Below are 56,038 nucleotides of genomic sequence, written 5' to 3' on the forward strand. Positions count from 1 at the left end.
CGATCCCATCCCGAACTCGGAAGTGAAACGCAGCTGCGCCGATGGTAGTGTGGCTCAAGCCATGCGAGAGTAGGTCATCGCCAGGGTTTACACCCAAAACCCCGCTGCTCACGCAGCGGGGTTTTTCTTTGTGCGCAGAACAGCGGGTAGTGCCGGCCGCTGGCCGGCAACCCCATGGCCCAGCATCGTCCCGGGAGGTTCACGCGATGCGTGGAGGCCCTCCGCGAGGAAGCATGGCGCCAACCAAGGTTGGCCGCTACCAATCGATTGCCGGCCAGCGGCCGGCACTACCGGCAGATCCACACCAACCGTGGATGAGCCGCCGACGGTACGCAAAAGAAAAGCGGCGCCCCGTGGGGCGCCGCTCAGGCTTGAACCATGTTCAGTCGAGCAAGGCCCGACTTTTACTTGGCCGGGGCCTTGTCCTTCATCATCGCGTCGCGGGCGGCCTTGAACGGATTGCCTGCATACCAGTTCGGCCAACGATCGCCTGCGGCCAGTTCCTTGCCCACGCCATACATCAGCTGCAGGTCCTCGACGGTGCCGTCCAGCTTCCAGGTGGCCGCGTCAAACTCGTCCTTCGGGCCGTGGTAACGGTTGGCGCCGTAGTCCGCCGCGGCCTTGCGGCCGGCCTCCACGCCGCCCTCGCGCAGGTCTTCGCCGCCATCGGCGTACAGGGCCGGCACGCCGGCCTTGGCGAAGTTGAAGTGGTCCGAGCGGAAGTAGAAGCCGCTCTGCACCGAGGTCTCACCATGCAGCGTGCGGTCCTGGGCAGCAGCCAGCGGCTTGAGGATGTCCTCCAGTTCCGAGCTGCCGAAGCCGGTGACGGTCACGTCCTTGGCACGGCCGGCCACCGACATCGCGTCGATGTTGATCACACCGGCGATCTTGTCCAGCGGGAAGGTCGGGTGGGAGACGTAGTACTTCGAACCCAGCAGGCCGGACTCTTCCAGGGTCACCGCCAGGAACACCACCGAGCGCTCCGGCTTCGGATCCTGGTGGGCCATGGCTTCGGCCACCTCAAGGATGCCGGCCACGCCGGTCGCGTTGTCGACCGCACCGTTGTAGATGTTGTCGCCGGTTTCACCCTCGTGCTTGCCCAGGTGGTCCCAGTGCGCCATGTACAGCACGGCCTCGTCGGCACGCTTGCCGCCCGGCAGCACGCCCACCACGTTGCGCGACTGCTTCTGCGCGATCTGGCTCTTCAGGTCGACCGCAGCGGTGGCCTTCAGCGGCACCGGCTTGAAGCCGCGCTTGCTGGCGTCCTTGTAGGCCTGGGCCAGGTCCAGGCCGGCACCAGCAAACAGCGCCTTGGCGGCGTCGGCGCTCAGCCAGCCCTGCACCGGAATGCGGGCTTCCGGGTCATCCTTGGCCGGCAAGTCGTACTGCGGGCCGGCCCAGGAGTTCTTCACCACGTCCCAGCCATAGGAAGCGCCGGCGGTGTCGTGCACGATCAGTGCCGCGGCGGCGCCCTTGCGCGCGGCCTCCTCGAACTTGTAGGTCCAGCGGCCGTAGTAGGTCATGCGCTTGCCGTCGAACAGCTTCGCGTCGTCAACATGGAAGCCCGGATCGTTGACGAACATCACGACCGTCTTGCCCTTCCAGTCCTGGCCGGCGTAGTCGTTCCACTTCTGTTCCGGTGCGTCGACGCCGTAGCCGACGAACACCAGGTCGCTGGCATCGATCTTGACCTCCGCCTGGCCGGTCCGGGTACCCACCACCATGTCGGTGCCGAACTTCAGTTCGGTGGTCTTGCCGCCCTGGGTGATCTTCAGCACGGTCGATTCGTCGGCCGTGGTCTCGGTCATCGGCACGTCCTGGAACCAGCTGTCACCGTTGCCGGGCTGCAGACCGATGCGCTGCATCTGGTCGCGGATGTAGTTGACCGTCAGTTCTTCGCCCTTGCTGCCCGGGGCGCGGCCCTCGAACTCATCCGAGGCCAGGGTCTTGACCATCTCGGCGAAGTCGCCGGCATTGATTTCCGGCGAGAACTGGTGGGCGGCGGGCTTCGCCGCAGCGGTATCGGTGGCCGGCGCGGTGGCCGGCGTGTCTTCGCCTTTGCAGGCGCTGAGCGCGGCCGCAGCGGCCAGGCACAGGAGGAGTTTGCGGGGCATCGTCGATTCCTGGAAAACAAAGGGCGGCCGCACCCAGGCGCGGCCGGTACACGCGAGTATCACCGAAGCGGCGGTTCCGGCGGGTTCAGTCGGCCGGGGCGGTTTCGCTGTCGAACGGGATCGGCTCGGCACCGGTGACTGGCCCGATGCGCGCGGTGCGATGCACGTACAGCACAACTTCGCGCTCGAACTGCAACGGGCCACGGACCACCGCGTTGGGGCCGATGATCACGCGGGGCTTGCGGCTGGCGGTCAGCGAGATGCTGAAGTTCGGCTTGCGCACATGCACGCCGCCGTTGACCTGCGAACCGATACCGACGGTGATGTCACCATTGACGGTCTCCACATCCTTGCCGACGCGGCTCTCGACCAGGCCGATGCCGCCGTTGACGGTCTCGACGCCGCCTTCGATCTGGCTGCCGCGATCGCTGAAGATGCTGCCGTTGACGGTGCTGACACCGCCGCTGGCAATCACTTCGCGCCCCAGGCGCACACCGCCGTTGACCGTCTCGATCTTACCGGTGCGCGCGCGGTCGGCAACCTTCACCCCACCGTTGACGGTGTCGATGCTGCCGGTCTCGACGCCTTCGCCGATGCGGATGCCGCCGTTGACGGTGTCCAGCTTGCCGTAGCGTTGACCCGGTTCGGCGCTGATGCTGCCGTTGACCTTGCTGATGTTCTCCTGGGCACAGACCGGCCCGGTGGCCAGCAGTACGCCCAACAGCAGCGGAATGGAAAGAGTTTTCATGGAGACCTCGAGAGATGTGCGGCTGGCAGGCCGCGTGCGGAGATGTCACCATTCCCCGGTAGCCCCCGCAACTGCCTGAAGTCACTGGAAAGCCCTTGCGCGACAACGTCTTCCCATCACGCCGACATCACATCGCCGCTGCCCGCGGCGGTCGCTGCCTGCTGCTGGGGCTGGCCATGACGCTGGCCCTGCCGCTGCCGGGTGCTGCGCAGACCACCCGCGAGACCGAGCGCAAGCTGCAGAAACTGCGCACCGAACTGAAGGGCGTGGCGCAGGAGCGACGGCAGATCGAGGGCCAGCGCGGGCAGGCGTCGCAGCAGCTGCGCGAGGCCGACGAGAAGGTGGCACGCACCGGGCGCGCGCTTGCGCAGACCGAAGCGGCGCTGCGCGAGCAGGCCCAGGCCCTGGCCCAGGCCGAGCAGCGCCGCAGCACCCTGCAGAGTAACCTCGCCCAGCAGCACCGCGAACTGGCCGGGCTGCTGCGCGCGGCCTATCAGCTGGGCAACCACGCACCGCTGAAACTGCTGCTGTCGCAGGACACCGTGGCCGATGCGAATCGTGCCCTGGCCTACCATCGTTACCTGCAACGCGAGCGGGCACAGCGCATCACCGCGTTGACCGCTGATCTGAAGGAGCTGGAAGCGCTGCAGGCGCAGATCGCCGAGCGCAAGCAGAAGCTGCAGGGCGCGCACCAGGACCAGAAGCAGCAGGCTGCGGCGCTGGAAGCCGACCGTCGCGATCGCGCCAGGACCGTGGCCTCGCTGGACGAGCGCTTCAAGGACCAGCGCGAGAAGGAACAGGCGCTGGGCCAGGACGCCAAGGCGCTGGAAACACTGCTGGCCAACCTGCGTGCTGCTGCGGCCCGTGCGGAGGCCGAGCGCCGGGCCGCTGCGCGCCGCGCGGCCGCGGAGAAGGCCGCCGCCGAGCGTGCCGCGCGCCAGGCTGCGGCACAGGGCCGGCCACCGCCGCCGCCGACCAAGGTGCCGCCTGCGGTGGCATCGGCACCGGCGCCGAAGGTCGGTGGCCTGGGCTGGCCGTTGTCCGGCAACCTGCTGGCGCGCTACGGCGGCAAGCTGCCCGACGGCCGCACCAGCAGCGGCGTGCTGATCGGCGCGCCAGCAGGTAGCACGGTCACGGCCGTGGCCGATGGCACCGTCGTGTTCTCCGACTGGATGACCGGCTACGGCATGATCCTGATCGTCGACCACGGCAACGGCTACATGAGCCTGTACGCGCACAATGACACCCTGCTGAAGGATGCCGGCGCGCGGGTCAGCCGTGGCGATGCGGTGGCCAAGGTCGGCAATTCCGGCGGCCAGGGCGTGACCGCGCTGTACTTCGAGCTGCGCCGTGGCGGGCAGCCGGTCAATCCGGACAGCTGGCTGCAGCGGCGCTGAACCCGGGCTCGCCGCATGCACGGCGGATTCAACGGGAATTTAGCCGTGCTTCGCGCATAATCGGCCCATGTGCCTTGAGCACGATGCCAACGTCGACAGGAGTGCTCCATGCGCGCAGCCCGTACCGCCACCCTCTTGCTGGCCCTGTTGCCAGCGCTGTCCTGGGCGCAGCAGACCGCGCCCGCTCCGAGCCAGGAAACCGGCGGGCAGGCAGCGAACAGCGAGGAGGCGGTGACCTCGAAGGTGCCGCTGGAGGAAATCCGCCGCTTCGTGGCCGTCTACAACGCGGTGCGTGCGGCCTATGTCGATCCGGTCGATGACAAGAAGCTGATGCAGTCGGCCGTGCGTGGCCTGCTGCTCGACCTCGATCCGCACAGCACCTACTTCAACAAGGAAGATGCGCAGGCCTTCGACGAGCAGGCCAATGGCGCCTACGAAGGCATCGGTGTCGAGCTGCAGCAGCAGCCGGACAACGCCAGCATGAAGGTGATCTCGCCGATCGACGACACGCCGGCGGCCAAGGCCGGCATCCTTGCCGGTGACCTGATCATCGCCATCGACGGCAAGCCGATCAGTGCGATCGATGCCAGCGAGCCGTTGCGCGGCCCGGCCGGCAGCAAGGTGGTGCTGACCATCGTGCGCGAAGGCAGGCCCAAGCCGTTCGATGTCAGCCTCACCCGCCAGACCATCCGTGTGACCAGCGTGCGCAGCCGCCTACTCGAGCCGGGCTATGGCTATATCCGCCTGAGCACGTTCCAGGCCGATACCGGTTCGGACTTCCAGAAGCACGTGCAGCAGCTGCAGAAGCAGTCGGGTGGCCAGCTCAAGGGCCTGGTGCTGGATCTGCGCAGCAACCCGGGTGGCCTGCTGACGGCCGCCGTGCAGGTGGCCGACGATCTGCTCGACAAGGGCAACATCGTCAGCACCCGTGGCCGGATCAGCATCAGCGACGCCCGTTTCGACGCGACCCCGGGGGACCTGCTGAAAGGCGCGCCGGTCGTGGTGCTGGCCGATGCCGGCTCGGCCAGTGCATCGGAAGTGCTGGCCGGTGCGCTGCGCGACAACAAGCGCGCGCGCGTGGTCGGCAGCCGCACCTTCGGCAAGGGCTCGGTGCAGACGGTGCTGCCGCTGGACAATGGCGATTCGGTGAAGCTGACCACCGCGCGCTATTACACGCCCAGCGGCAAATCGATCCAGGCCACCGGCATCGTGCCGGACGTCGAGCTGAAACCCGCCGCCACGCCGGCCGAGGATGCACTGCCGGCCAGCCTGAGCGACTACAGCGAAGCCACCCTGCCGGGCCATCTGCGCGGCGATGACGAAGGCACCGAGGGCTACCACGCCGGTGCGGTGCTGCCGGGCGACGGCCCGATCAACGACGCACTGGCCGAGCTGAAGAACCCCGGTTCGGTGGCCGCACGGTTGAAGGCCGAAGCCGCGAAGGCGGATGCGGCCAAGGCGGCGAAGGCCGCTGCGGCGAAGCCGGAAGCGAAGGTCGAACCTAAGCCGGAACCAAAGCCCGCTCCGGTCCCAGCCAAGCCCTGATTCTGTAGAGTCGAGCCATGCTCGACTGATCTACGAACGGGCGGGTGAGCGTGGAGCCGGCCAGCGGCCGGCACTACCAGGGGTCAGAACCCGTGCCGCTTGCGCAGGCGGCGCGCGATCGCAGCCCGCACGTAGACCCCGTACACGACGCCGAACACGAATCCGCCGATGTGCGCCCACCACGCCACCATGCCGAAGCTGGGACCGATGTGGGCGAACACCACCTGCAGCGCGGCCCATACTCCGATCAACAGGTAGGCCGGGGCCCGCACGAACTCCAGGAACAGCCCGAGCGGAATCACCACGCCCAGCCGCGCACCCGGGAACAGGGCCAGATACGCGCCGATCAGCGCCGACACCGCGCCGCTGGCGCCGATGATGATCTGGTCCGGGCTGCCCATGGTGTAGATCGCCACCAGGTTCGACACCGCGCCGCCGACCAGAAACAGCAGCAGCAGCCGCCACGGCCCCAGCACCCGCTCGGCCGGCAGGCCGAAGATCAGCAGGAACACCAGGTTGCCCAGCAGGTGCGACCAGTCGGCGTGCAGGAACAGGGCGGTGAACAGGCGCAGCACGCTGCCGTCCTGCAGGGTCGCCCACCAGTCCAGCGGGTGGGTCAGGCCGGTGGACAGGGCGCCCCAGTCCAGCCAGAGGCTGTTGCGGGCGTCGTCCGGGCGCGAGATCGACCACAGGAACGCCAGCCACAGTGACGCGAACAGCACGGGCGTGGCCCAGCGCAGGGCCGCCTTCTTGCGGGACGGGAGCGAGACGAACATGCCAATAGCCTAGCGTGCGCCGCTTTCGGCGGGGACGGTCCTGTTCAGCTTTTGAGACGGGAAAACCGGCTGCGCTGTTATTGTTTCATTAACGGCTCTGGGTAATACTCGCATACGGCGTCGTATGTCGGGAGGGGAATCCGGCGCGCTCCGAAGGGCTTCAGGGCCGGTCGGGCGCAGGCGCACTCAGAGCACCATCACCGCTTACCGGAGAGAGAGAACTACGATGCAAACCGCTTCCACCATTGCCCGACTGACCCTGCTGGCCGTCGGCGTTGCCGGTGCGCTGGCCGCCGCCGATGCCAATGCTGCCGCCTTCCAGCTGAAGGAAAACAGCGCCAAGGGCCTGGGCCGCGCGTTCGCCGGCTCCACCTCGACCGAAGGTGACGCCTCGGTCATCGCCACCAACCCGGCGTCCATGCGCCTGCTCGATGGCACCCTGGTCCAGGGCGACGTCAGCGCCATCAGCTTCGGCGCCAAGTTCCGCGGCCAGGGCAAGTACGCCAACGGCGCGCCGATTTCCGGCGGCAACGGCGGCGACGCCGGCATGATCGCCCCGGTTCCGGCCGCGTACTTCCACGTGCCGTTCGGCGAGAACGACAACATGCACTTCGGTGCTTCGCTGACCGTGCCGTTCGGTTTCAAGACCGAATACGACCGCGACTGGGTCGGCCGCTACAACGGCGTCAAGACCGAGCTGCAGGCCATCGACCTGGGCGTGGCGTTCTCCTATGACGTCAACCCGTACCTGTCGTTCGGTGCTTCGGTGTTCGCCGAGCGCCTGAACGTCGACCTGACCAGCGCTGTCGACACCGGCACCGCGATCAACGCCACTGCCCAGCGCACCGCTGCGGCGCGCGTGCTGGCTGCCGGCGGCACCGCGGCCCAGGCTGCGGCGGCGTCGCAGGCGGCTGCACGCCAGGCTGCCCAGCTCGGCTTCTCGCCGGGCACCGCCGATGGCTACCTGCGCATCAAGGGCGATGAAGTGTCGGTCGGCTACACCCTGGGCATGACCGTCACCCCGGTGGAAGGCACCAACATCGCCTTCAGCTACCGCTCGAAGGTCGAGCACAAGATCACCGACGGCAAGGCGGACTTCACCATTCCGCAGAATGCGGCGGCCTTCCTGGCCACGGCTGCCCCGGGTACCTTCATCGACAGCAACGGTCGCGCGACCATCACCCTGCCGGCCAGCGCCACCGTGGGCTTCACCCACCGCGTGAACGACCAGTGGCAGATCATGGCTGAAGTCACGCGCACCGCGTGGAGCAAGTTCGACCAGGTCGTCGTCGATTACGACTCCAACCAGCCGGACAGCGTGCTGCCGTTCCACTACCGTGACACCACCTTCGCGTCGATCGGTACCGATTTCCGCGTGAACGACAAGCTGACCCTGCGCGGCGGCCTGGCCTATGACCAGACCCCGACCACCGATGCCCACCGCGACGTGCGGGTGCCGGACACCACCCGCAAGTGGCTGTCGCTGGGCATGACCTACGCCGCTTCGGACAAGATGGAATACAGCGTGGGCTACACCCACCTGTTCACCAAGGATCCGAACATCACCTCGACCTCGGCCACCGGCAACACCGTGACCGGCAAGTACAAGGTCAGCGGCGACGTGCTGGCGGCTTCGCTGCAGTACAAGTTCTGATTCGGGCGTTGGCCTGACGCAGTACACGGAGGGCCCCGCGCAAGCGGGGCTTTCCTTTTGCGAGGAGCGCCGCAGCATCCACGGCGGGCGTGGATCTACGCGACAATGGCGCGATGAACCTGTCCGATCCGAACTTCCAGCTGGAGCTGGTGGCCAACATCGCCGTTGCCGGCTCGATCTTGCTGGCCGGCCGCAACAACGTGCATACCTGGTGGCTGGGCATCGTTGGCTGCGCACTGTTCGCCGCCGTGTTCGAACGCTCGCACCTGTACGCGGACATGGTGCTGCAGTTCTTCTTCATCGCCATCAGCGTGCTGGGCTGGTGGCAATGGCTGCGCGGTGACCACGGTGCGCCGTTGCCGATCACTTCATTGCGGCCGCGCGCGTGGGCCTGGCGGGCGCCGCTGGCGGTAGTGGCCACCTTCGGCTACGGCTGGATGCTGACCCGACTGACCAACGCCTATGCGCCCTACATCGATTCGGCGGTGCTGGTGCTGAGCGTGATCGCGCAGATCCTGATGATGCGGCGCAAGCTGGAATCGTGGTGGGTGTGGCTGCTGGTGAACACCGTGGCGGTGCCGCTGTACTACAGCCGTGGCCTGCACCTGACCTCGATCCTCTACATCGGTTTCTGGATAAACGCGCTGGTCGCCCTGCGCCATTGGCGCCGTCTGATGCGGACCGAGGCCAAGGCAGCCGATGCCGCCGCCTGAGCGCGTTGCCCGCGGCCTGGTGGTGGGCAAGTTCTGCCCGCTGCACCTTGGCCACGAGCGCCTGATCGAATTCGCTTCCACGCGTTGCCAGCAGCTGCTGGTGATCGGCTGGTCGCAGCCGGGCTTCCCCGGCTACAGCGCTGTGCGCCGCGAGCGTTGGCTGCGCGCCCGGTTTCCGCAGGCCACCGTGGCGGTGCTTGACGATGTTCGGCTGGCGGCATTGTGCGTGCAGCGGGGCGCAGCGGTTCGCACGTTGCCGCAGGACAGCGACGATGAGCAAGTGCAGCGCGAGTTCACCGCCTGGCTGTGCCTGAGCCTGTTCGGTGGACCGGTGCAGGCGGTGTACACCGGTGAGGACTACGGCGACGGCTTCGCGCAGGCGCTGGCGATGCACTTCGATGCGCCGGTACGTCATGAACGGCTGGAGCGCACGCGGGATGTCGGCCAAGCCAGCGGCACCCAGCTGCGTGCCGATCCACATGCGCATCGGCGCAGTCTTTCTGCCGGGCTGTATGCGGACTACGTGCAGCGCGTGGCCTTCATTGGTGGCGAGTCCAGTGGCAAGACCACGCTGGCGCGGGTGATGGCCGAGCGCCTGCAGACCGCGTGGGTGCCGGAGTATGGCCGCACGCTCTGGGAGCAGCAGGGCGGCGACCTGGTGCCGGACGATCTGCTTCGCATCGCCATGACCCAGCCACAGCACGAAGAAGAAGCTGTGCGGCGTGCGCATCGCTGGCTGTTCTGCGATACCACGCCGCTGGTGACGCTGGGCTACAGCGGCTGGATGTTTGGCACGGCGCCGCAGCCGCTGCGGCAAGCGGCACGACGACGCTACGACCTGCTGTTCCTGTGCTCGCCTGATATTCCGTTTGACCAGGATGGCACCCGGGTAGGGGCGGCATTCCGTGCGCAGCAGCATGCCTGGTACGTGCGCGAGCTGCAGGCGCGGGCAGTCGACTATGTGCTGCTGGAGGGCGACCTGGAAACGCGCATCGCACGCGTGCAGCGCGAGCTGGCGACGCGGGCGGACAATCGGTTCAGTGTGGCCCAGCCTCTGTAGAGCCGAGCCCACGCCCGGCCGCGCCAGGAAAGCCGAGCAGGAAGCAGAGCACAAGAAACCCCGCGTTCGCGGGGTTTTTCGTTCACTGCATCAACCGGGCGATCAGTCGCCCAGGGTCAGCAGCGAGGCGTTGCCGCCGGCGGCGGTGGTGTTCACCGTCACCGTCTTTTCGGTGGCAAAGCGCAGCAGGTAGTGCGGGCCGCCGGCCTTCGGGCCGGTGCCGGACAGGCCCTGGCCGCCAAACGGCTGCACGCCGACCACCGCACCGATCTGGTTGCGGTTGACGTAGACGTTGCCGACATGCACGCCATTGCTGATGCGGTCCACGGTCTCGTCGATGCGCGAGTGCACGCCCAGGGTCAGGCCGTAGCCGGTGGCGTTGATCTGGTCGATCACCGCATCGAGCTGGTCGCCCTTCCAGCGGATCACGTGCAGGACCGGACCGAACACTTCCTTCTGCAGCTGGCCCAGGTCCTTCAGTTCGTAAGCGCGCGGCGCGAAGAAGGTGCCGTGGGCGGTGTCGGCCGACAGCTCGGCAGCGGCGATCAGGCGTGCTTCGCGGTCCATGCGCTCGGCGTGGTCCTGCAGGATCTTCAGCGCATCGGCGTCGATCACCGGGCCGACGTCGGTGGACAGCAGGCCCGGGTTGCCGACCTTCAGTTCCTTCATCGCGCCGGCCAGCATGGTCATCACCTTGTCGGCGATGTCGTCCTGCACGAACAGCACGCGCGCGGCCGAGCAACGCTGGCCGGCGGAGGTGAAGGCCGAACCGATCGCGTCCTTGACCAGCTGTTCCGGCAGCGCCGAGGAGTCGGCGATGAAGGCGTTCTGGCCACCGGTCTCGGCGATCAGCACGCCGATGGCGGCGTCACGCGCGGCCATCGCGCGGTTGATCGCACGGGCGGTATCGGTGGAGCCGGTGAAGGCCACGCCGGCCACGCGCGGGTCGGCGGTCAGCGCGGCACCGACGGTGGCGCCGTCGCCCGGCAGGAACTGCACCACCTCGGCCGGCACGCCGGCGTCGTGCAGCAGCTTCACCGCGTAGTAGCCGATCAGGTTGGTCTGCTCGGCCGGCTTGGCGATCACACTGTTGCCGGCGGCCAGGGCGGCAGCGACCTGGCCCAGGAAGATCGCCAGCGGGAAGTTCCACGGGCTGATGCAGACGAATACGCCGCGGCCATGCAGCTGCAGTTCGTTGGATTCGCCGGTCGGGCTGGGCAGCTTCTCGGCGTGGCTGAACTGCTCGCGTGCCTGCTTGGCGTAATAGCGCAGGAAATCCACGGCTTCCCGCACTTCGGCGATGCTGTCGGGCAGGCTCTTGCCGGCTTCCTTCACGCACAGCGCCATGAACTCCGGCATGCGCGCTTCCAGCTGATCGGCGGCGTGCTCGAGGATGGCGGCGCGGCTGGCGGCCGGGGTGCGGTTCCAGGCCGGCTGCGCAGCCACGGCGTTGGCCAGGGCCTTCTGCACGGTGGCGGCATCGGCGGCCAGCCACTGGCCGACCACCTCGCGGGTGTCGGCCGGATTGGTCACCGGCAGCGCGGCGCCGGCCGGGATGGCGCCCGGCACCAGCGGGGCAGCCTGCCACGGCTTCACCGCGGCGTTGATCTGCTCGGCCAGGGCGCGCAGTTCGTTGTCGTTGGCGAGGTTGACGCCCATGGAATTCTTCCTGTCGTGGTTCTGGCTGCGCAGCAGGTCAACCGGCAGCGGGATCTTGGGATGCGGAATCGAAGCGAACGAGGCGACCATCTCGACCGGATCGCGGATCAGGTCGGCGATCGGCACGCGCTCGTCGGTGATGCGGTTGACGAAGCTGGAGTTGGCGCCGTTTTCCAGCAGGCGGCGCACCAGGTACGGCAGCAGGTCTTCGTGCGAACCGACCGGGGCGTACACGCGGCAGGGCAGGCCCAGGCGGTCGGCCGGCACCACTTCGGCGTACAGGTCGTCGCCCATGCCGTGCAGCTTCTGGTGCTCGTACACGCCGCCGTTGGCGATGCTGCGCACCGCGGCGATGGTGTGCGCGTTGTGCGTGGCGAACATCGGGTAGATCGCGTCGGCATGGGTGAACAGCCGCTTGGCGCAGGCCAGGTAGGACACGTCGGTGTTCTGCTTGCGGGTGAACACCGGGTAGCCCGGATAACCTTCGATCTGCGCGCGCTTGATCTCGGCATCCCAGTAGGCGCCCTTGACCAGGCGCACCTGCAGGCGGCGACCGGCGCGGCGCGCCATGTCGGCCAGGTGATCGATCGTGTACGGCGTGCGCTTCTGGTAGGCCTGCACGACCACGCCGAAGCCATCCCAGCCGGACAGCGAGGCGTCGGAGAACACCTGCTCGATGATGTCCAGCGACAGTTCCAGGCGGTCGGACTCTTCGGCGTCGACGGTGCATCCGATACCGTAGCTCTTGGCCAGCTGTGCCAGTTCCAGCACGCCCGGCACCAGGTCCTTCAGCACGCGCTCGCGCTTGGCGTGCTCGTAGCGCGGGTACAGCGCCGAGAGCTTGATCGAGATGCCCGGCGCGTTGTTGACGTCGCCGTCCGGGCGGCCGCCGCGCGACTTGTGATCGCCGCCGATGGCGTGGATCGCGCGACGGTAGTCTTCCAGGTAGCGCAGCGCGTCCTTCATGGTCAGCGCGCCTTCGCCCAGCATGTCGAAGGAATAGCGGTAGCTGGCGTTGTCGCCCTTGTGCGAGCGCGCCAGGGCTTCGCTGATGGTGCGGCCCATGACGAACTGGTGGCCCATGATCTTCATCGCCTGGCGCACGGCCAGGCGCACCACCGGCTCGCCGACGCGACCGACCAGGCGCTTGAACGCGCTGGGCGCATCGGCGCGGGTGGCGTCGTTCATCTGCACCAGCTTGCCGGTCAGCATCAGGCCCCAGGTGGAGGCGTTGACCAGCACCGAGTCGCTGCCGCCGAGGTGTTTTTCCCAGTCGGCATCAGCCAGCTTGTCGCGGATCAGCTTGTCGGCGGTGTCCTGGTCCGGAATGCGCAGCAGCGCCTCGGCCACGCACATCAGCAGCACGCCTTCCTCGCTGCCCAGGTCGTACTGGCGCATGAAGGCTTCGATGGCGCCCTGGTCCTTGGCGCGCACGCGCACGCGGCCGACCAGGTCGGCGGCCAGCGCCTGCACCCGGGCCTGTTCCTCGGCGGGCAGGCGGGCCTGCGCCAGCAGGTCGCGGACGTGGCTGGCCTCGTCCTTCAACCAGGCGTCGGTGATGGCCTGGCGGAACGGGTTGGGGGACGCCGGCAGTTCCGGCGACAGCAGCGCGCCCGGACGCGGAGCGTCGCTGGCGGCAGGGGAGGAGGAAGGTGCGTTCATGCCGGTCCGGCCAATGGAAAACTTGGCGATTTTAATCATTTTTGCGGGTTCCGGAAGTGCCCCGAAGCGCCCTTCGTGAAGGGCTCATAGCCCGTAGCGGTGGTGGATTCAGCGTGCTCAGCACGCCCGTCAAATTTTGTGCTGAATTCGTCATTCGCGCCGCCGACCTCATGCTGTGTTGCAGCATCGGAAAAAGTGTGAATGCACCCTTGCTACCGGCGAGAGGGCGGGGCTACCATCGAGACGTTTCCCGCGGCAGGAACGCGGTTGCGACATGATCGAGGTGCTTCCAGCTCCGGATGGGTCAGGTACGCAGCTGCGGCTGCGTCCCCCACGGGCGCTCGATGCCCGGCAGTTCGTCCTGTTGTTCACCGTGTTGTCGGGTGCGATGTGGCTGGTGTCCGCCCTCGGGTGGTGGGCCGGCAATGCATTCGCCCCCCTGTTCGCGCTGCTGTACAGCCTGGTGCTGGCGGCCGCGCTGCGTGCCTTGTGGCGCAGCGGTGAACGGCAGGAGGAGATCCGGGTAGTGCCGGCGTACGTGGAGGTCATCCCCGTACCCGGTGGATCGCCGGTGTTCCGGGCCCACCCGCACTGGGTGCGCCTGCTCACCGACGATGAGAGGGTCCGGCTGGCATCCAGCGGCCGGCAGGTGGAGGTGGGGAGTTTCCTCGCGCCGGCCGAACGCCAGACGCTCGCAGAGACACTTGAAAGCTTGCTCGCCGCCAGCGATGGCGGCCACCGACGACGCTAAGGGTCTAGGCAATGAAGCAAAGCAGCAGGTGGGGCACGAAGTGCGTTGCAGCGGTCGCCGCCATGGTGGCCGGGGGATGGGTTCCGGCGTTGGCCTGGGCCCAGGCGGCCGATCCCAAGCCGTGGCAGCTGAACATGGGCAAGGGGGTGACCCAGACCTCGCGCCTGGCCTGGGAATCCAACAACCTCTCGTTGATCATCTGCACGGTGATCGGCGTCATCGTGTTCGGGGCGATGGCCTACGCCATCTTCAAGTTCCGCAAATCCAAGGGCGCGGTCGCCGCCACCTTCAGCCACAACACCAAGGCCGAAGTGATCTGGACGGTGATCCCGGTGATCATCCTGATCGTGATGGCATGGCCGGCCACGGCCAACCTGATCAAGATGTACGACACCCGCGATGCCGAGATGACGGTGAAGGTCACCGGCTACCAGTGGATGTGGAAGTACGAATACCTCGGCGAGAACGTCACCTTCACCAGCCGCCTGGACCGCGAGTCCGACCGCGTACGGCAGAGCGGTATCGTGCCGACCCGCGAAAGCCATCCGCATTACCTGCTGGATGTCGACAACCGGCTGGTGCTGCCGGTCGATACCAAGGTCCGCTTCGTCATCACTTCCGACGACGTGATCCACGCCTGGTGGGTGCCGGCGCTGGGCTGGAAGCAGGACGCCATCCCCGGCTTCATCAACGAAGCCTGGACCCGCATCGAGCAGCCCGGCGTCTACCGCGGCCAGTGCGCCGAGCTGTGTGGCAAGGACCACGGCTTCATGCCGATCGTGGTCGAGGTGGTGTCCAAGGAGGACTTCAAGCAGTGGCTGGCGCAGCGCAAGCCGGCGCCGGCTGCCGAGCCGGCCACGCCTGCGGCACCTGCCGAACCGGCTGCACCGGCGGGCGAGGCACCGGCTGCGCCTGCTGCTGCAGAAGCGGGCAGCGCACCTGCCACCGCAGCCAGCGGCGCGTGATGTAAAGCCCGCGGCCGCCCGCGGCCGTGGTGACAACCGATTCTGAGAGGTGTTTTGCAATGGCGCACTCGGCAGTTGGGCACGACGATCACCATCACCAGCAGAGTTTCTTCGAGCGTTGGTTCTTCTCGACCAACCACAAGGACATCGGCACGCTGTACCTGGGTTTCAGCTTCATCATGTTCATCATCGGCGCGGCGATGAGCGTGGTGATCCGCGCCGAGCTGGCACAGCCGGGCCTGCAGTTCGTCAAGCCCGAGTTCTTCAACCAGATGACCACCGTGCATGCACTGGTGATGATCTTCGGCGGCGTGATGCCGGCTTTCGTCGGCCTCGCCAACTGGATGATCCCGCTGCAGATCGGCGCGCCGGACATGGCGCTGCCGCGCATGAACAACTGGTCGTTCTGGTTGCTGCCGGTGGCCTTCAGCCTGCTGCTGCTGACCCTGTTCCTGCCCGGTGGTGCACCGGCCGGTGGCTGGACGCTGTATCCGCCGCTGTCGCTGCAGGGTGGCTACAACGTTGCCTTCAGTGTGTTCGCCATCCACGTGGCCGGCATCAGCTCGATCATGGGCGCGATCAACATCATCGCCACCGTGCTCAACATGCGTGCGCCGGGCATCGACCTGCTGAAGATGCCGATCTTCTGCTGGGCCTGGCTGATCACCGCCTTCCTGCTGATCGCGGTGATGCCGGTGCTGGCCGGTGCGGTGACCATGCTGCTGACCGACAAGTTCTTCGGCACCAGCTTCTTCAACGCCGCCGGTGGCGGTGACCCGGTGATGTACCAGCACATCTTCTGGTTCTTCGGGCATCCCGAGGTCTACATCATGATCCTGCCCGCCTTCGGCGTGGTCAGCGAGATCATCCCGACCTTCAGCCGCAAGCCGCTGTTCGGCTACCAGGCGATGGTGTACGCCACCGCCGCGATCGCGTTCCTGTCGTTCATCGTCTGGGCCCACCACATGTTCACCGTGGGCATGCCGCTGGGCGGCGAGATCTATTTCATGTTCGCCACCATGCTGATCTCGATCCCGACCGGGGTGAAGGTGTTCAACTGGGTCAGCACGATGTGGCGCGGCTCGCTGACGTTCGAGGCGCCGATGCTGTGGTCGGTGGCCTTCGTCATCCTGTTCACCATTGGTGGCTTCTCCGGCCTGATGCTGGCGATCGTCGCCGCCGACTTCCAGTACCACGACACCTACTTCGTGGTCGCCCACTTCCACTACGTGCTGGTGACCGGCGCGGTGTTCGCGCTGATCGCCGCGGTGTACTACTGGTGGCCGAAGTGGACCGGGCGCATGTACAGCGAGAAGTGGGCCAAGGTGCACTTCTGGTGGTCGATCGTGTTCGTCAACCTGCTGTTCTTCCCGCAGCATTTCCTCGGCCTGGCCGGCATGCCGCGCCGCATTCCCGATTACAGCGTGGCCTTTGCCGACTGGAACCTGATCAGTTCGATCGGCGCGTTCGGCATGTTCGTCACCCCGTTCATGATGGCCGCGATCCTGCTGTCCTCGCTGCGCAACGGCGAGAAGGCTGAGGCCCGTTCCTGGGAAGGCGCGCGCGGGCTGGAGTGGACGCTGCCGTCGCCGGCACCGGCGCACACCTTCACCACGCCGCCGACCCTCCGCCCGGGGGACCTGGCACATGACGACATCACGCATTGAGGTGGGGCATGCATAACCAGAGCCCGCTCCCGATCGGTAGAGTCGAGCCATGTTCGGCGGATGAGAAGCAGCCGACCGGCGGTCGGCTCTACAACAATGAAGAGCAGCCGACCAGCGGTCGGCTCTACCAGGGCGGAAGCATCGAGCAGCAGCGCCAGCGTGCGAAGCGCACGGCGATGTGGGTCGGCGCCATCGCCGTACTGGTCTATGTCGGCTTCATCCTCAGCGGGGTGATCGGGCGATGAGCGAGGCGCCGGCCAGCACGCCCTCACCCAGTGCCGGGCTGCCGCGCCTGATCGGCGTGGCGGTGGCGGTGTTCCTGCTGACGTTCTCGCTGGTGCCGCTGTACCGCATTGCCTGTGAAAAGGTGTTCGGCGTGCGCCTGGAGCGCGGTCCCGGAGGGGAAGCCAGTGCAGGCGCGGCGGCGGGCAAGCGCACCGTGCGCGTGGAGTTCGACGGCGGCGTCAATTCGCGCCTGCCGTGGTCGTTCCATCCCGAGCAGCTGACCATGGACGTGGTGCCCGGCGAACTCAACGAGGCGCTGTACTTCGCCCGCAATGACAGCGCAGCTGCCGTGGTCGGCAGCGCGGTGCCATCGGTGGCGCCTGCGCGTGCCTCGGGCTTCTTCAGCAAGACCGAATGTTTCTGTTTCACCGCGCAGACGCTGCAGGCCGGCGAGAAGCGCGACATGCCGGTGCGTTTCATCGTCGATCCGGACCTGCCGCCGGAGATCAAGACGATCACCTTGTCCTACACCTTCTACCGCAACGACGCGTTGTCCGATCGGCTGGCCCCGGCCGCCACCTCGGACGGCGCGCACGCCGCACCCTGACCCGGATACCGACATGGCCCAGACACCGACCGACGCCAACGTGTACTTCGTCCCGGCCCAGAGCAAATGGCCTTTCGTGGGGTCCATCGCGATGATGGTGACCATGGTGGGCGTGGCCAGCTGGCTCAACGATGCCGGCTGGGGGCGCTGGACGTTCTACGTCGGCATCGCGATGCTGGTGCTGACCCTGTTCTGGTGGTTCAGCGACGTGGTGCGCGAGTCACAGGCGGGCAGCTACAACCACCAGGTCGATGGTTCGTTCCGGATGGGGATGATCTGGTTCATCTTCTCCGAAGTGATGTTCTTCGGTGCCTTCTTCGGCGCGCTGTTCTACACCCGCAACCTGGGCCTGTCGTGGCTCAGTGGCGAAGGCCGCGGGGTGATGACCAACGAGCTGCTCTGGCAGGGTTATTCCGCCGGATGGCCGACCAATGGCCCGGCGGCGATCGGTGGTGCGTTCCAGACCATCCCGGCCTGGGGGCTGCCGCTGATCAACACGCTGATCCTGCTGACCTCCGGCGTGACCCTGACCATCGCCCACCACGCACTGAAGGCGGGCAACCGCCGCCAGCTGCTGGTCTGGCTGGGCCTGACCGTGGTGCTCGGCCTGGGCTTCCTGACCCTGCAGGCAGAGGAGTACCTCCACGCCTACAAGGAACTGAACCTGACGCTGGGCTCGGGCATCTACGGTTCGACGTTCTTCATGCTGACCGGTTTCCACGGCGCGCACGTGCTGCTGGGCACGATCATGCTGGTGGTGATGTGGCTGCGTTCGGCCAAGGGGCACTTCACCCGCGACAACCATTTCGGTTTCGAAGCCGCTGCGTGGTACTGGCACTTCGTCGACGTGGTGTGGCTGATGCTCTTCATGTTCGTCTACGTGCTTTGATCCCGGCGGCTGCGGCGTCAGCCGCCGATGCCGTGCGGTTTGATCCAGCCCATGTAGATGCTCACGATCACCAGCAGGATCAACGCGACCGACACCGCGATGCGACGTGTCAGCGCGTTGACCGTGCGCTTGGTCTGGCCGCGGTCAACCAGCAGGTAATACAGGCCGGCGCCCAGATTCCAGACGATGACGATCAGAAACGCGATTACCAGCAGGGTCTTCAGCGAATCACTCATGCGCGGCTCGAGGGCAGGGTGGATGCGCCTATCTGACCGCGTTTGCGCGGACTTGTCATGATGCGCCAGCACACGCGCGTGATCGGGTGGCTGCTGGCCGTGCTGGCGATGGCCGGATTCACCGCATTGGGGCTGTGGCAGCTGCAGCGCATGCATGCCAAACAGGCGCTGCTGGATGCGCAGGGGCCAGCGGTGGCTCAAGCGCTGTCGCTGGCCCAGGCGCTGGCCGCACCGGGCGCGTTGCATGGCGTGGCCGACCATGGCCGCTTCCTGCCCGGCGTGGTGCTGCTGGACAACCAGACCCGGCACGGCCGCGCCGGGGTAAAGATCTACCGCCCGTTCCGCAGTGACGAAGGTCGCGTGCTGCTGGTCGACCTCGGCTGGCGCGCGCTGCCGCCGGACCGCACGCTGCCGGAGGTGCCGTCGCCGCCTTCGCCGGTGGCCGTGCGCGGGCTGTTGGCGCCGCCGCCGTCGGCCGGGCTGGCGCTGGGGCCGGCGTTCTCTGCCACCGGTGAGGCCGGGCGCTGGCTGGCCAGCCGGTTGCCGGCAGAGGGCCTGGCGGCGGCGCTGGACCTGCCGGCCTTGCCCGAGCGCGTGCTGCGCCTGGATCCGGCGCTGGCCTTCGGCGACGAACGCGACCTGGACCTGCTGCCCAACACGCTGCCGCCGCAGCGCCACCTGGGTTACGCCGTGCAGTGGTTCGGCCTGGCGCTGACCGTGCTGGTGGTGGCGCTGGTGCTGGAGTGGCGCAGGCGACGTGCCGTGGCCCGGTAGTGCCGGCCGCTGGCCGGCATCCCCCGCAATCCTGGATGCCGGCCAGCGGCCGGCGCTACCGGGGTACCGCACCCGCATCCCTCGCCCAACCATGAGAAAATGCCCCGCATGAACACTGCTACGTCCCCGCAGGCGCGCGGTTCCGGCCGCCGGACCCTGGTGCTGCTGTTTGCCGTGTTCTTCGGGGCGATGGCACTGGCGGCGGTGCTGCGCTTCTCCGGCTGGCAGCCGACCGGGCACCGCAACGCCGGCCAGCTGCTGCAGCCGCCGGTGGACCTGCGCCAGCAGGCACCGACCCTGGCCAATGGCCAGCCGTACCCGTGGAACCCCGAAGCCCGTACCTGGCGCCTGCTGGTGGCCCCGCCCGGTGCCTGCGACGCGCAGTGCGTCACTTTGTCGCAGGGACTGGGCAAGGTGTGGCAGCTGTTCGGCCATAACGCCGATAATGTCGAGATCCTGTGGCTGGGAACGCCACCGGCGTCGATCGCCTCGCTGCCCGCGCTGCGGCCGCTGGCTCCGTCGCCAGCCCTGCGCGCGGCGCTGCCCGGCGTCGATGATCCGGCTGGACTGCCGGTCTACGTGATCGATCCGAACGGCTTCGTGATCATGCGCCATGCCCCCGGCACCGACCTGGGTGGCCTGCGCAAGGACATGGCCACGTTGCTGAAACTGAAGTGAGTCCCGTTTGATGAGCCTTTCCGCGCGTCCGGCGCTGCACCGCAATTTCCACCGCCTGGCGTGGTTCGCCATGATCATGACGGCGAGCACGATCATGTTCGGCGCCTTCGTGCGCCTGTCCGATGCCGGCCTGAGCTGCCCGGACTGGCCGACCTGTTACGGGCAGGCCACCTGGCCGCAGCACGTGGAAGAGACCATCGGCCACCCGGCGGCGGAGATCCGCCCGCTGGAGACCCACAAGGCCTGGCGGGAGCAGGTGCACCGCTTCCTGGCCGGCGCGCTGGGCATCGAGATCCTGACCCTGGCCCTGCTGGCCACGCGCAAGCGCCGCTTTGGAACCACGGCGGTGGTGACTGCCTGCGTGCTGGTGGCCGCCGGCATCCCGCTGTACATGATGGGCTGGCATGGAACGGCCAGCGCGCTGGCCCTGATCGGCGAGGCGATCCTGCTGATCGCCGCGCTGCGCTGGAGCAACATCGACCTGGCGCGCGCCGCACTGCTGACCCTGGCGGTGGTGATCTTCCAGGCCCTGCTGGGCATGTGGACGGTGACCCTGCTGCTCAAGCCGATCGTGGTGATGGGCCATCTGCTGGGCGGCATGCTGATGTTCGCGCTGCTGGCCTGGATGGCGTGGCGTGCCACGCACATGCCGATCACCCTGGCCGAGGCGCCGAAGCTGAAGTGGCTGCTGCGCATCGGCCTGGCCGTGCTGGTCACCCAGATCGCCCTGGGCGGCTGGGTCAGCGCCAACTACGCGGCGCTGGCCTGCGGCGGTGGCAGCGCCTCGCTGGACAACTTCCCGCGCTGCGCCAACCAGTGGTGGCCGCAGCACAACTTCGTCGAAGGCTTCACGCTGTGGCGTGGCATCGGCGTGGATTACGAAGGCGGCGTGCTCGATGGCGCCTCGCGTATCGCCATCCAGATGGCCCACCGCCTGTTCGCCGTGGTGGTGGCCGTCTACCTGCTGTGGCTGGGCGTGCGCCTGTTCCGTTTGCCGAGCATGCGTGGCTGGGCCAGTGCGCTGATCGCGCTGCTGGTGCTGCAGGTCACGCTCGGCATCCTCAATGTGAAGCTGGCACTGCCGCTGGAAGTGGCCGTGGCCCATAACGGCGTGGCCGTTGCCCTGTTGTTCGTGCTGGTCAGCCTGCTGGCCCGCCTGCGTGCCCCGGACTGATTCCATGTTTTCCAATTACCGCCAGTACTGGGACCTGACCAAGCCCAAGGTCGTCGCCCTGATCGTGTTCACCGCGCTGGTCGGCATGGTCCTGGCCATTCCGGGCGTGCCCAGCTGGGAGCAGGTGCGCGCCGGCCTGCTCGGCTTCCTCGGCATCTGGCTGGCGGCCTCGGCTGCGGCCGCGATCAACCAGCTGCTGGACGCGCACATCGATGCGCAGATGGCGCGCACCTCGTGGCGGCCGCTGGTGGTGGGCAAGGTCAAGCCATGGCAGGTGCTGGTGTTCGCCGGCGTGCTCATCGTGCTGTCGATGACCCTCCTGGTGCTGTGGGTGAACCTGATCACCGCGGTGCTGACCTTCGCCTCGCTGATCGGCTACGCGGTGATCTACACCGTGTACCTCAAGCGTGCGACGTCGCAGAACATCGTCATCGGTGGCCTGGCCGGGGCGATGCCGCCGATGCTGGGCTGGGCCGCGGTGACCGGCATGCAGGGCTCGTCGGACTGGGCGTACTCGTCGCTGCTGGTGCTGATCATCTTCATCTGGACGCCGCCGCATTTCTGGGCGCTGGCGATCTTCCGCCGTGAGGATTACGCCAAGGCCGAGATCCCGATGCTGCCGGTGACCCACGGCGTGGTGCACACCCGCAGGCAGATCATGGTGTATTCGGTGGTGCTGGCGCTGGTCTGCCTGCTGCCGTACCTGGTGGGCATGAGCGGTGCGTTCTACCTGGGCGGCGCAATCGTGCTCAATGCCGTGTTCCTCTGGTACGCCTGGCGCATGCTGGACCCGCCGGACGAGCTGTTCTCGATGAAGATGTTCTATTACTCCATCGTCTACCTGATGGCGCTGTTCGCCTTCCTGCTGGTGGACCACTGGATCCTGCCCTGGCTGTGAGGGGCTGATGCATCCACGCAGGGCGTGGAGCCAGCGGCGCCGTTCAACCATCAGCCGAGCATAGGCCTGGCTTTACAGTAGATCCACGCCATGCGTGGATCATTCCCCGGATGGTCAGGGCTTGCGCCGCGCATAACGCTGCGCGATCACGCCGCAGACGATCAGCTGGATCTGGTGGTAGATCATCACCGGCAGCACGATGGCGCCGAGACTGCCGCCGGCGAACAGGACCTTGGCAATCGGCACGCCGGTGGCCAGGCTCTTCTTCGAGCCGCAGAACACGATGGCGATCTCGTCCTCGCGGTTGAAACGCAGGCGGCGGGCGATGAAGGTGATCAGCGGCATGGCGATGCCGAGCAGCACGGCGGCGACCACCGCCACCGCCAGCAGCGACAGCAGCGGCGTCTTGCTCCACAGGCCTTCGGTGACGGCTTCGCCGAACGCCGAGTACACCACCAGCAGGATCGTGCCCTGGTCGGTGTAGCGCAGCAGCGCGCGCTGCTTTTCCACCCAGCCGGCGATCCACGGCCGCAGCAGGTGGCCCGCCACGAACGGCACCAGCAGCTGCAGCATGATGCCGCCGATCGCATGCAGCGGGTCATGCACGCCGCCGGACGTACCGGCCAGCGCGGTCAGCAGCAGCGGGGTCAGGAACACGCCGAGGATGCTCGACAGCGAAGCGCTGCACACCGCCGCTGGCACGTTGCCGCGCGCCATCGAGGTGAACGCGATGGACGACTGCACGGTGGAGGGCAGGGTGCACAGGAACAGCACGCCCAGGTACAGCTCCGGGGTCAGCAACCAGCCTGACAGCGGCTTGAACATCAGCCCCAGCAGCGGGAACAGGAGGAAGGTGCAGGCCAGGATGGTCAGGTGCAGCCGCCAGTGCAGCATGCCGCCGATGATCGACTCGCGCGGCAGACGCGCGCCGTGCAGGAAAAACAGCGCGGCGATGGCGACGGTGGTGACATCGTCGAGCACGATGGCGGCGGCGCCCTTCATCGGTAGCAGCGAGGCCAGGCCGACGGTGCACAGCAGGGCGAGGGTGAAATTGTCCGGTCGCAGGCGCGACCACCAGCGGGTCATGGTGGGCAGTGTCCTTGGTGCGGAGGGTTCAGGGCGAAGTGACCGGTGTGGCCAGGCGCTGGCGGGTGGCGGTTTCCAGCGACTTCAGGCCGGCGCGCTGGCCAAGCTGCAGGGCCTGTTCGGGGCTGGCGTGTTCGTAGCGTGCGTTGACCAGGCCGAGCACGGCGCCAGCACGGTTGCCGGACGCGCAGTGCAGCAGCACCGGCCCCTGGCTCTGCTGCAGGGCCTGGTGCACGGCGCGCACGTTGGCGGCATCGAGCCCGTCGGCGCCGGCCACCGGGATGCGCACATAACGCAGGCCGAGTGACTCGGCGGCACGGGTTTCGTCGAAACCGCGATCCTCGCCAGGCTGGCGCAGGTCGATCACGGTGCGCACCCCCTGCGCGGCCAGGGCCCGCAGCTGTGCAGCGCTGGGCTGGCCGCCGGCATACAGGCCAGGCCGGACCTCGTTGAGGGATGCCTCTTCGGCCAGGGCCGCCAGTGGCAGGCAGAGCGACAACAACAGCAGGCAGGTCAGGCGCAGCAGCATGGTCTTCTCCGTGGGAACGGTCTGCCGCTACAGGCGCAGTCCGGCGCGCGCCTTCAGCAGCTCGCGCAGCTCGTACTTGTCAGTATCGTCCAGACCCTGCTGGCGCTGCTTTGCCAACAACTCCTCCAGACGTTGCACCAGCAGCTGTTTCTCCAGCTGGGCCACCGCGTCGTGCAGCTCCTGGGTCCAGCTGGCTTCGGTGCCGGGCAGTGTCTGTGCCGCCAGCGTATGCAGCGAAGCCTGTTCCTCACGCCCGTCGAAGTGTTCCAGCAGGGCGCCGGTGCTGATGTCCGGGCGCTGTTCGACCAGCCCCAGCAGCTCCAGCAGCAGCTCCACGCCCGGCAGGCGCAGGCCCTGGAAGTGATGCTGGCCACCCAGGGTCAGCGCCAGCGACGGTTGCTGCAGCAGCACGGCGATCGCGCCGCGCACCAGGCTGCGCTTGGCCACCGGCTGGATCGTCCGCTGTGGCTGGCGTTGCGGCATCGGCGCGCGCGCAGACTGCGCGTTGCCGCCGAGCCCGGTCAGCTGCGCCAGCTGCTGCTTCATCAGGTCGCCGAAGGCACCATCGGGAATCTGTGCCAGCATCGGCTTTGCCCGCTCGGCCAGGCGCGCCTTGCCATCGAGCGTGCCCAGATTGATCTCGCGGGTGAGCTCGTCGAAGAAGAACTGCGACAGCGGTGTGGCCTGCTTCAGGCGTTCGTTGAAGGCCTCGGCGCCTTCCTTGCGCACGATGGTGTCCGGGTCCTCGCCATCGGGCAGGAACAGGAAGAAGGCCTGGCGGCCGTCCTTCATGCGCGGCAGCACCGACTCCAGCGCCTTCCAGCCGGCGCGGCGGCCGGCGGCGTCGCCGTCGAAGCAGAAAAACACGTCCGGCGCGTTGCGGAACAGCAGCTCGGCATGGTCCGGCGTGGTGGCGGTACCCAGCGTGGCCACCGCCTGGGTGACGCCGAACTGGAACAGCGAGACCACGTCCATGTAGCCCTCGACCACGATCAGCCGCTCGATCTTCTGGTTGGCCTGGCGCACCTGCCACAGGCCGTACAGCTCCCGGCCCTTGTGGAACAGCGCGGTCTCGGGCGAGTTGAGGTACTTGGGGCCATCGTCCTTCTCGAACACGCGGCCGCCGAAGGCGATCACCCGGCCACGACGATCGAAGATCGGGAACATCACCCGGTCGCGGAACTTGTCGTAGACATGGCCGCGATCGTTCTTGGAGAACAGGCCGGCACGATCGAGCAGCTTCATGCGCCGCTCGTCCTTGCCCAGCGCATCGCGCAGGCCGCTGTACCCGTCCGGGGCGTAGCCGATCTGGAAGCGCGCGCGGTTCTCTTCGTCCACGCCACGCCCATCGAGGTAACTGCGTGCCTTGTCGCTGCTTTCCAGGTTCTTCTGGAAGAACCGGGCGGCGGCATCCAGTGCCGAATACAGCTCGCGGCTGTCGTCCTGCTGCTGGGGGCTGCGCGGGTTCTCGTTGCGCGGCACCTCCATGCCGGCACGCTTGGCCAGCTCATCCACCGCATCGAGGAACTCGAGGCGGTCGTAGTTCATCAGGAAGCTGATCGCGGTGCCGTGCGCGCCGCAGCCGAAGCAGTGATAGAACTGCTTGGTGGGCGAGACCGTGAACGAGGCCGAGCGCTCGTCATGGAACGGGCAGCGCGCGGCGTATTCCTTGCCCTGGCGCTTCAACGGCACGCGGCTGCCCACCACCTCGACGATGTCGGTGCGGGCCAGCAGGTCGTCGATGAAAGCGTCGGGGATACGGGCCATGGGCAACAGGGCAGGGCGCGGTGCAGGACCACGCGACGGAACCGGGGGCGGTCGCCCTAGTTTACCCCCTGTCGGGCACCTGGCTGGCGGTTGCCGGATCAATGCCGGCTGCGGCCAGGTGGTAGCGCGCGCGCAGGCGCTCGTCGATCACCGCCGTCATCAGGGCGCCCACGAAGAACACGACGGTGGCGTAGTAGATCCAGACCAGCGAGATCACCAGCGCACCCATCGAGCCATAGGCGCTGCCCGGTGCCACGGTGGCGATGTAGACGCCGATGCCGTAGCGGCCCAGTGCGAACAACGCCGAGGTGATGGCACCGCCGATGAAGGCCTGGCGCCACGCCACGCGACGGTCGGGCAGGTAGTGGTACATGAAGGCGAACCCCACCGCGTACAGCAGCAGGCTGGTGGCGTAGCCCAGCGCCGGCAGGATCGAAGGCAGCTGTGCGAAGGCCACCTGCAGCACCGTGGTGGCAGTCATCGACAGGATCAGCAGGAAGCCCAGGGCCAGCACCACGCCGAACGAGAACACGCGCTTGCGCAGCCAGGCCTTGATGCCCTCCAGGCGCTCGCCACTGGTGCGGAAGATCAGGTTGAGCGCGTTCTGCAGCTGCGCGAACACGGCCGTGGCGCCCACGAACAGCAGCAGCGTGCTCCACAGGCCCGCCAACGAGCCGACGTCCGGTTGGTTGTCGGCATTCTTCAGGACGGTTTCGGCCACGGTCGCGGCACTGCTGCCGGCCACCGAGCTGATCTGCTCGATCAGCGCCTGCTGTGCCGGCGGGTACAGCGAGGCGGTCAGCCACAGCAGCAGCACCAGCAGCGGTGCCATCGACAGCAGGGCGTAGAACGAGACGGAGGCTGCCTGGGTCAGCACGTCGACGTCGATGAAGCGCTTGGCCACCGCCATCGGAAAGCTGTCCTGCAGGCGCTTGAGGTACTTGTGCAGGGACACGGGAACGTTGGGCTCGGGTTCAACCATGTGTGCGGTTGTAGCAGGCGACCGACGAAGGTGCGGTGAAGCGGGTGCATCAATGGGGTCAGAGCCCTTCCGCGCTGCGGAAGGGATCCGACCCCGCGTGCCGGGTTACGCCAGCTGCTGCTTGACCAGCTTGGACACCAGGCCCATGTCGGCCTGGCCGGCGAGCTTGGGCTTCAGGGCGCCCATCAGCTTGCCCATATCGGCCGGGCCGGACGCACCGGTCTCGGCGATGGCGGCCTGGATGGCGGCCACGATCTCGGCCTCGCCCATCTTGGCCGGCAGGTAGGCTTCGATGACCACGATCTCGGCGCGTTCGATCTCGGCGAGGTCTTCGCGGTTGGCGGCTTCGTACTGGCTGACCGAGTCCTTGCGCTGCTTGACCATCTTGTCGAGCACGGCGATCACGGCGGTGTCGTCCAGCTCGATGCGCTCGTCGACTTCGCGCTGCTTGATGGCAGCGTTGATCAGGCGGATCACGCCCAGCTTGTGCTTCTCGCCCGCCTTCATGGCGGCCTTCATGTCTTCGGTGAGCTGCTGCTTCATGCTCATGAGGAACCTCGTGGTGGTAGGTGGGGCGGGGCGGCTGCCCGAACCCGGAAACGCAAAAAGCCGGCGACGCTCGCGCGTGCCGGCTTCGGCTCCATCGCGACAGGCAGGCCCGCCGCAATGAAGATGCGTCCGATCAGTACAGGCGCTGACGCTTGGTGACGTCGCGCGACGAGCGGCGCAGCTGACGCTTCACAGCAGCGGCGGCCTTGCGCTTGCGCTCCTGGGTCGGCTTTTCGTAGAACTCGCGCTTGCGGGTTTCGGCCAGCACACCGGCCTTTTCGCAAGTGCGCTTGAAGCGGCGAAGAGCAAACTCGAAGGGCTCGTTCTCGCGGACTTTGACGCTGGGCATGGAATCTCCGGGACACAGTAGAACCGGGTCACGCCCGGCGAGCCGCACATTATAGCGGCGAATAGACAAACTGCAAGCGGCCAACCCTGAATACGGGCCGGAGGTTCGAAAGCAGTGAGATCTGCACGTCCCCCGAGGGGGCGGCAGGGGCGTCATAATAGCAGGCATGCGAGTCCTTGGCATCGAATCTTCCTGTGATGAGACCGGCGTGGCGGTGTATGACACCGACCTGTCCGGCAGCGCGGCCCTGCGCGCCCACGCGGTCTACAGCCAGATCGCCCTGCACGCCGAATATGGGGGTGTGGTGCCTGAGCTGGCCAGCCGCGACCACGTCCGCAAACTGCTGCCACTGGTGCGCCAGACCCTGGCCGAGGCCGGCCTCGGCGTGGGCGATATCGATGGCGTGGCCTACACGGCCGGTCCCGGCCTGGTCGGGGCGCTGCTGGTCGGCGCGGGCGTGGCCCGCTCGCTGGCCTGGGCGCTGGAGGTGCCGGCAGTGGGCGTACACCATATGGAAGGCCACCTGCTGGCGCCGCTGATGGAAGACGACCCGCCGGAAGCGCCTTTCGTGGCCCTGCTGGTGTCCGGTGGCCATACCCAGCTGGTGGCGGTGGACGCCATCGGCCAGTACCGGCTGCTGGGCGAGACCCTGGACGATGCGGCCGGCGAGGCCTTCGACAAGACCGCCAAGCTGATGGGCCTGCCGTACCCGGGCGGCCCGCAGCTGGCCAGGCTGGCCGAGCAGGGCACGCCGGGCGCGTACCGCTTCGCGCGGCCGATGACCGACCGCCCGGGGCTGGATTTCAGCTTCTCCGGCCTGAAGACCCAGGTCCTGATGGCCTGGCGCGACAGTGACCAGAGCGAGCAGACCCGCGCCGACATCGCCCGCGGCTTTGAAGACGCCGTGGTCGAGACCCTGTCGATCAAGTGCGAGCGCGCGCTGGAAGCGGCTGGAACCAATGTGATCGTGGTGGCCGGCGGCGTCGGCGCGAACAAGCGCCTGCGTGCGCGCCTGCAGCAGATGGCCGAGCGCCTCGGCGGCCGTGCCTGCTTCCCGCGGCCGGCGCTGTGCACCGACAACGGCGCGATGATCGCCTTCGCTGGCGCGCTGCGGCTGCAGGCCGGCCAGCACAGCCCGCCGAAGGTGGACGTGACCCCGCGCTGGGACATGGCGACGCTGCCGGCGGTATGAGCCGGTCGCGCCGGGACTCGCCCGGCGGACGCATTACGCACGCCCTGCCCATGGCGCTGCAGCCAGCCCAGGGTGTGCGGGCAGCGGGCGTGGATCAGCCGCCCGATCGCGGCGAGGTCGGCGCCGATGTCACGTTCTAGGATCGGCTCGTGGTGGGCGATGCGGTTGCGCAGGTGGCGGATGCGGTCGAGGTCTGCGTGGATGTTCGCGCGGACCACGCTGAGAGCAGTCTGTGGCGCGTGCGGTAACGCAATCTTCAAGCCCCGCGTCCAGATGGCTCCCTCGAAGCGCCGGGTGAAAAGCTGCGGGCAACGCCGCCGCGTCAGGCAGCCATCGATCTGCATCGTGTGCTTCGGGACTCGCGGCTGGATTCCAGCTCCCGCCGGGGACGTTGAGAGGTACCAAAGGGCCCCGCCCAGCAGGGCCCTTTGTCTTTTCCGGGCCGGCCCACGCCGGCCGCCCACCGCCCGTTCCGGGCAGGCTCACCGCCGTGCCGTTACCATGACCGCCTGTATTCGTGCCGGTACGCGCAATGGACAAGGTTTTCATCGAAGGGCTGACGATCGACGCCCTGATCGGTATCTACGATTGGGAACGACGGATCCGCCAGGACCTGGTGTTCGATCTGGAAATGGGCTTCGACAACCGACGCCCCGCGGCCACCGATGACATCGCCCACACCCTGAACTACAAGGCAGTGAGCAAGCGCCTGGAACAGTTCGTGCGCGAGTCGGAATTCGGCCTGGTCGAAACCCTGGCCGAGCGCTGCGCGCAGATCGTGCTGGACGAGTTCGAGGTGAAGTGGCTGCGCCTGAAGCTGAGCAAGCCCGGTGCGGTGCGCGGTGCGCGCGCGGTGGGCGTGATCATCGAACGCACGCGGGACTGACCCGGTAAACCCGGCCGCCGGCCGGAAACCCCGGTAGTGCCGGTCGCTGGCCGGCAATCTTGGTAACAACGAAACAGACAGGAGACAACGGATGGTGGACGCGGTGGTGGCGGTACAGTGGCTGGAACGGCTGCAGAACACACTGGAACCCTATCCTGGCGCCTACCTGGCGTTGATGATCTCGGCCCTGCTGGTCGCTGCGGGCCTGGCCAACTGGGTGACCAAGCGCATCCTGTTGCGTGGCCTGCGGCGCCTGCTCAGCCGCCTTCCCGGCGCCGATACCGGCCGCGGCAGCCACCTGATGCGGGTGATCTCGCGGCTGTCGAACGTGGTCCCCAGCCAGGTGATCGCCTCGGGTATCCGCATCGTGCCGGACCTGCCGCCGGGCCTGGTCAGCTTCATCATCGGCGCCTGCCAGGCGTGGGCGATCCTGACCGTGGTGCTGGCCCTCTCGCATGCGCTGGATGCGGCCAATGATCTCTACGAGCGCCGCCCCGAGGCACGCAACAAGCCGATCAAGGGCTACCTGCAGGTCGCCAAGATCGTCATCTTCGTGATCGCGGGCCTGTCGATCGTCGCGACCCTGGCGGGGGTCGATCTGCGCTACCTGGTCACCGGCCTGGGCGCGGCCACGGCGGTGCTGATGCTGATCTTCCAGGACACCATCCTGTCGCTGGTGGCCAGCGTGCAGATCAGTGGCGATGGCCGCGTGCGCATCGGCGACTGGATCGAGATGCCCAGCCAGAATGCCGACGGTGACGTCATCGACATCGCGCTGCACACCGTCACCGTGCAGAACTTCGACAAGACCATCACCACCATCCCGACCAAGAAGCTGGTGACCGAGTCGTTCAAGAACTGGCGCGGCATGCAGGAGGCCGGCGGGCGCCGGATCAAGCGCGCGCTGTACCTGGACCAGCACAGCGTCGGCTTCCTGGACGAGGGTGACCTGGCCTTCCTCGGCGAGTTCGCGCTGCTGCGCGACTACCTGCGCGAGAAAGCGCAGGAGCTGGGGCAATGGAACGGACGCCTGCGCGAGCAGGGCGTGGCCGAGGTCAACAGCCGCCGGGTGACCAACCTGGGTACCTTCCGCGCGTATGTAGAGCGCTACCTGCGCAGCCATCCGGGCATCCATACCGACATGACCCTGCTGGTGCGGCAGCTGCAGCCGACCACCGAGGGCCTGCCGCTGGAGCTGTACTGCTTCACCCGCAGCACCGCCTGGGGCGAGTACGAGGCCGTGCAGTCGGACATTTTCGACCACCTGCTGGCGATCCTGCCGGCCTTCGGGCTGCGGGTGTTCCAGGCGTCCAGCGACGCCATGTTGATGGCCGGGCAGCGCCAGCTGGCCGGGTCGGAGTAAGCTGCGGTGCCCCTGGCGGTCGCCTGCGGGTCCCGCCGGGGGAGGAAGCTGAATGACGAAACCTCTCGCAAAATCGCCCGGGATCGCTAGAATGCCGGGCTTGTAAACGTTTTCATCAAGGACTGCCGGTGGCCTCCGATCGCATCGAATCCCTCATTGCCCAGATGACCGTCGAGGAAAAGGTCGGCCAGCTGGGTGTCTTCGCGGACATGGTCCGCCCGTTCGCCCCGGACGTGAACCCGGAAGCCAACGTGCGCAATGCCGACCAGGTGCTGCAGCAGGTGCGCGAGGGCAAGGTCGGCTCGCTGTTCAATGGTGTGGGCGCCGAACTGGGCCGCCGCATCCAGCAGGTCGCGACCGAAGAGAGCCGCCTGGGCATCCCGGTGATCCTCGCCGCCGACGTGATCCACGGCATGCGTACCGTGTTCCCGATTCCGCTGGGCGAGGCCGCCAGCTTCGAGCCGGACCTGGCCGAGCGCACCGCGCGCGCCACTGCGATCGAAGCCACCGCTGCCGGCCTGCACTGGACCTATGCGCCGGCCGTGGACATCGCCCGCGACCAGCGCTGGGGCCGTGGCGCCGAAGGTGCCGGCGAGGACGTGGTGCTGGGCTGTGCGTTCGCCGCCGCCCGCGTGCGTGGCTTCCAGGGCAGCGACCTGCGTGCCGCCGATTCGCTGCTGGCCACGCCGAAGCACTTCGCCGCCTATGGCGCGGTGATGGCCGGCATGGAGTACAACATGGTGGACATCTCGCCGCAGACCCTGCGCGATGTGCACCTGCCGCCGTTCAAGGCCGCCTTCGATGCCGGCGCGATCACCGTGATGTCCTCGTTCAACGACATCAACGGCGTTCCGGCCAGTGCCAATGCCGAACTGCTGACCGACATCCTGCGCGGCGAATGGAAGTTCCCGGGCGTGGTGATCTCCGACTACACCGCCGACATGGAACTGGTCGCGCACGGCTATGCCGCCGATGACCGCGATGCCACGGCCAAGGCGTTCACCGCCGGCCTGGACCTGAGCATGCAGAGCGGCTTCTACGCCGAGCACCTGCCGGGCCTGGTCGAGAGCGGCGAGGTGCCGATGGCGGTGCTGGATGAGGGCGTGCGCCGCATCCTGTGGCTGAAGGAGACCATCGGCCTGTTCGACGACCCGTACCGGTCGCTGGACCCGGCGCGCGAAGCGGATACCTCGCACCTTGCCGCGCATGATGAACTGTCGCGCGATGCTGCGCGGCGTTCGATCGTGCTGCTGAACAACCGTGACAACGTGCTGCCGCTGCAGAAGACCGGGCAGAAGATCGCGCTGATCGGCCCGTTCGTGCAGGACCGCGAGAACATCGAAGGCTGCTGGACGCTGTTCGGCGACAAGCAGCGTTACGTGGACCTGGAAACCGGCGTGCGTGCCGCCATCGGCGACGAAGCGCTGCTGGAAATCGTGCCGGGTTGCGAACTGGAAGCCGCGATTCCCGGCGGCACGGAAGCCGCTGTGGCTGCCGCACTGCGCGCCGACGTGGTGGTGCTGGCGCTGGGCGAACCGCAGCGCTACAGCGGTGAAGCGCAGTCGCGCGTGGAAATCACCCTGCCGCCGGCACAGCAGGCGCTGGCCGAGGCCGTGGCGATGACCGGCAAGCCGCTGGTGGTGCTGCTGCGCAATGGCCGCGCGCTGGCATTGCAGGGCGCGGTGCGCAATGCGCAGGCCGTGGCGGTGACCTGGTACCTGGGCACGCAGACCGGCCATGCCGTGGCCGATGTGCTGTTCGGCGACTACAGCCCGTCCGGCCGCCTGCCGGTCAGTTTCCCACAGGTGTCCGGCCAGCAGCCGTACTTCTACAACCACCCGCGCACCGGCCGCCCGGAACTGCCGACCATGTCGGAGTTCAAGGCCCGCTGGCGCGAGATTCCCAACGAACCGCTGTACCCGTTCGGCCATGGCATCGGCTACACCACCTTCGCCTACGGCGTGCCGCAGCTGAGCACGGCACAGCTCGGCTGGGACGACACCCTGACCATCACCACCGTGCTGACCAACACCGGCCGCGTGGCGGGCGAGGAAGTGGTGCAGCTGTACATCCACGATCGCGTGGCCAGCCGCGTGCGTCCGGTGCGTGAACTGAAGGACTTCCGCAAGGTGGCGCTGCAGCCGGGCGAGTCGGCCGAAGTGGTGTTCACTTTGACCCGCGAGCAGCTGGCCTTCACCGGCCGCGATGGCGTGCTGCGTGCCGAGCCGGGCCAGTTCGACCTGTGGGTCTGTGCCTCGTCGGCCGCTGGCGAAGCGGTGCAGTTCGAACTGCTGAAGGCCTGATCAAGAAAAAGGGGACGGAGGGGATTAAGTCGTTTGTGCCACTAACGACTTAATCCCCTCCGTCCCCTTTTTGTTGTCCTCACTGTGGCGGCGCTACCATCGGGCTTCCTGTTTCGATGGAGTGCGCGCATGCGCCGGATGGCCTACCTGATTCCCGCCCTGCTGCTGGCGGCCTGTTCGCAGCCTGAGCCGCCGGCGCAGCCTGCGGTGGATGCGCCGCCGCCGATGGAAGCGAACGCGGCAGCGACGCCTGCCGCTGAACCGGCGGCGCCGGCTGCCGAACCCGCTGCTGCACCTGCTGCACCTACCGCACCGGCAGCCGAGGCGTCCGCCGAGGATGCGCGTGCGCGCATCGAGTCGCTGCTTGGGGATGCCGCGCAGTTCGAGAAGGTCTTCAATGCGTTCAAGGCCGCCGTGGTCGGTGGAGATCGCGCTGCGGTGGTCGAGGAAGTGCGATTCCCCTTGAATATCAGCGGCGGAAAGAAGATCTCCGGCCCCGGAGAGTTCCAGCGCAACTACGAGAAGATCATCACGCCGGAGGTGGTCAAGGCGGTGTCCGAGCAGGACTTCGGCAAGGTGTTCGTCAACCAGCAGGGCGTGATGATCGGCAGCGGCCAGGTGTGGTTGAGTGGCCAGTGCCTGGACCAGGCCTGCACGAAGACCGAGGTGAAGGTCATCACCATCCAGTGACTGCAGACGACCCCGCGTGCGGGGTCGTCTGGCAAGGGTAGTGCCGGCCGCTGGCCGGCCACCGCAGGGTGCTGGAAGGATCCAGGTTGCCGGCCAGCGGCCGGCACTACCTGCCGTCTTCCAGCAGCCACAGCGCACCGTCGGGTGCGCTCGCCCATCACGAAGACCGAAGTGAAGGTCCCCCGCATGCGGGGTCGTCTGGCAAGGGTAGTGCCGGCCGCTGGCCGGCCACCGCAGGATGCCGGAAGGATCCAGGGTGCCGGCCAGCGGCCGGCACTACCTGCCGTCTTCCAGCAGCCACAGCGCACCGTCGGGTGCGCTCGCCCATCACGAAGACCGAAGTGAAGGTCCCCCGCATGCGGGGCCGTCTGGCAAGGGTAGTGCCGGCCGCTGGCCGGCAACCGCAGGATGCTGGAAGGATCCAGGGTGCCGGCCAGCGGCCGGCACTACCTCAGGTCTTCGGCGTGAGCTTCAGCAGGCGTGCCTTGCTGCCGTCTTCCAGCAGCCACAGCGCGCCGTCGGGGCCCTGTTCCACTTCGCGGATGCGCTCGCCCATGTTGAAGCGCTCGGCTTCGCGCGCGCTGTCGCCATCGAAGGCCACGCGCACCAGCGAGGTGGACGACAGGCCGCCGATGAAGCCGCTGCCCTTCCACTGCGGGAACAGGCTGCCGCTGTAGATCACGAAGCCGGCCGGCGAGATCACCGGCGTCCAGGTCACCTTCGGCGCGGCGAATTCCGGGCGCGTGTCGTGGTCGGGAATCGGGCGGCCATCGTAATGGTCACCATTGGAAACGATCGGGTAGCCGTAGTTGGCGCCGCGCACGACCAGGTTCAGTTCGTCACCGCCGGCCGGGCCCATCTCGTGAGCCCACAGCTTGCCGCTGGCATCGAAGGCCATGCCGAGGATGTTGCGGTGGCCCAGCGACCACACCTGTGCGGCCACCCCGCCCTGCGAAGCGAACGGGTTGTCGGCGGGCAGGCTGCCATCGTCGTTCAGGCGGATGATCTTGCCGAGGTTGCTGCCCATGTCCTGGGCCGGATCGAACTTCTGCCGCTCGCTGGAGCTGATCCACAGCTTACCGTCCGGGCCGAAGGCAAGACGATGGCCGTAGTGGCCTTCGCCGCTGACCTTTGGGCTCTGCCGCCAGATCACCTTCAGGTCCTTCAGCTGGCCACCGCCGCTGGCATCCAGTGCCAGGGTGGCCCGGGCCACCGCAGCACCGCGGGTATCCAGCGTGCCTTCCTCGGCATAGCTGACGTAAACCACATGATTCCGGGCGAAATCCGGGTGCAGGATGACGTCGCCGAAACCGCCCTGACCACCATAGGCGACCTTCGGAACACCGGTGATCTCGTGCTTCTGGCCGCTGGCCAGGTCCAGGTGCTGCAGTTTGCCGCGCTTCTCGGTGACCAGCAGGCTGCCATCAGGCAGGAAGGTCATCGCCCACGGCTGGTCGAAGCGGCTGACTTCGGTGGCGGTGAACGGGCGCTGGTCGGCAGCGGTGGAGGCTGCGGGCGCTGCGGTCTGGGCGCCGTTGGCGGCCGGGTCGGCGGCATTGCAGGCTGAGGTGGCAAGGATCGGCACCAGGCCGAGGGCGAGCAGCAGGGGCGTGCGGGTCATGGGTATCTCCAGGGCGGGGATGCGGATGGCCGGGCGTTCCCTTGTATACCACCGCTGCCGTGAGCGTCGTGGCCCGAAGGTCCTGCGACCCCTGTGCGAGCGCAGCGCGATCGTCTAGGGTGGGCACGCCCGGGCAAAGCGTGCCCGCCTGCCTGCCAAGGACCTTCAATGAACACTGCAATACCCCACAAGCCGTCCACCGCCTTCATCGCCGCCTCGTGGGTGGCGCTGCTGCTGGGGGCGGCGGCGTACCTGATCGGCCTGTTCAACGCCACGATGGCACTCAACGAGAAGGGCTACTACCTGACCCTGCTGCTGTTCGGCCTGTTCGCGGCGGTCTCGCTGCAGAAGAGCGTGCGCGATCGCGTGGAAGGCATTCCGGTGAGCGGCCTGTACTACGCGCTGTGCTGGTTCGCGCTGCTGTCGGCGCTGATGCTGCTGCTGGTCGGCCTGTGGAATGCCACGCTGGCACCCAGTGAAAAAGGCTTCTACGGCATGGCGTATGCGCTGTCGCTGTTCGGTGCGGTGGCGGTGCAGAAGAATACCCGCGACCTGATCGCCGCTGGTGGTGGCGAGAGCAAGCGCAGCGCGATCGTGCCGCCGCTGCCGGAACAGGAGTGAATGTGTAGAGCCGAGCCCAATGCTCGGCTCTACAGCAGCAGCGCACTATCGCTTCAATTGCGGATCCGCCAGCTGTGCATCCTCCCAGCCACGACGCACCGCATTGCGTGCCTGCGCCCATTCCAGGCGGCTGCGGCCGCGTTCGTTGGCCCAGCGTGATTCGAGCTCGGCCTCGACCTGTTCATAGGCGCGGATGATGTCCTGTGCACGCGCGGCGTGGCCGATGCGGTAGGCCGGCTCGTAGTCCTCGAAGAACAGCTGGTCGTCGTAGTACGGTTCGGCGGTGTAGCGCTCGCGCCAGTAGTTGCTGATCGCATCACGCGGGGTGCTGTCGTCCGGCACGCGGCCGGGAATCTGGTACTCGGTCATGGAGGGCTCCGTGGTGGACGAAACCCGATCATGCCGGCCCGATGGTTAATGGCCCGGTCCAGCGACGTGATTGCCAGATCAATCCGACCGGCACGGCCTGATGCGGCCGGTCATCCGGTGCTGGCATCCTTGCGCGGCAGCGTGTAGATCACTGCGCCGATGGCAAACGCGACCAGTGCGGCGGCAATGTTCTGCCAGCTGGCGCTGGCAAACAGGGCCAGGCACAGCAGCAGTGCCAGCACCGGAATCAGCGGTCCACCGGGCAGCTTCAACGCGCCCGGGCGGTCGGCGTAGCGCTTGGCCAGGACCAGTACCGCCGCGGCGGTGCCGATGTAGGCGAACAGGCGCGTGGTCATCGACAGCAGGGCCAGCTGCACGAACGAACCGGACAGGGCCAGGCCGAGCGCGATCAGGCCCTGGCACAGGATCGACGCGGCCGGGGTATGGAAGCGCGGATGCACCTGGGCCAGGATCTTCGGCCCATAGCCATCGCGTGCCAGCGCGAACAGGAAGCGCGGGCCCATCATCATCGTGTTGCTGTTGGTGCCGAGGATGGAGATCGTGGCACCGACGGTCAGGATCAGCGCCAGTGCTTCGCCACCGAATCCAGCGGCGGCATCGGCCAGCGGCGTGGCCGAGCTGGCCAGGCCGGCCAGCGTGCCCTGTGCCACCACCTGCACCGCGCCGTAGATGACGGTGACGGTGATGATCATGGTGATCAGCGCGAATGGAATGTCGCGGCGCGGATTGCGGTACTCGCCGGCGGCGGCGGGAATGTTCTCGAAACCGGCGTAGGCGTACAGCAGCAACAACGCGGCCTCGCCCATGCGTTGCAGGTCGTGCGGGTCCGGGCGCTGGCCGGAGAAGGCCAGCTTCGGGTCGATGTAGAACGCACCGATGGCCACGAACAGCAGCAGCGGCAGCATCTTGCCGATCACCAGCACCACGCCGGTGCGCGCGGCCGACCGCACGCCGATGATGTTGATGCCGGTGAGGAAGCCCAGCGACACCACGATCACCGCGATGCGGCCCAGGCCGGCACCGGCCCATGGCCAGAAGCGCGCGACCGCATCGGCCAGCGCATTGCTGAGTGCGGCCGCCGAACTGATGCGGGTCAGCCAGATCATCCAGCCGATCTCGAAACCGGCGAAGCGGCCGAAGGCCTCGCGTGCATACAGGTAGCTGCCGCCGGGTTCATCGAAGTAGCTGGCGGCCTGCGCATAGCACAGCACCAGCAAGGTCACGACGATGCCGGCGGCGACCACGCCCCACAGGCTGAAGGGGCCGAGCAGGGCGACGGTGGCGGCCGGCAGCAGGTAGATGCCGCTGCCGATCACATCGTTGATCGACAGGCCGACGATCTGCCAACGGCTGACCGCGCGCTGCAGCTGCGGTTCGTCCTGCGCGCTCAACGGCCGTCTCCCTGCAGTGCAGGCAGCTGCCACTGCGCCTGCAGTCGCTTGTACTCCGCGCGCGGCAGCAGCACGAAACGCGGCGCGTCCTGCGGCCGCAGCCAGTCCAGCAGTGCCTGCATGCGTTCCTGCGGCATGGCCGTGCAGCCGGCGGTGGCCTCGCCGGGCTGGCGCCACAGATGGGCGAAGATGCAGCTGCCCTTGCCGGGCTGGTTGTCCGGGTTGTGGGCAATCACGAAGCCTTCCCGGTAGCGCACGTCGCCCTTGTTGTGCAGGTCCAGCCGCATCGGCTCGGTGGAGCCCTTGACCGCTGCGCTGCCGACCTTCTTCTCGTCGACGATGCGGTTGTAGAACGGCGAGGCGGGCACGTCCATGCAGTAGCTGCTGTCCAGCATCGGCTGGTAGGGCATGACGGTGCCGGGGCGGGTGACCGCATAGCCGAACGCGCTGCCGAGCGCGAATATGCCGGCCGGGCTGCGGCCATCGCCTTCCTGCTTCTGCGGGCCATCGGCCTGTGCCGGATGCAGGCCCAGGCCCCATGCGCTGCCGGTGCGGCCAAGCGCCACCGGGAACGCCTGGCCATGCGGGTGCCAGCCCTTGCCGTCGCGCACATAGGCCTGCAGTTGCCCCTGGGTGCTGTCCCAGCCATCGCTGATGACCACGATCAGCTGGCGCGCGCCATCCAGCGGCGCAGCGTGAACGGACACCACTGTGGCAAGCAGCAGTGCAGTGGTGGCAAGGCGGACCAGCGATCTCATCAACATGCGCTCCGGTCAGGAATCCAGCAGGTGGTCGATCCGCTCCAGGTTCAACGCAAGCTGCTGCTGGCGATCCGGATTGGCATGGCAGAGCAGCACGAACAGGAAATCGAGCAGGGCGTGCATGGCGCTACGGTACAGCAGCTGCGCGACCTGCGGCGTGCGGTCGTGGGCGCAGACCGCCAGGGCCGCATCCGCATGCGCGCGCAGCGGGTTGGCGGTGTGGCGGGTGATGGAAATCACCTTGCCCCCCATGTCCTGGAACTGCCGCGACAGCTGCGAGAGCTGGGGCAGGTTGCCGAACTCGGAGAACACCAGCAGCGCGTCACCGGGCCGTGCGGCAGAGAGGTTGGCCAGCATCAGGATCGGGTCGGTGTGGGGTACCACGAGCAGCCCGAGCAGCGACAGCCGCATGGCAAACTCGCGGGCGAACAGGCCGTCGTCTCCCAGGCCGTACACGAACAGCTTGGGCGCACCGTCGAGCAGCTGCACGATGCGCTCGATCTCCGCGCGTGGATTGGCCTGGCGTGTTTCCTCTTCGGCCTGCGCCTTGCTGCGGCGCAGGGCCTCGCCCAGGCGCAGGTAGTCATCGCCGCTGTCGGGTTCGTCGGGCGCCTGCTGCGGATCGGCACCGGCGCGGGCGACGTCCTGGCCGATGGAGTACTTCAGGTCCGGGTAGCCCTTGAAGCCGAGCTTCTGGCTGAACTTCACCACGCTGGACTGGCTGATGCCCAACGCGCTGGCCAGTTGCTGGGACGAGTAGTCGCGCAGCAGGTGGGCGTTGTCGAGGATGAAGTCGGCGATGCGGCGCTCGATGGCCGACATCTGCCCGCGCTCGGTGCGGATCTTCAGCAGGGGCGGCATGCGGGGTGTCCGAGGGGCGTGCGTTGGAGCATAGGGGAACGCGTTGCGGTTGGCAGCGTAGAGCAGGTCATGGAGTGGGTCGGGCGGGTGGGGTTTGCAGGGGACGCCGTGAATCCGTCCACGGAGGCTTGGCCGCGCTTGCTCGTTTGCGCTGTCCTGCGCAAACGGCAAGACCGGGGTTGGGCAGGACGCCCCTGCAAGCCCCACCCGCCCGACCCCGGACAGATCGCGCGCGTGCCAGCCGCGAAAGGGATACGGGGTAGAGCAGAAGCAAGAGCAAAAGCATCCACGCATGGCGTGGATCCACGGGATGCAGTTGTTGCCTTTGACGTTGAGTCCGCCTTCAAGCGAGCCGAGCACCGCAGGTCCGGCGAGGGCGAAGAGGCGCGGGTGTCTGAGCGCAGCGAGTTCCGCGCCGTCCCTCGGCGGACCGAGGAGCGCAGGGCACCGGCGTGCGCAGCACGTCGGCTCGCGGGCGGAGCGTTTCTTTTGGTTACTTTTCTTTTCGCGAAAAGAAAAGCAACGCGCGACCCAACGTCAGTTGTACGCCAGGCCAGCCGCAAGGCACAGATCAACCCAGCATCTCCAGCCCACGCACTTCAGTAATGCCCAGCCCCGGCACGTCGCTGATGCTGATCTCCGATTCGTTGAAATGCACGCCGCCGCTGACCGGGTCGAACTGGCCCAGCGAGGGGCCGTCCAGATCGACCTTGGTGATCACATCGCTCTTGGCCACGGCCAGGTGCACGGCGGCAGCCACGCTGATGCTCGATTCGATCATGCAGCCGATCATGCACGGCACGCCGTAGATGCCGGCAATGTCGGCGATGCGGATCGCGTTGGACAGGCCGCCGGTCTTCATCAGCTTGATGTTGATGATGTCGGCCGCGCGCTGCTGGATCAGGTCCATCACCTGGCTCGGGCTGAACACGCTTTCGTCGGCCATCACCGGCGTGTTGACGCGGTCGGTGACGTACTTCAGCCCGCTGATGTCGGCGGCTTTCACCGGCTGCTCCAGCAGTTCAAGCACCACGCCGGCGTCTTCCAGGGTACGCATCGCATGCACCGCCTGCTTGGCAGTCCAGCCCTGGTTGGCATCCAGGCGCAGCAGGGCACGGCCTTCCACGGCGGCGTGGATGGCCTTGACCCGTTCGATGTCCAGTCCGATGTCCTTGCCGACCTTGATCTTCAGCGACTCGAAGCCGCGCTCGATCGCCGACAGCGAATCGGCCACCATCTTGTCGATGTAGTCCACGCTGATGGTGATGTCGGTGGTGATCACCGGGTCGCCGCCACCAAGCATCTGGTACAGCGGGGCACCGTGCAGCTGCGCCCACAGGTCGTACAGTGCGATCTCCACCGCCGCCTTGGCGCTGGTGTTGCGCTCCATGGCGGTCTGCACCAGCGTGCACAGGTGGTTGAGGTTGACCACGTCCTGGCCGATCAGGCGCGGGGCGATGAAGTGGCGGATCGCTTCGATGATCGAGCCGTGCGTATCGCCGGTGATCACGGCGGTGGCCGGGGCTTCGCCGTAACCGGTGTTGCCGGTATCGGTACGGATCAGGACGACCACGTCCTCGACGGTTTCCACCGTGCGCAGGGCCGTCTTGAACGGTGTCTTCAACGGCACGCGCAGCATGCCCAGTTCGATGGCAGTGATCTTCATTCAGGGGGTCTTGGCCCGCAGGCGCTGGATGTTGGTGATGCGGTCGATGTAGCGGACGGTATCGCTGGCCATCATCGGCTCCAGCGGCGTGACCGAAACACCATTGAGATGGGCCTGCACACGTCTGCCGTGGGCACCGAACCAGCTGCCGCCCGCCGTATCGTGGATCACCCAGGTGCGGCCGTCGACGTGGCCGATGGCCATCATCACGTGGCCGGGAATGTAGACCAGGTCGCCAACACGGAGGTCGGTGACGGCGCGGCCGCGCACCGCCTTGCCGTCCTTGCCGGTGAAGGGCAGCCGATCCAGCGCGGGGCTGACCGCCTGCGCGCTGGTATTGCGCGGCAGCAGTACGCCGAAGCTGCGGTAGATCTCGGACACAAAGCCGCTGCAGTCGCGGGTGTCGTAGTCGTGGCCCCAGCCGTAGCGTTCGCCAAGGAACTTGAACGCCTGCTGCAGCAGCAGGCGCGGGGTCAGCGGCAGGTAGTCGGCGGCAGTGTCCTGCGAGCGTGGCAGCAGCGCCGGCACCAGCTTCAGGCGGCCGTCGGCTTCCCGCACGGGCAACTGCACCACCCACGATGCGTGCGCCTGCTGGCCGTTCACCGGATCGGCAGCCGGCCAGTCGGCCAACACCGGCAGGCGCACGCCCATGTCCAGCTGCAGGCGCGAGACACGCGGCTCTTCCGGGGTGTAGGCGGTCTGCGCGGTGGCACCGGTGACGACCCGGTACGGGCCCTTCGTGCCGTAGCCGAGCACGGTGGCCTTGTCGCCGCTGGCGATGGCCTCGGCCTCGATCCACGCGCTGTAGCGCTCGCTGTGGACGAACAGCCAGCGGCCGTCGGCGCTGCGATGGACCACGGCGACCTTGTCACCGGGGAACAGTGCCGATTCCTGGAAACGGTCGATATCGGTGTCATCGACGCTGCTGAAGACGCGCTCGCGGGTGGGGAAGGTACGCAGTGCCGCGCGCTTCACAACCAGCCCGTAGGCCGGTGCCACCTCGGCCGGGATCGCATCCAGGCCGAGGTTGGCTTCGATCGCGCTGCGCAGCGCCGGCGCGATCGGCTGGCCCTTGTCGCTGTAGAGGGCGCGTGCGGGCCAGCGCGACAGCGCGGTGATGCTGGCACGCACCGTCGCCGCATCAAGCTGCGCCGGCAACGCCGCGATGTCCTGGAGGTGGCTGTCCTGCGCCCGCATCCGCGCGTTCTGCGCCTCGATCTGCGCGCGGTCCAGGATCGGCGCATCGGCGTTGTCCAGTCGCGCGGCCCAGTACTGCGGCGTCAGGTAGGCCTCGTGCAGGCCGATCACATACGGCAGCGGCGCACCCGGGTCGGGTGGTGGTGCCGCCGGTGCAAAGGCCGGTGCGGCCAGCAGGCACAGCGCCAGGGACACGCGGCGCGGCCAACGCCGGTGCCGTTCGCGGGAAGCCAGGATCATGCGCTGCACACCCTCCTCGAATGCCTGTTGGAATATTTATTCCTTTCGGCGGCGAAAGCAAGAATAAATTATTGACCGGCATCCCGGCCCGTGCTACACAGCCGTTACCACCCGCGCTGGGGAAGTGTCGCTGTGGATCCTGCCGTTCGCAAACCACGTCTGCCTGCTGCTGCCGGCCTGTGTGCCGCGCTGCTGCTGTGGGCGTCTGCCGCGCAGGCCACGGATGGGGATAGCCGCCAGCAGCGGGCGCGCCAGGCGCAGGTGATCGACCTGATCGACAGCGGTCGCTTCAGCGATGCCCAAGCGCTGCTGGCAACGGCAGGCGATACCGCCGACGGGGCCTTCCAGCGCGAGCGCATGCGCCGCATCCGCTTGGATTTCAGCCTCGACCAGGCTGCCGCCAAGGCCGCCGTACGCCGCTGGATTCCCGACCTGACCGACGAGGAATTCGCGCGCTGGGACCAGCTTGGCCTGATCGAGCATCTCGATATCGACGGCGAGCGTTGGTACTTCAAGCGCGCGCCGTCGAATCTGTTCCTGCTCAGCGACGAAGCACGCGCGCGCCGCCGCGCCGATGCGCCGATGCCCGCTCCGGGCCCGAACGAAGTGCTCAACGCACACCACGCGCGCGTGGTGGCCGCGTCCGAGCAGCGTGGCAAGGCGTCGGTGCTGCCGCAGCGCATCGAATTCATCCAATCGCTGACGGTGAAGGCCGATGCGGTGCCGGCCGGCGAGACCGTGCGTGCCTGGATTCCGTACCCGCGCGAGATCCCCGGCCAGCAGGAGCAGGTGCAGTGGCTGGGCAGCACCCCGGGCAAGGCGCGCGTGGCTCCGGCCCATACCCAGCAACGCACCGCCTACCTCGAAGCCAACGCGGTGGCCGGGCAGCCGACCCGCTTCGAGATCCGCTACGCGGTCACGATCTTCGCCCGGCATACCGCGATCGACCCGGCCGTGGTGCAACCGACCCCGGCCGATCCGGCCCTGAAGCCCTATCTGGCCGAACAGCTGCCCCATGTGCGCTTCACCCCGGCGCTGAAGCTGTTCTCCGACCAGGTGCTGCAGGGCGAGACGCGCCCGTATGAAGTGGTGCGCAGGCTGTTTGCCGCGGTCGACCGTATTCCGTGGGCCGGTGCGCGCGAATATTCCACGCTCAGCAACATCAGCGATTACGCGCTGCGTGCCGGCCATGCCGACTGCGGGCAGCAGACGTTGCTGCTGATCGCACTGCTGCGCCTGAACGGCATTCCCGCACGCTGGCAGTCGGGCATGGTGTTCTCCGACGATGGCAGTGGTTACAACAACCTGCATGACTGGGGACAGGTCTACCTGGCGCCGTATGGCTGGCTGCCGATGGACGTGACCACTGGCGCACTGGCCAGCGATGTACCGGCGCTGCGCGACTTCTATCTGGGTGGCCTCGATGGCTACCGCATCGCCTTCAACGATGATTTCGGCCAGCCCTTCGTGCCGGCCAAACAGCATTACCGCTCGGAAACGGTCGACTCGCAGCGTGGCGAGGCCGAGTGGGCAGGCGGCAACCTGTACTTCGACCAATGGAGCTACGACTTCCAGTGGCGGGTACTGCCAGCCAGGCAACGCTAGCGCGACACCTCGCATTCCACACCATTCAATTCTTGCAGGAGAGAGCAGGGGATGAAGGCTTACAGCATCAAGCGGGCGGCGTTGTGCGTCGCTCTCGGGGCGTGTCTGGGCGTGATCGCGCCCAGCGCATTCGCACAGGATGGTTCAGTGGTCGGCCGGCTGGTCAGCGATGCCGGCCAGGTCCCGGCCGGTGCCACGGTGACCGTACGCAACCCGGCAACGGGCTTCGTCCGCTCCGTGCAGGCCGACGCCAACGGCAGCTACCGCATTCCGCTGCTGCCGGTCGGCACCTATGACATGGAGGTGAGCCTGCCCGGCGGAGGGGCCAGCCGCGTCGGCCAGGTGACGGTCAGCCTCGGCAGTGCCACCACGGTCAACGTGCCGCTGGGTGCGGTCAGTACCCTGGGCACGGTCGAAGTGCGGGCGCCGCAGGTGGTGTCGATGGTGGACGTGAAGTCCACCGAGTCGGCCACCAACATCACCCGCGAGGAGCTGTCGCGCCTGCCGGTGGACCGTGACATCACCGCCGTAGCGCTGCTCGCGCCGGGAGCCGTGAAGGGCAAGGGGTCACTCGGCGGGCAGGGCATTTCCTTCGGCGGTTCGTCGGTGGCCGAGAACACCGTCTACATCAATGGCCTGAACGTCACCGACTTCTACAACCGGGTCGGCTTCTCGTCGGTGCCGTTCTCGTTCTACCAGGAATTCCAGGTCAAGACCGGCGGCTACTCGGTCGAGTTCGGGCGCAGCACCGGTGGTGTCATCAACGCGGTGACCCGCTCGGGCAGCAACGATTTCAAGGCCGGCGCCGAGCTGGTGTTCGAGCCGCGGGCATGGCAATCGCAGGCACGTGATCGCTACGACGGCAGCGGCAGCCGCTACATCACCGCCAGCCGCGACGACTACAGCCGCAGCGCGCTGAATGTGTTCGCTTCCGGTGCGCTGGTGCAGGATCGCCTGTTCTTCTTCGGCATGTACGAGGCGCGCGACTACCGCCCCACCTCGACCAATGACGCCGGTACGCGCCTGAGCCAGGGCAAGGCCGATGATCCGTTCTGGGGCGGCAAGATCGACTGGCAGATCACCGACAACCAGATGCTGTCGCTGTTCGGCTTCTCGGACAAGAGCAAGACCCTCACCGACGTCTACGCCTACGATTACGCCACGGGGCAGACCGTGGGCGAGCGCAGCAACCAGATCTACAACACGGTGGGTGGCAAGAACTGGTCCGGTACCTACAGCTGGCAGGTCAACAACGACCTGACCATGAAGCTGATGTACGGCGAGAACAAGCGCAACCGTGTGCAGAGCTCGTTGATGGACGAGAACTGCAACCGCGTGTTCGACAATCGCACCGCCAGCCAGGGCGTGCCGCCATCGCTGCAGGGTGACCGCGGCTGCACCAGCAGCTCGCAGCTGGAATCCGCGCTGGACACCCGCAAGGCTGCACGCGCCGATTTCGAATGGACGCTGGGCAACCACCTGCTGCGCTTCGGCCTGGACCGCGAAGAGAACACCTCCGACTACAGCCGTGCCTACCCGGGGCCCGGCGGCCTGCGCTATGACATCTATGCCCGCACACCCGGCAGTCCGCTCAATGGTGGCGTGGTGCCGGCCAGCGGCCTGGTCGCGCGCACCCGTCGCTATGAAGTGGAAGGGGCCTTCGAGACGATCAACTCGGCCTACTACCTGGAAGACAACTGGCAGGTGACGCCGAATCTGCTGCTGAACATGGGCCTGCGCCTGGAAGCCTTCGACAACAAGGGCGGCGACGGCAGCAGCTACATCAAGATCGACGACATGCTGGCCCCGCGCCTGGGCTTCTCCTGGGACGTGCGCGGCGATGGCACGACCAAGGTGTTCGGCAACCTGGGCCGATACTTCCTGCCGGTGGCCAACGTCATCAACATCAAGCAGGCCGGTGGCTTCCTCGACGAGCGGACCTGGTATGAGTTCCTCGGCTACAGCGGCGCGGCCAACAACATCCCCAACCTGGGCGCACAGATCGGGCCGGTGGACAACTCGCAGGGCGACGGCAGCGTGCCGGACCTGCGTGCCGAAGTGAACCGGGACATGGACCCGGTCTACCAGGACGAAGCGATCCTCGGTTTCCAGCAGATGATCAACGAAGCCTGGTCGGTGGGGGCGAGCGTGACCTATCGCCGCCTGCACAATGCCATCGATGACATGAACATCACCGCGACCGGCCAGTGTGGTGCCATCGACGGGGTGTGGATCATGGGCAACCCCGGGCGCACCAATACCGTCTGGGGCGACACCGACTGCGATGGCCGCAACGACGGCTGGATCAGCATCGATACGTCGAAGGAAGGCTGGGCACTGTACGACGACAACGGCAACTACGTCGGCCAGCGCGGCTGGGTGAAGCCCAAGCGTGACTACAAGGCGCTGGAACTGCAGGTCGACCGCGCCTGGGACGGCAAGTGGGGCTTCAACGCCTCCTACACCCTTGCATACGGTCGCGGCAACGCAGAAGGCCCGGTCAACTCCGATACCGACTTCGCCGACGCAGGGCGCACCGAGAACTTCGACAACCCGTGGGTCAACTACCGCGGCTACGGCTATCTGGCCAACGACCGCCGCCACCAGTTCAAGTTCCGTGGCAGCTACGCATTGACCGAGAACCTCAGCGTGGCGGCCACGCTGGGCGTGCAGTCGGGCAGCCCGATTACCCGCTTCGGCGCCGGTAATCCGTTCGACGACACCGACTTCCACAGCTACTACGTGTGCGTGTCCAACTGCCAGTCGACGGTTCCGTCCCAGCGCGTGTTCGTGCATTCGCCACGCGGTGGCGACGGCCGCACGCCCTGGACCTATGACCTGGACGTGAGCGTCTCGTACAAGGTGCCGATTCCCACCGATCTGCGCCTGAAACTGGCGGTGTACAACGTGCTCAACCAGCAGCGCGTGGTGACCGTGGACCAGGACTACGAGCCGCAGGACAGCATCGGTACGCCGAACCCGCTGTACCGCTACGGCACCGGCTTCCAGTCGCCGCGCTACGCGCAGCTGACCGTCACCTGGGCCTACTGAGGCCCGGTGCCGGGACGATGCGCATGCAGGCACTGGGGATGCTGGCCGCGCTGGTGGCTTTTCCGGCGGCGGCGGTCGATACCGCCTCCGTCGAGGCCGATGTCGCCGCCGTGGTCCGGCACGAGCACCTGCCCGGGCTGGCCATGGCGGTGGTCGACAACGGGCAGGTGGTCTATCGCCACGCCGAGGGCGCGCGTGGCGATGGCGGCCGCATCGACGAGGACACGCTGTTCAAGATCGCCTCCAACAGCAAGGCGATGACTGCCGCGCTGCTGGCGCGGCTGGTGCAGCAGGGCAGGCTGCGCTGGGATGATCCGGTGCAGCGGCATCTGCCGGGCTTCCGCATGCACGATGCATGGGTGGGCCAGCAGATGCAGGTGCGCGACCTGCTGATCCACAACAGCGGCCTGGGCCTGGGCGCCGGGGACCTGATGCTGTGGCCGGAACCGAACGCATTCACCCGCGCCGACATCATCGCCGGATTGGCGCACCTGACGCCGGTCAGCAGCTTCCGCAGCCACTATGCCTACGACAACCTGATGTACGTGGTGGCTGGCGAAGTGGCCGCTGCGGCGGGTGGCAAGCCGTACGACCAGTTGATGCGCGAGCAGGTGTTCGAACCACTGGGCCTGTCGCGCTGCCAGGTGGGGGCGTGGTCGGTGAAGCGCGTGGGCAACGTGGCGCAGCCGCATGCCTGGCGCGGCGATCACAATGAGGTGGTGAACGCCGACGCTGACATCAGCCCGGATCTGCCGTCGATGGCCGCTGGCGGCATCCGGTGTTCGCTGCGCGACATGACGCGCTGGATGCAGGTGCTGCTCGATCCCACCCTGGCGCCCGGCTGGCTGGATACGGAGCAGCGCCGCACGCTGTGGACCCTGCACATGCCGATGCCGCTGGGTGAGCGCCAGCGGCGCTGGGACAACGCGCATTTCTACGGCTACGGCTATGGCTGGCGCGTGTCCGACATGGACGGCCAGTGGAAGGTGGCGCACACCGGCACGCTGTCCGGCATGTATTCGTCGCTGGCGCTGCTGCCCGACCGCAAGGTGGGCGTGGTCATGCTGATCAACGGTGATGGAGAGGATGCGCGTACCGCATTGATGCAGGCCGCGCTGAAGCGCTTTACGGCGCCGGACGATGCGCGTCCGGCGCTGGAGTACCTGGCCGAACTGAAGGCAGACCAGGCGGCGCGCGCGGCAAGCGGCCGTCGGCGGCCGGCGACGTCGGAGGCACGGCCGACATCGGACGCCGATCTGCCGCGCTGGCAGGGCCGCTACACCGATCCGTGGCTGGGGCCGGCCTCGCTGTGCCCGGGCAAGGACGGCCTGCGTTTCAGCGTGCACAAGTCGCCCCGGCTGCAGGCGGCTGTGCTGCAGCTGCAGGGGCGCTGGCTGCTGCGCTGGGATACGCTGGGCGACGACGCACAGGCCTGGCTGCAACCCGGGGACGGTGCGTCGCCCACGCTGGACCTGCGCGCCATCGATCCGGACATCGACTTCAGCTATGACTTCCAGGACCTGCATTTCACTCGTACTGGCGACTGCGCTGGCGGCGACCACCGGCGCCGCTGAGCCACCGCGCGTTTCACCGGCCACCGACGCGGCCAGTGCCGGACTGGTGGAGATCCGCACGGTGTCGCCGCGCATCGACCTGGATATCCGCTATGCCGGCGCCAACAACTTCACCGGCGCGCGCGTGCCCGGCTACGAGGCGCCTTCGTGCTACCTGCTGGCGCCGGTGGCGAAGGCACTGGCACAGGTGGAACAGGACCTGCGCGCCGATGGCTTCGGCCTGCGCCTCTACGACTGCTACCGGCCGGTGCGTTCGGTGCAGGCCTTCATGGCCTGGGTGAACGATCCACACGAACGCTCGCGCAAGGCCCTGCAATACCCTGACCTGGACAAACCGCGCCTGCTGGCCGACGGCTACATCGCCGAGCGCTCCGGCCACAGCCGCGGTGCCACGGTGGATCTGGGCCTGCTGGATTGCCGCAGCGGAACGTGCACGCCGTTGGACATGGGCACGGACTTCGATTTCTTTGGCCCGCGTGCGCATACCCAGACCCGCGGGCTGAGCGCTGCACAGCAGGCGAACCGCCGTCAGCTGGTGCAGGCGATGGCGCGCCACGGCTTCGTCAACTATCCGCAGGAGTGGTGGCACTACACCCTGCAGCCCGAACCGGATCCCGGCACCGCGTACGACGTCCCAGTGCTTTAGCGTTTGTTGGCAGGGGCGCCCTCGACAATTTCCGCTGCTCTTGGTAGCTGTCGACCTTGGTCGACACGGTAGATCCACGCCATGCGTGGGTGCTTTCCGTTCAACCCCGGAGATATTCGATCTCGATGGAGATTCATCCACGCATGGCGTGGATCTACCGGGGCCAGCGGATTGGGTCCGGGGCAGATCCCTTACACTGGCCGCCATCCCACTGTTGCCCACGCGATGAACCTTCCCCTGCACTTCGGCCTGCTCGGCACCCTGGAAGCGGGCGCCATCGCCCTGCTGGTCGGCCTGCTGGTGTACCTGCTGTGGTCGCGGCTGTGCCGGCTGCTGCACTGGTCGATGGGCCATGCGATCGGCTGGGCCTGCGTCATCTCGGTGGTGATCTCCGCCGGCATCGATGCGTGGAAGCTGTTCTACATGGGCATCGTGCGGCTGGAATCACCGCTGTATGCGCGCCTGTTCCTGGCCACCATCCATGATCCGAACGAACTCGGCAGCCGGGTGGTGCTGGAAATCGCCGGCGCGCTGGCCGGGGTCGCACTGGGCTGGGTGATGTTCAGTTCGCGGTCATCGGAAAAAACCGTCGACTGACGCAGGTTTTTCGTTGCCTCGCGGTTAAACGCCAACGCGTTGAATGCCGGGCTTATGAGCCACTCACTTCCTGCTAACCACCGCGCTAACGCATGCGCGCTGGCCAGTGGTTAATCATGCGTGTGGGCGCCGGTTGAGGGGCAAAATCGATTCAGAAACGCGGTGGCAGGGTAGGTGCCGTGCGGAAACAACAGGCCGCGCAACACCACCCAACAGGTAGGAGACACCCCTGATGACTATTCGCAACCGCAAGCCCCTGATCGCCCTGATCGTCGCCGCCGCCAGCGTGCTGGCCCTCCCGGCGATGGCCCAGTCGGCCAAGCAGCAGGCCGCGCATGCGCAGAATGAAGCCGCGCAGGCCCAGCAGGCGGCGGCACAGGCGGGCCAGGCGGCCGACCAGGCCTCCAACGCGGCTGCAGCGGCCTCGGCGCAGGCCAACGGCGGTGGCCAGACCTGGGCCAGCATCGATACCGATGGCAACGGCACCATCAGCAAGTCCGAGGCCCAGGTGAACGCGGGCCTGGCCCAGGTGTTCGACCAGGCCGACAGCAACAAGGACGGCGAGCTGAGCGCCGACGAGTACAAGGCCTACGTGGCCGCCCAGCAGGCCGGCGCGGGTGCCGGCGCGGCGCAGGGCCGTTGATCCAGACTAGATTCGGGAAGACCGGTGCATGGAACCCGGGCGGCGGTGGCCGCCCGGGTTTTTCCCGTCATCGCGGCCCCTGTATCCTTGGCCGATGAACACCTCCATGCCTGCGCCATCGCGCGCCATCGGCCTGGTCGGTTTTGACGGTGACGATACGCTGTGGAAGAGCGAGGACTACTACCGCAAGGCCGAGCAGGATTACCTTGACCTGTTGTCGCGCTACGTCGACGTGCACGACACCCAGACCGCGCGCCACCTGCTGGAAGTGCAGCAGCGCCACCTGGGCACCTTCGGCTACGGCGTGAAGAGCATGACCCTGTCGATGATCGAAGCGGCCATCGACATCACCGGCCAGCGCATCGACGCCCGGGACATCCAGCGCATCCTCGATATCGGCCACGACACCCTGCGTCACCCGGTGGAGCTGATCGACGGGGTACGTGACGCGGTGGCGGCCATTGCCGAGCACTACCCGGTGGTGCTGATCACCAAGGGTGACCTGTTCCACCAGGAAGCGAAGATCAAGGCCGCCAACCTGGGCGAGCTGTTCCCGCGCATCGAGATCGTCTCCGAGAAGGACCCGGAAACCTACGCTCGCGTGCTGGCCGAGTTCGACCTGCCGATGGAGCGCTTCGTGATGGTCGGCAACTCGCTGCGTTCGGATATCGAGCCGGTGGTCACCCTCGGTGGCTGGGGCGTGCATACCCCCTATGCGGTGACCTGGGCCCACGAGACCCAGCACGGCGTGGCCGATGACGAGCCGCGCATGGTCACCGCCGATACTGCCCGCGACTGGCCGGCTGCGCTGGCGGCGATCGAGGCCAAGGCCGCCGCGGCAGCCTGACAGGGCGCGGCGGCTGCGGCAGAATCGGGGCATGAACCACCGACTGCGCGCGCTGTTGCTGTCCCTGCTGCTGGTGCCGGCCACCGTGCTGGCCCAGCAGACCGCCGAGCGTTCGGCGGACTACACGGTGGAAACCGGTGACCGCTGGATCGATGCCCAGCTGCAGGACATCAACCACTACGCCGAACGCTACCCCGACGCCTTCCTCGATGAAGTGTCGCGCTACGCCGATGTCCCCCGCGGCTACCTCAATGCGCTGTTCACCACCCATGGCTGGCAGGCCGGGGATATCTATTTCGCCTGTTTCTGGGCCAAGGCCAGCGCACAGACCTGCCGCGACAGCGTGCGCGCCTTCAGCCAGAACCCGGAGGGGGGCTGGGAGGCCGTGGTGAAGCGCATGCCCACCAGGCCGGAGAACCTGCATTACCGTGCCGTGCGCCACGCCATCGTGGCCAGCTACCGGCACTGGGACCGGCCGATTACCCTGGATGCCACGCTGAAGCGACAGTTGAAGCGGTAGTGCCGGCCGCTGGCCGGCAACTGCACCCTTCCAGGCATCAGGAGGTTGCCGGCCAGCGGCCGGCGCTACCCGGTCATGTTGCTCTGCATATCGCCGCCGCACCGCGCTCCGGCGACAATACGGGTCCGAGCTGTTCCCTGTTCCCGTAATCGAGTGACTGATGAGCGCCTCTTTCGTTTCGCCTGATGTGATCCGCCGCCTGTTCGCGCAGGCCATGTCCCGCATGTACCGCACCGAAGTGCCGCTGTACGGCACGCTGGTGGAACTGGTGGAGCGGATCAACGCGCAGGTGCTTGCCCAGGACCCGGCACTGGCCGCGCAGCTGCAACGCAACGACGAGCGTGCGCGCCTGGACGAGGAGCGCCACGGCGCGATCCGCGTCGGCACCGCCGAGGAACTGGCCACGCTGCGCCGCCTGTTTGCAGTGATGGGCATGTACCCGGTCGGCTACTACGACCTGTCGGTGGCCGGCGTGCCGGTGCACTCCACCGCGTTCCGGCCACTGACCGGCGCGGCGCTGGCGCAGAATCCGTTCCGCGTGTTCACCTCGCTGCTGCGCCTGGAGCTGATCGAAGACGAAGCCCTGCGTGCCGAATCGGCGAAGATCCTGGCACGCCGCCGCATCTTCACCGACGGTGCGCTGGCGCTGATCGACCAGGCCGAGCGTGACGGTGGGCTGTCGCAGGCCGACGCCGAGCGCTTCGTCGATGAAGCCCTGGAGACCTTCCGTTGGCACGGCGATGCCACGGTCGACCTGCCGACCTACCACGCGCTGCACAACGCGCACCGGCTGGTGGCCGACGTGGTCAGTTTCCGCGGCCCGCACATCAACCATCTGACCCCGCGTACGCTGGACATCGACGCCGCGCAGGCGGCGATGATCGAGCACGGCATGGCGGCCAAGGCGGTGATCGAAGGCCCGCCGCGCCGCGCCTGCCCGATCCTGCTGCGCCAGACCAGCTTCAAGGCGCTGGAAGAGGCCGTGCATTTCCCGGATGCGGACGGTGGCGATGCCGGCACCCACACCGCGCGCTTCGGCGAGATCGAACAGCGCGGCCTTGCGCTGACCCCGAAGGGCCGCGCGCTGTACGACCAGCTGCTGTCGCAGGCACGTGATGCCGGCGGCGAAGGCAGCACCGGTGGCGACTACGGCCAGCGCCTGCAGGCGGTGTTCGCCAGCTTCCCGGATGACCATGACACGCTGCGCCAGGAAGGATTGGGCTACTACCGCTATCAGCTGACCGACGCCGGCCGCGCCGCGCCGGAGCGCGTGGCCGATCTGCCGGCCGAAGTGCTGGTGGCCGCAGGCCTGGCCACGGCCGATCCGATCGTCTACGAGGATTTTCTGCCGGTCAGTGCCGCGGGCATCTTCCAGTCGAACCTGGGCGGCGAAGAACAACGCGCGTATGCCGCGCATGCCAACCGCGAGGCCTTCGAGCAGGCGCTGGGCGTGGCGGTGAATGACGAGTTCGAGATCTACGAGCGGCTGCAGGCCGAATCGCTGGCGGCGTTGCGCACCGCGTAAAGGCAGAGCCGGCCGCTGGCCGGGCAACGCGTGAAGGTAGAGCCGGCCGCTGGCCGGCTGTAGGGGGAGCCGGCCAGCGGCCGGCTCTACCCGATGTCCGGACCCGGGGTCAGCCCTTCATCGTGCCGGTATCCAGCCAGCGCTGGTGCCACGACAGCGCTTCCGGCAGCAGGTGCGGGGTGTGCTTGCCGTAGCTTTCGCGGCTGGCACGGTCGAAGTAATCCTGCAGCTGCGGACGGAAATCCGGATGCGCGCAGTTGTCGATCAGCACCTGCGCGCGCTTGCGCGGGGTCAGGCCGCGCAGGTCGGCCAGGCCCTGTTCGGTGACGATCACCGACACGTCGTGCTCGGTGTGGTCGACATGGCTGGCCATCGGCACGATCGCCGAGATGGTGCCGTTCTTGGCAGTGGACGGGCTCAGGAACGCCGACAGGAAACCGTTGCGGGCAAAGTCACCGGAACCGCCGATGCCGTTCATGATCCGCGTGCCCATCACGTGCGTCGAATTGACGTTGCCGTAGATGTCCACCTCGATCATGCCGTTCATGCCGATGCAGCCCAGGCGGCGCACCAGTTCGGGATGGTTGGAGATCTCCTGCGTGCGCATGATGATGCGCTCGCGGTAGAAATCGATGTTCTCCTTGAACGTCTCGTTGGCCTGCGGGCTCAGCGCGAAACCGGTGCACGAGGCGTAGCTCAGCACGCCGTCGCGCAGCAGGTCGAGCATGCCGTCCTGGATCACTTCGGTGAACGCAGCCAGGTCGCGGAAACCGCTCTTGGCCAGGCCGGCCAGCACGGCGTTGGGGATGTTGCCCACGCCCGACTGCAGCGGCAGCAGGTTCGGCGGCAGGCGGCCCTTCTTCACTTCGTGCTTGAGGAACTCGATCAGGTGCGAAGCGATCTGCTCGCTGGTCGCATCGATCGGGCTGAACGGGCTGTTGCGGTCCGGGCCGTTGGTGCGCACCACGGCCACGATCTTGTCCGGGTCGCAGCGCAGCGCGGTGTCGCCGATGCGGTCGTTGGCGTTCACCAGCGGAATCGGCTTGCGGTGCGGCGGCAGCGCGGTGCCGTAGTAGATGTCATGCATCCCGTCGACGCCGGCCGGCTGCCATTCGTTGACCTCGACGATCACCTTCTTCGCCAGGTCCAGCCAGGTCTTGTTGTTGCCGACCGAGGTGGAGGGCACCAGCGAGCCATCTTCGCGGATGGCCGAGACTTCGATCACGGCGGTATCGATCTCGCCATAGAAGCCGAACCACACGTGCTGGGCGACGTGGCTGAGGTGGATGTCGATGTAATCCAGCTTGCCCTCGTTGATGCGGTTGCGCGCATCCGGATCGCTCTGGAACGGCATGCGCATGGCGATGCCATCGGCCTTGGCCAGCGCGCCATCCAGTTCCGGCGCAGTGGAGGCGCCGGTCATCAGCTTGATCTGGAAGGGCTGGCCCTGGGCGTGCACCGCTTCGATGCGGCGGGCCAGTTCGACGGGGACGGCCTTGGGATACCCGGAGCCGGTAAAGCCGCTCATGGCCACGGTTTCACCGGGCTGGATCAGCGCGGCTGCGGCCTCGGCGGAGACCACGCGGTCACGAAGACGCGCGTTGGCGATGCGATCAACAGACATGACGACAGTGTTTCTGGGGGGAAACCCGATTATCGGCCATCCTCATCCGTACGGGGGGTTCTACCTTCGTGGAATGGCTTTTCCCCCAGGGGCTCACCCATACCCACCGGTTCTGTTTTGCAGTGCAGCGTGCAAACTGCTTTCGCAGCCCGCACGATGGCCCTGCATCCCGACGTGGGGGAGGGAGCAGAGCCCGCTGGCAGTTCGCTGCAAGCGGGCTTTTTTATTGCCTGTCGCCCCGTATGAATGCGCGGTGCCCATTATCGGTAGTGCCGGCCGCTGGCCGGCAACCCCGGCAACCTTCGGCGGGATCAGCGGATCTGCCGGCCAGCGGCCGGCACTACCGGATCATCGGATCTGCCGGCCAGCGGCCGGCACTACCAGGTCATCGGATCTGCCGGCCAGCGGCCGGCACTACCGGGTCCGTCGCGTCCCGGCCGGGTCGATACAATCCGCCCATGACTCTTGCTCCCGCAGACCTGCCCGCCGCCCTGCAGCCCCTTGTCGACCGCGCCCTGGCGCGCCTGGCGCAGGTCCTGCCCGGGCCCATCCCCACGGAATGGCTGCCGTTGCTGACCCGGCTGGCGGTAGCCAGCGACTTCGCACTGGACACCCTGGTGCGGCAACCGGCGTTGCTGGCGCAGCTGGCCGCGCCCGGCTGCCCGCCGATCCCGGCCCCGGTGCTCGATCCGCTGCAGCCCAGCGACTGGCCCGCACAGCTGCGGCGCTGGCGCACCGCCATGTCCTCGCGACTGATCTGGCGTGACCTG

General features: G+C 67.4%; 50 protein-coding genes, 1 rRNA gene and 1 pseudogene (1 of these 52 cut by a window edge). 32 read left to right on the forward strand and 20 right to left on the reverse strand.

Translation table 11 applies throughout. The annotated features are described in order from the left end of the window. A 5S ribosomal RNA gene (gene rrf, locus BLS66_RS06210) occupies positions 1-86 on the forward strand; the annotation flags it as partial. A gap of 318 nt (positions 87-404) precedes the next feature. Here rrf and BLS66_RS06215 read toward each other — a convergent pair. Beyond that, positions 405-2,114: a M28 family metallopeptidase gene (locus BLS66_RS06215; RefSeq protein ID WP_074725443.1), complete on the reverse strand. Its 1,710-nt coding sequence runs from the start codon at positions 2,112-2,114 to the stop codon at positions 405-407. Between the two features lie 85 nt (positions 2,115-2,199). Next, the gene (locus BLS66_RS06220) at positions 2,200-2,862 is read right to left on the reverse strand and encodes a DUF4097 family beta strand repeat-containing protein (protein ID WP_049471493.1); all 663 of its coding nucleotides are present in this window, start codon (positions 2,860-2,862) and stop codon (positions 2,200-2,202) included. A gap of 176 nt (positions 2,863-3,038) precedes the next feature. Here BLS66_RS06220 and BLS66_RS06225 point away from each other — a divergent pair, with 176 nt between their 5' ends. Both BLS66_RS06225 and BLS66_RS06230 read left to right on the forward strand, forming a co-directional pair. Then, positions 3,039-4,259, forward strand: coding sequence for a murein hydrolase activator EnvC family protein (locus BLS66_RS06225; RefSeq protein ID WP_279626475.1), 1,221 nt, complete (start codon positions 3,039-3,041; stop codon positions 4,257-4,259). 108 nt (positions 4,260-4,367) lie between these two features. Beyond that, positions 4,368-5,804 carry a S41 family peptidase gene (locus tag BLS66_RS06230; RefSeq protein WP_074725445.1) on the forward strand — a complete coding sequence of 479 codons (1,437 nt, stop codon included), beginning with the start codon at positions 4,368-4,370 and terminating at the stop codon, positions 5,802-5,804. Between the two features lie 83 nt (positions 5,805-5,887). On the opposite strand, the gene BLS66_RS06235 is transcribed toward BLS66_RS06230, so the two are convergent. After that, entirely contained in the window at positions 5,888-6,580 is a 693-nt protein-coding gene (locus BLS66_RS06235; protein ID WP_049471500.1) for a rhomboid family intramembrane serine protease, read from the reverse strand. Between the two features lie 226 nt (positions 6,581-6,806). Here BLS66_RS06235 and BLS66_RS06240 point away from each other — a divergent pair, with 226 nt between their 5' ends. From BLS66_RS06240 to BLS66_RS06250, 3 genes are all read left to right on the forward strand, one after another. Next, positions 6,807-8,234 carry an outer membrane protein transport protein gene (locus tag BLS66_RS06240; RefSeq protein WP_057494742.1) on the forward strand — a complete coding sequence of 476 codons (1,428 nt, stop codon included), beginning with the start codon at positions 6,807-6,809 and terminating at the stop codon, positions 8,232-8,234. 113 nt (positions 8,235-8,347) lie between these two features. Then, positions 8,348-8,947, forward strand: coding sequence for a nicotinamide riboside transporter PnuC (pnuC, locus tag BLS66_RS06245; RefSeq protein WP_074725446.1), 600 nt, complete (start codon positions 8,348-8,350; stop codon positions 8,945-8,947). After that, complete coding sequence (locus BLS66_RS06250) at positions 8,934-10,007, forward strand: AAA family ATPase (protein WP_074725447.1); 1,074 nt, start codon at positions 8,934-8,936, stop codon at positions 10,005-10,007. The genes pnuC and BLS66_RS06250 overlap by 14 nt, the downstream gene beginning before the upstream one ends. Before the next feature lie 102 nt (positions 10,008-10,109). Here the strand turns inward: BLS66_RS06250 and putA are convergent, their stop codons facing one another. Beyond that, the gene (gene putA, locus BLS66_RS06255) at positions 10,110-13,328 is read right to left on the reverse strand and encodes a bifunctional proline dehydrogenase/L-glutamate gamma-semialdehyde dehydrogenase PutA (protein ID WP_074725448.1); all 3,219 of its coding nucleotides are present in this window, start codon (positions 13,326-13,328) and stop codon (positions 10,110-10,112) included. A gap of 274 nt (positions 13,329-13,602) precedes the next feature. On the opposite strand from putA, the gene BLS66_RS06260 reads away from it, so the two are divergent. The 6 genes from BLS66_RS06260 to BLS66_RS06285 are packed head-to-tail and all read left to right on the forward strand — an operon-like array spanning position 13,603 to position 18,432. Continuing rightward, positions 13,603-14,079 carry a DUF2244 domain-containing protein gene (locus BLS66_RS06260; RefSeq protein ID WP_049471508.1) on the forward strand — a complete coding sequence of 159 codons (477 nt, stop codon included), beginning with the start codon at positions 13,603-13,605 and terminating at the stop codon, positions 14,077-14,079. A gap of 11 nt (positions 14,080-14,090) precedes the next feature. Further along, entirely contained in the window at positions 14,091-15,044 is a 954-nt protein-coding gene (gene coxB, locus BLS66_RS06265) for a cytochrome c oxidase subunit II (RefSeq protein WP_074725449.1), read from the forward strand. A gap of 59 nt (positions 15,045-15,103) precedes the next feature. Next, positions 15,104-16,711 carry a cytochrome c oxidase subunit I gene (gene ctaD, locus BLS66_RS06270; protein WP_049465376.1) on the forward strand — a complete coding sequence of 536 codons (1,608 nt, stop codon included), beginning with the start codon at positions 15,104-15,106 and terminating at the stop codon, positions 16,709-16,711. Positions 16,712-16,719: 8 nt separating this feature from the next. After that, on the forward strand, positions 16,720-16,956 hold the full coding sequence (locus BLS66_RS06275; RefSeq protein ID WP_074725450.1) for a hypothetical protein: 237 nt from the start codon (positions 16,720-16,722) through the stop codon (positions 16,954-16,956). Continuing rightward, on the forward strand, positions 16,953-17,543 hold the full coding sequence (locus BLS66_RS06280) for a cytochrome c oxidase assembly protein (protein WP_049465371.1): 591 nt from the start codon (positions 16,953-16,955) through the stop codon (positions 17,541-17,543). The genes BLS66_RS06275 and BLS66_RS06280 overlap by 4 nt, the downstream gene beginning before the upstream one ends. Positions 17,544-17,556: 13 nt before the next feature. After that, positions 17,557-18,432, forward strand: a complete 876-nt coding sequence (locus tag BLS66_RS06285; protein ID WP_053505029.1) for a cytochrome c oxidase subunit 3 — start codon at positions 17,557-17,559, stop codon at positions 18,430-18,432. Positions 18,433-18,449: 17 nt separating this feature from the next. On the opposite strand, the gene BLS66_RS06290 is transcribed toward BLS66_RS06285, so the two are convergent. Beyond that, on the reverse strand, positions 18,450-18,668 hold the full coding sequence (locus tag BLS66_RS06290; protein WP_005412025.1) for a twin transmembrane helix small protein: 219 nt from the start codon (positions 18,666-18,668) through the stop codon (positions 18,450-18,452). A gap of 57 nt (positions 18,669-18,725) precedes the next feature. On the opposite strand from BLS66_RS06290, the gene BLS66_RS06295 reads away from it, so the two are divergent. From BLS66_RS06295 to cyoE, 4 genes are all read left to right on the forward strand, one after another. Next, complete coding sequence (locus BLS66_RS06295) at positions 18,726-19,442, forward strand: SURF1 family protein (RefSeq protein ID WP_074725451.1); 717 nt, start codon at positions 18,726-18,728, stop codon at positions 19,440-19,442. Between the two features lie 108 nt (positions 19,443-19,550). Next, positions 19,551-20,120: a hypothetical protein gene (locus tag BLS66_RS06300; RefSeq protein WP_049465364.1), complete on the forward strand. Its 570-nt coding sequence runs from the start codon at positions 19,551-19,553 to the stop codon at positions 20,118-20,120. 10 nt (positions 20,121-20,130) lie between these two features. Continuing rightward, entirely contained in the window at positions 20,131-21,294 is a 1,164-nt protein-coding gene (locus BLS66_RS06305) for a COX15/CtaA family protein (RefSeq protein ID WP_053505031.1), read from the forward strand. Between the two features lie 4 nt (positions 21,295-21,298). Continuing rightward, positions 21,299-22,192, forward strand: a complete 894-nt coding sequence (gene cyoE / locus BLS66_RS06310) for a heme o synthase (RefSeq protein ID WP_049465359.1) — start codon at positions 21,299-21,301, stop codon at positions 22,190-22,192. Positions 22,193-22,306: 114 nt separating this feature from the next. Here cyoE and BLS66_RS06315 read toward each other — a convergent pair whose 3' ends face one another. The 6 genes from BLS66_RS06315 to rpsU form a co-directional block, all read right to left on the reverse strand. Next, positions 22,307-23,278 carry a bile acid:sodium symporter family protein gene (locus BLS66_RS06315; RefSeq protein WP_005407800.1) on the reverse strand — a complete coding sequence of 324 codons (972 nt, stop codon included), beginning with the start codon at positions 23,276-23,278 and terminating at the stop codon, positions 22,307-22,309. A gap of 28 nt (positions 23,279-23,306) precedes the next feature. Continuing rightward, entirely contained in the window at positions 23,307-23,807 is a 501-nt protein-coding gene (locus tag BLS66_RS06320; RefSeq protein WP_053461981.1) for a protein tyrosine phosphatase family protein, read from the reverse strand. Positions 23,808-23,834: 27 nt separating this feature from the next. Next, positions 23,835-25,574, reverse strand: a complete 1,740-nt coding sequence (gene dnaG, locus BLS66_RS06325; protein WP_049465355.1) for a DNA primase — start codon at positions 25,572-25,574, stop codon at positions 23,835-23,837. 61 nt (positions 25,575-25,635) lie between these two features. Next, entirely contained in the window at positions 25,636-26,556 is a 921-nt protein-coding gene (locus tag BLS66_RS06330; protein WP_074725452.1) for a YihY/virulence factor BrkB family protein, read from the reverse strand. A gap of 105 nt (positions 26,557-26,661) precedes the next feature. After that, on the reverse strand, positions 26,662-27,105 hold the full coding sequence (locus BLS66_RS06335; protein ID WP_005415013.1) for a GatB/YqeY domain-containing protein: 444 nt from the start codon (positions 27,103-27,105) through the stop codon (positions 26,662-26,664). A gap of 133 nt (positions 27,106-27,238) precedes the next feature. Then, positions 27,239-27,454 (reverse strand): 30S ribosomal protein S21, encoded by a 216-nt coding sequence (gene rpsU / locus BLS66_RS06340; protein ID WP_002808376.1) that lies wholly within the window; start codon positions 27,452-27,454, stop codon positions 27,239-27,241. 166 nt (positions 27,455-27,620) lie between these two features. Between rpsU and tsaD the strand changes: the two genes are divergently transcribed. Next, positions 27,621-28,646 carry a tRNA (adenosine(37)-N6)-threonylcarbamoyltransferase complex transferase subunit TsaD gene (gene tsaD / locus BLS66_RS06345; protein WP_057494754.1) on the forward strand — a complete coding sequence of 342 codons (1,026 nt, stop codon included), beginning with the start codon at positions 27,621-27,623 and terminating at the stop codon, positions 28,644-28,646. Positions 28,647-28,696: 50 nt separating this feature from the next. Here the strand turns inward: tsaD and BLS66_RS20870 are convergent. After that, positions 28,697-28,951 (reverse strand): annotated as a pseudogene (locus BLS66_RS20870) (hypothetical protein); the annotation flags it as partial. A gap of 227 nt (positions 28,952-29,178) precedes the next feature. Here BLS66_RS20870 and folB point away from each other — a divergent pair. From folB to BLS66_RS06370, 4 genes are all read left to right on the forward strand, one after another. Next, entirely contained in the window at positions 29,179-29,532 is a 354-nt protein-coding gene (gene folB, locus BLS66_RS06355) for a dihydroneopterin aldolase (protein WP_049465349.1), read from the forward strand. Positions 29,533-29,623: 91 nt separating this feature from the next. Beyond that, complete coding sequence (locus BLS66_RS06360) at positions 29,624-30,895, forward strand: mechanosensitive ion channel family protein (protein ID WP_053461985.1); 1,272 nt, start codon at positions 29,624-29,626, stop codon at positions 30,893-30,895. A 128-nt stretch (positions 30,896-31,023) separates the two neighbouring features. Continuing rightward, complete coding sequence (locus BLS66_RS06365) at positions 31,024-33,198, forward strand: glycoside hydrolase family 3 N-terminal domain-containing protein (RefSeq protein ID WP_064237513.1); 2,175 nt, start codon at positions 31,024-31,026, stop codon at positions 33,196-33,198. Positions 33,199-33,327: 129 nt separating this feature from the next. Then, on the forward strand, positions 33,328-33,888 hold the full coding sequence (locus BLS66_RS06370) for a hypothetical protein (RefSeq protein ID WP_074725453.1): 561 nt from the start codon (positions 33,328-33,330) through the stop codon (positions 33,886-33,888). Between the two features lie 451 nt (positions 33,889-34,339). On the opposite strand, the gene BLS66_RS06375 is transcribed toward BLS66_RS06370, so the two are convergent. Next, on the reverse strand, positions 34,340-35,509 hold the full coding sequence (locus BLS66_RS06375; protein WP_074725454.1) for a PQQ-dependent sugar dehydrogenase: 1,170 nt from the start codon (positions 35,507-35,509) through the stop codon (positions 34,340-34,342). Positions 35,510-35,677: 168 nt separating this feature from the next. Between BLS66_RS06375 and yiaA the strand changes: the two genes are divergently transcribed. Further along, the gene (gene yiaA / locus BLS66_RS06380; RefSeq protein WP_057494759.1) at positions 35,678-36,130 is read left to right on the forward strand and encodes an inner membrane protein YiaA; all 453 of its coding nucleotides are present in this window, start codon (positions 35,678-35,680) and stop codon (positions 36,128-36,130) included. A gap of 45 nt (positions 36,131-36,175) precedes the next feature. Here the strand turns inward: yiaA and BLS66_RS06385 are convergent, their stop codons facing one another. The 6 genes from BLS66_RS06385 to BLS66_RS06410 form a co-directional block, all read right to left on the reverse strand. Further along, positions 36,176-36,499, reverse strand: coding sequence for a hypothetical protein (locus BLS66_RS06385; RefSeq protein ID WP_049468574.1), 324 nt, complete (start codon positions 36,497-36,499; stop codon positions 36,176-36,178). A gap of 110 nt (positions 36,500-36,609) precedes the next feature. Further along, positions 36,610-37,911 carry an APC family permease gene (locus BLS66_RS06390; protein ID WP_074725455.1) on the reverse strand — a complete coding sequence of 434 codons (1,302 nt, stop codon included), beginning with the start codon at positions 37,909-37,911 and terminating at the stop codon, positions 36,610-36,612. Beyond that, a complete protein-coding gene (locus tag BLS66_RS06395) occupies positions 37,908-38,669 on the reverse strand; it encodes a L,D-transpeptidase family protein (protein WP_074725456.1) in 762 nt (253 codons plus the stop codon). The genes BLS66_RS06390 and BLS66_RS06395 overlap by 4 nt, the downstream gene beginning before the upstream one ends. 15 nt (positions 38,670-38,684) lie before the next feature. After that, positions 38,685-39,533 carry a MurR/RpiR family transcriptional regulator gene (locus tag BLS66_RS06400; RefSeq protein ID WP_074725457.1) on the reverse strand — a complete coding sequence of 283 codons (849 nt, stop codon included), beginning with the start codon at positions 39,531-39,533 and terminating at the stop codon, positions 38,685-38,687. 571 nt (positions 39,534-40,104) lie between these two features. Beyond that, positions 40,105-41,199: a dipeptide epimerase gene (locus BLS66_RS06405; protein ID WP_014645715.1), complete on the reverse strand. Its 1,095-nt coding sequence runs from the start codon at positions 41,197-41,199 to the stop codon at positions 40,105-40,107. After that, positions 41,200-42,636, reverse strand: a complete 1,437-nt coding sequence (locus tag BLS66_RS06410; protein WP_074725631.1) for a C40 family peptidase — start codon at positions 42,634-42,636, stop codon at positions 41,200-41,202. It abuts the gene before it with no gap. Positions 42,637-42,768: 132 nt separating this feature from the next. Between BLS66_RS06410 and BLS66_RS06415 the strand changes: the two genes are divergently transcribed. The 9 genes from BLS66_RS06415 to hglS all read left to right on the forward strand — a co-directional run bounded on the left by BLS66_RS06415 (position 42,769) and on the right by hglS (position 53,644). After that, positions 42,769-44,241 (forward strand): transglutaminase-like domain-containing protein, encoded by a 1,473-nt coding sequence (locus tag BLS66_RS06415; protein WP_074725458.1) that lies wholly within the window; start codon positions 42,769-42,771, stop codon positions 44,239-44,241. A gap of 51 nt (positions 44,242-44,292) precedes the next feature. Next, entirely contained in the window at positions 44,293-47,292 is a 3,000-nt protein-coding gene (locus BLS66_RS06420; RefSeq protein WP_049468634.1) for a TonB-dependent receptor, read from the forward strand. A 23-nt stretch (positions 47,293-47,315) separates the two neighbouring features. Then, a complete protein-coding gene (locus BLS66_RS06425; RefSeq protein WP_074725633.1) occupies positions 47,316-48,866 on the forward strand; it encodes a serine hydrolase domain-containing protein in 1,551 nt (516 codons plus the stop codon). Continuing rightward, a complete protein-coding gene (locus BLS66_RS06430; protein ID WP_053461994.1) occupies positions 48,799-49,512 on the forward strand; it encodes a M15 family metallopeptidase in 714 nt (237 codons plus the stop codon). The genes BLS66_RS06425 and BLS66_RS06430 overlap by 68 nt, the downstream gene beginning before the upstream one ends. Before the next feature lie 225 nt (positions 49,513-49,737). After that, a complete protein-coding gene (locus tag BLS66_RS06435; RefSeq protein ID WP_049468636.1) occupies positions 49,738-50,109 on the forward strand; it encodes a hypothetical protein in 372 nt (123 codons plus the stop codon). A gap of 232 nt (positions 50,110-50,341) precedes the next feature. Continuing rightward, on the forward strand, positions 50,342-50,752 hold the full coding sequence (locus tag BLS66_RS06440; protein ID WP_057494561.1) for an EF-hand domain-containing protein: 411 nt from the start codon (positions 50,342-50,344) through the stop codon (positions 50,750-50,752). A 94-nt stretch (positions 50,753-50,846) separates the two neighbouring features. After that, complete coding sequence (locus BLS66_RS06445) at positions 50,847-51,599, forward strand: HAD family hydrolase (protein ID WP_074725459.1); 753 nt, start codon at positions 50,847-50,849, stop codon at positions 51,597-51,599. A 31-nt stretch (positions 51,600-51,630) separates the two neighbouring features. After that, positions 51,631-52,119: a hypothetical protein gene (locus BLS66_RS06450; RefSeq protein WP_074725460.1), complete on the forward strand. Its 489-nt coding sequence runs from the start codon at positions 51,631-51,633 to the stop codon at positions 52,117-52,119. A 160-nt stretch (positions 52,120-52,279) separates the two neighbouring features. After that, the gene (hglS, locus tag BLS66_RS06455) at positions 52,280-53,644 is read left to right on the forward strand and encodes a 2-oxoadipate dioxygenase/decarboxylase HglS (RefSeq protein ID WP_053461998.1); all 1,365 of its coding nucleotides are present in this window, start codon (positions 52,280-52,282) and stop codon (positions 53,642-53,644) included. 109 nt (positions 53,645-53,753) lie between these two features. Here the strand turns inward: hglS and scpC are convergent, their stop codons facing one another. Next, positions 53,754-55,268, reverse strand: coding sequence for a succinyl-CoA:acetate CoA-transferase ScpC (gene scpC, locus BLS66_RS06460; RefSeq protein WP_049412239.1), 1,515 nt, complete (start codon positions 55,266-55,268; stop codon positions 53,754-53,756). 458 nt (positions 55,269-55,726) lie between these two features. Here scpC and glnE point away from each other — a divergent pair, with 458 nt between their 5' ends. Continuing rightward, a protein-coding gene (gene glnE, locus BLS66_RS06465; protein WP_074725461.1) for a bifunctional [glutamate--ammonia ligase]-adenylyl-L-tyrosine phosphorylase/[glutamate--ammonia-ligase] adenylyltransferase crosses the window boundary here: on the forward strand, positions 55,727-56,038 show its 5' end (the start). Its footprint extends 2,484 nt past the window's final position; only the first 312 of its 2,796 coding nucleotides appear in the window; its start codon is at positions 55,727-55,729; its stop codon lies beyond the right edge, outside the window.

This window comes from Stenotrophomonas pavanii (assembly GCF_900101175.1).
Taxonomy (GTDB): Bacteria; Pseudomonadota; Gammaproteobacteria; order Xanthomonadales; family Xanthomonadaceae; genus Stenotrophomonas; species Stenotrophomonas pavanii.

Excerpts from the sequence above, each read along its gene's own strand:
- BLS66_RS06320 (WP_053461981.1), bottom strand. The coding sequence starts at position 23,807 with ATGCTGCTGCGCCTGACCTGCCTGCTGTTGTTGTCGCTCTGCCTGCCA.
- BLS66_RS06275 (WP_074725450.1), top strand. The coding sequence starts at position 16,720 with ATGCATAACCAGAGCCCGCTCCCGATCGGTAGAGTCGAGCCATGTTCG.
- dnaG (WP_049465355.1), bottom strand. The coding sequence starts at position 25,574 with ATGGCCCGTATCCCCGACGCTTTCATCGACGACCTGCTGGCCCGCACC.
- BLS66_RS06240 (WP_057494742.1), top strand. The coding sequence starts at position 6,807 with ATGCAAACCGCTTCCACCATTGCCCGACTGACCCTGCTGGCCGTCGGC.
- putA (WP_074725448.1), bottom strand. The coding sequence starts at position 13,328 with ATGAACGCACCTTCCTCCTCCCCTGCCGCCAGCGACGCTCCGCGTCCG.
- folB (WP_049465349.1), top strand. The coding sequence starts at position 29,179 with ATGGACAAGGTTTTCATCGAAGGGCTGACGATCGACGCCCTGATCGGT.
- BLS66_RS06285 (WP_053505029.1), top strand. The coding sequence starts at position 17,557 with ATGGCCCAGACACCGACCGACGCCAACGTGTACTTCGTCCCGGCCCAG.
- BLS66_RS06330 (WP_074725452.1), bottom strand. The coding sequence starts at position 26,556 with ATGGTTGAACCCGAGCCCAACGTTCCCGTGTCCCTGCACAAGTACCTC.
- hglS (WP_053461998.1), top strand. The coding sequence starts at position 52,280 with ATGAGCGCCTCTTTCGTTTCGCCTGATGTGATCCGCCGCCTGTTCGCG.
- BLS66_RS06295 (WP_074725451.1), top strand. The coding sequence starts at position 18,726 with ATGATGCGCCAGCACACGCGCGTGATCGGGTGGCTGCTGGCCGTGCTG.
- BLS66_RS06440 (WP_057494561.1), top strand. The coding sequence starts at position 50,342 with ATGACTATTCGCAACCGCAAGCCCCTGATCGCCCTGATCGTCGCCGCC.
- BLS66_RS06250 (WP_074725447.1), top strand. The coding sequence starts at position 8,934 with ATGCCGCCGCCTGAGCGCGTTGCCCGCGGCCTGGTGGTGGGCAAGTTC.
- BLS66_RS06370 (WP_074725453.1), top strand. The coding sequence starts at position 33,328 with ATGCGCCGGATGGCCTACCTGATTCCCGCCCTGCTGCTGGCGGCCTGT.
- BLS66_RS06260 (WP_049471508.1), top strand. The coding sequence starts at position 13,603 with ATGATCGAGGTGCTTCCAGCTCCGGATGGGTCAGGTACGCAGCTGCGG.
- BLS66_RS06225 (WP_279626475.1), top strand. The coding sequence starts at position 3,039 with ATGACGCTGGCCCTGCCGCTGCCGGGTGCTGCGCAGACCACCCGCGAG.
- BLS66_RS06215 (WP_074725443.1), bottom strand. The coding sequence starts at position 2,114 with ATGCCCCGCAAACTCCTCCTGTGCCTGGCCGCTGCGGCCGCGCTCAGC.
- scpC (WP_049412239.1), bottom strand. The coding sequence starts at position 55,268 with ATGTCTGTTGATCGCATCGCCAACGCGCGTCTTCGTGACCGCGTGGTC.
- tsaD (WP_057494754.1), top strand. The coding sequence starts at position 27,621 with ATGCGAGTCCTTGGCATCGAATCTTCCTGTGATGAGACCGGCGTGGCG.
- BLS66_RS06435 (WP_049468636.1), top strand. The coding sequence starts at position 49,738 with ATGAACCTTCCCCTGCACTTCGGCCTGCTCGGCACCCTGGAAGCGGGC.
- BLS66_RS06300 (WP_049465364.1), top strand. The coding sequence starts at position 19,551 with ATGAACACTGCTACGTCCCCGCAGGCGCGCGGTTCCGGCCGCCGGACC.
- BLS66_RS06375 (WP_074725454.1), bottom strand. The coding sequence starts at position 35,509 with ATGACCCGCACGCCCCTGCTGCTCGCCCTCGGCCTGGTGCCGATCCTT.
- coxB (WP_074725449.1), top strand. The coding sequence starts at position 14,091 with ATGAAGCAAAGCAGCAGGTGGGGCACGAAGTGCGTTGCAGCGGTCGCC.
- BLS66_RS06335 (WP_005415013.1), bottom strand. The coding sequence starts at position 27,105 with ATGAGCATGAAGCAGCAGCTCACCGAAGACATGAAGGCCGCCATGAAG.
- BLS66_RS06450 (WP_074725460.1), top strand. The coding sequence starts at position 51,631 with ATGAACCACCGACTGCGCGCGCTGTTGCTGTCCCTGCTGCTGGTGCCG.
- BLS66_RS06425 (WP_074725633.1), top strand. The coding sequence starts at position 47,316 with ATGCAGGCACTGGGGATGCTGGCCGCGCTGGTGGCTTTTCCGGCGGCG.
- BLS66_RS06290 (WP_005412025.1), bottom strand. The coding sequence starts at position 18,668 with ATGAGTGATTCGCTGAAGACCCTGCTGGTAATCGCGTTTCTGATCGTC.
- pnuC (WP_074725446.1), top strand. The coding sequence starts at position 8,348 with ATGAACCTGTCCGATCCGAACTTCCAGCTGGAGCTGGTGGCCAACATC.
- yiaA (WP_057494759.1), top strand. The coding sequence starts at position 35,678 with ATGAACACTGCAATACCCCACAAGCCGTCCACCGCCTTCATCGCCGCC.
- BLS66_RS06445 (WP_074725459.1), top strand. The coding sequence starts at position 50,847 with ATGAACACCTCCATGCCTGCGCCATCGCGCGCCATCGGCCTGGTCGGT.
- BLS66_RS06235 (WP_049471500.1), bottom strand. The coding sequence starts at position 6,580 with ATGTTCGTCTCGCTCCCGTCCCGCAAGAAGGCGGCCCTGCGCTGGGCC.
- BLS66_RS06220 (WP_049471493.1), bottom strand. The coding sequence starts at position 2,862 with ATGAAAACTCTTTCCATTCCGCTGCTGTTGGGCGTACTGCTGGCCACC.
- BLS66_RS06430 (WP_053461994.1), top strand. The coding sequence starts at position 48,799 with ATGACTTCCAGGACCTGCATTTCACTCGTACTGGCGACTGCGCTGGCG.
- BLS66_RS06230 (WP_074725445.1), top strand. The coding sequence starts at position 4,368 with ATGCGCGCAGCCCGTACCGCCACCCTCTTGCTGGCCCTGTTGCCAGCG.
- ctaD (WP_049465376.1), top strand. The coding sequence starts at position 15,104 with ATGGCGCACTCGGCAGTTGGGCACGACGATCACCATCACCAGCAGAGT.
- BLS66_RS06420 (WP_049468634.1), top strand. The coding sequence starts at position 44,293 with ATGAAGGCTTACAGCATCAAGCGGGCGGCGTTGTGCGTCGCTCTCGGG.
- BLS66_RS06395 (WP_074725456.1), bottom strand. The coding sequence starts at position 38,669 with ATGAGATCGCTGGTCCGCCTTGCCACCACTGCACTGCTGCTTGCCACA.
- BLS66_RS06305 (WP_053505031.1), top strand. The coding sequence starts at position 20,131 with ATGAGCCTTTCCGCGCGTCCGGCGCTGCACCGCAATTTCCACCGCCTG.
- rpsU (WP_002808376.1), bottom strand. The coding sequence starts at position 27,454 with ATGCCCAGCGTCAAAGTCCGCGAGAACGAGCCCTTCGAGTTTGCTCTT.
- BLS66_RS06385 (WP_049468574.1), bottom strand. The coding sequence starts at position 36,499 with ATGACCGAGTACCAGATTCCCGGCCGCGTGCCGGACGACAGCACCCCG.
- BLS66_RS06360 (WP_053461985.1), top strand. The coding sequence starts at position 29,624 with ATGGTGGACGCGGTGGTGGCGGTACAGTGGCTGGAACGGCTGCAGAAC.
- BLS66_RS06280 (WP_049465371.1), top strand. The coding sequence starts at position 16,953 with ATGAGCGAGGCGCCGGCCAGCACGCCCTCACCCAGTGCCGGGCTGCCG.
- BLS66_RS06410 (WP_074725631.1), bottom strand. The coding sequence starts at position 42,636 with ATGATCCTGGCTTCCCGCGAACGGCACCGGCGTTGGCCGCGCCGCGTG.
- BLS66_RS06405 (WP_014645715.1), bottom strand. The coding sequence starts at position 41,199 with ATGAAGATCACTGCCATCGAACTGGGCATGCTGCGCGTGCCGTTGAAG.
- BLS66_RS06400 (WP_074725457.1), bottom strand. The coding sequence starts at position 39,533 with ATGCCGCCCCTGCTGAAGATCCGCACCGAGCGCGGGCAGATGTCGGCC.
- cyoE (WP_049465359.1), top strand. The coding sequence starts at position 21,299 with ATGTTTTCCAATTACCGCCAGTACTGGGACCTGACCAAGCCCAAGGTC.
- BLS66_RS06315 (WP_005407800.1), bottom strand. The coding sequence starts at position 23,278 with ATGACCCGCTGGTGGTCGCGCCTGCGACCGGACAATTTCACCCTCGCC.